Source organism: Pseudomonas sp. PDM26 (assembly GCF_019219185.1).
In the GTDB taxonomy this organism is placed as follows: domain Bacteria; phylum Pseudomonadota; class Gammaproteobacteria; order Pseudomonadales; family Pseudomonadaceae; genus Aquipseudomonas.
Genome location: NZ_JAHUWC010000011.1, coordinates 57,196 through 114,370, shown reverse-complemented (window position 1 = coordinate 114,370; position 57,175 = coordinate 57,196). Strand labels below are relative to the sequence as shown.

The following is a 57,175-nucleotide window of genomic DNA, read 5'->3' as shown; positions in this document are numbered from 1 at the left end:
AAATGGGCAGCCTGAGCATCCGCTTCGGTCTGGGCTGGGCCAAGTCCCACAGCTTCCATACCGGCCAGACCCCGGTAATGAAGTACAACCGCCAATTGATGCAGGCGATCATGTGGGACCGTATCAACATCGCCGAAGTGGTAGGCGTTCAGGTGATCAGCCTGGATCAGGCTCCACAGGGTTATGGCGAGTTCGATGCGGGCGTGCCGAAGAAGTTTGTGATCGATCCGCACAAGATGTTCAGCGCGGCGTAAAGGGCTAATGAAAAAGGGCGACTGTAGTCGCCCTTTTTTGTGTTCAATGGCCTGTTGGTGGAGTGGTCAGGAATTTGTAGTTGAATTCACATTCTTTTTCGATCCGTGAATCGCAGTACTCAACGTACTTGATTTTATTGAAGGTTTCGGCCTTTCCTGCAGTTGGCTGGGGCTTCCATTTTGTGCCGTTGACAGGGGCCCATCCTCTGAAGGAGTACAACGTCATCCTGGCAAACGCATACCATTCGTCACCCTCGTAATCACACGAAACTACATCCGTATTACCTTCGGAACTGACATCTCGGTAGACCGCTCCGGTGAACACGAAGGTTTTCAGGTCCCCCTCCTCGGCAAAGGGGTTTTCGCCTACCCAGACGCGGCCGTTCGGCCCAGGGGCGGAGTAGCTGTAGCCTTGCTCCTCTTTCTTTTGTTCGATACTGGCGGCCGATGGACACACAGTCACTGCCGCCAGGGCGTTTGATGTTACTACTGACAGCAGTACGGCGCTTGCCGCGAGTGTTTTACGTATCATGATGTACTCCTTTACGCGGATTGGAGCCGTCATGTTGGGGGAAGGGAACAGCGGTAGGTACTCTCAGTATTGATAGGTTGTGTTGACGCTTTATTCATCGCGTGGCATCCAGGGATTCACGTTTCTTATGCATGCCCTGTGTAAAAACGGATGCGCGGCAAGGAACATGATTGAGGATGCCCGGTCAAATCGTCAGTTTTACCGCCGGTTTTCGGATGGTTTCATGGCACAAGAGGATGTCTGGATGAAGATTTCACGCGGTATTGCACTCGCTTCGCTGTTGGCACTGTCCGCCAGCCCGGCCTTTGCGCAGTTCAGTCTGAACGACGCGGCCAATGCGATTTCGGGCATGAACGGCGGTGACGCGACCGTGACTGCCGCACCAACACCGCAGACAGCCGACCTGCTAAGCACCCTCACTCAATTGAACATCACCCCACAGCAAGCCATCGGCGGTGCCGGGGCGATGCTGGGGCTGGCGAAGAACCAGTTGAGTTCGACCGACTACTCGGAACTGGCCAAAAGCGTGCCGGGCATCAACATGCTCTCGGGCGGCGGCGAGTTGGGTGCGCTGGCCGGCCTGCTCGGCTCCAGCGGCAAAGCGGCAGGGCTGGACAATGCCCTGGGTAACGTCAAGGACACCAACGACCTGAACAATGCCTTTAGCGCTCTGGGCATGGACAGCGGCATGATCGGCCAGTTTGCCCCGGTGCTCCTTCAGTACTTCGGTCAGCAGGGCGTCGGCGGTACGCTGCTGAGTAGCCTGGGCAGCATCTGGGGCGCCGGCACCGGAATCTGATTCAGCGGCGCTCGGCGCGCAAGGCGTCGATGCGCTGGTCTTTCTCGATCCAGAGCTGGTTGACCCAGTTCTGGACCTTCTCGCGAAACAGCGGATCGTTTTCGTAGTCGCCCTGCCACAGCGCCGGGTCGAGTTCGCGGGTCTGGATATCGATGATGACCCTTGGCACATCGCCGCTGATCAAGTCCCGGAATCCCGGAATCTTCTGCTGCGGGTAAACCACCGTCACATCGAGAATCGCATCCAGCTGTTCGCCCATCGCCGCCAGTACAAACGCCACGCCGCCAGCCTTGGGCTTGAGCAGGTGGTTGAACGGTGATCGCTGTTGAGCGCGTTTGGCCGACGTGAACCGCGTGCCTTCCAGATAATTGACCACGGTTACCGGTTGGCGCTTGAACAGCTCGCAGGCCTGTTTGGTGATCTCCAGATCCTTGCCCGCCAGTTCCGGGTGTTTGGCCAGGAATGCCTTGCTGTAGCGCTTCATGAACGGGTAATCCAGCGCCCACCACGCCAGGCCCAGGAAGGGCACCCAGATCAGTTCTTTCTTGAGGAAGAATTTGAAGAACGGTGTGCGCCGGTTCAGCGTCTGGATCAGCGCCGGGATGTCGACCCAGGATTGATGGTTGCTGATCACCAGGTACGAGGTATCACGGCGCAGATCGTCACCGCCGCGGATGTCCCATTGGGTGGGGATGCACAGGCGGAAAATCAGCTTGTCGATCTCGGACCAGGTCTCGGCGATCCACATCACCACCCATGAGGCGTAATCGCGAAAACGACCGGGCAGGACCAGCTTGAGCAGGGCACACACCAGCAGTGGCCCGATCAGGACCAGGGTGTTGAGCACAAGCAGCAGGGTCACGAAACAGCCGGTGAGCAGGCGGCGCATAAGTCACTCGTGGAGGCGGTTGGGCGCGCCATGATAAGCAGCTTCGGGCGGCAGGCCAAATCGGCGGTGACGAATGTTTCACTTTCGGGTCGGTAACCTTGTGGGAACGATCAAGCGCACAGCGGTCTAAAATCCGGCTGTTCACTCTTATGGAAACCCATTACGTGAAATCCCTCCTTGCAGTGCTCTCCCTCATCGCCCTGCCGGTCATGGCCGCCGAGCCGACCCTGTACGGGCGTTACGAATACATTGCCCTGCCGGAAATCGGCGGGCAGGTCCTCAAGGCCAAAATGGACACCGGCGCCCTGACCGCGTCGCTGTCGGCCAAGGACATCGAAACCTTCAAGCGTGACGGTGAAGACTGGGTGCGCTTCCGCCTCGGCACCAAGGGTGCGGGTAACCAGGTCTACGAACACAAGATAGCGCGCATCAGCAAGATCAAGACCCGTTCTGAAGAGGAGGAAGATGACAGCGAAGCAGTCGCGCCCACGAAGCGTCCAGTGGTCGATCTGGAGCTGTGCCTGGGTAACGTCAAGCGCACCGTGGAGGTCAACCTCACCGACCGCAGCAGCTTTAACTACCCATTGCTGATTGGGGCCAAGGCGTTGCGTGAGTTCGGGGCGGCGGTGAATCCGGCTCGGCGGTTTACGGCGGACAAGCCGGATTGCTGATCTTTTGCAGGCTTAAATCTTCGGCTTCGTCGCAATCATCGAAGGCCGCTGGCTCACCTCGAAATACCACGCTGCGAGTTGCGGATTGGCTTCGCGCCAATCCAGATCCGGATGGCGCAAGTCCAGGTAACCCAGTGCACAGGCCACGCTGATCGCGGCCACGTCGAAGTGGCAGGTCAGCTCGGCAATCGCATCTTTCTCCAGCAATGCCAGGGCGCGGCGGATCTTGTCGCGCTGACCGTCGAGCCATTCGTCCCAGTGTTTCTCCGGGGCGCGCAGGGCGACTTCGTAGCGCACCAGCACGGCGGCGTCCATGATGCCGTCGGCCAGCGAAGCGAGGGTCAGGCGCCGCCAGCGGGCCGAGCCTTCGCGGGGGATCAGCGGGTTGCCGACGTGCTGCTGATCGAGGTAGTCGAGGATGACCCGGCTGTCATGGATGACATTGCCATCGGCCAGGCGCAGCGCCGGGATTTTGCTCAAAGGGTTGTCGTCGATCAACGTGAGGTCCGGGTTGACCGGGGTGAGCACACTGGTCTGCAATGCCACGCGGTCCTGTTGACCGGTTTCGTGCAGCAGCACCATGACTTTGCGAACGAAGGGAGAGAGCGGGTTGTGGTACAGGGTCATGCTCGGGGCGGACATGGCAGCGTCTCGATCAGTGGCAGTGTCGGGCAGCATAGCGCGTTGATGCATTACCTCAAACCGGACCCTGTGGGAGCGGCGGTGCCACGATTCGACTTGCTCGCGAAAGCGGTGTGTCAGTCAACATTGATGTTGAAGCTGACGGCCTCTTCGCGAGCAAGCTCGCTCCTACAGGGTTTGTGTCTTAGCTGGCTGGAACTGCAGTTTGTAGATTTTCGGCGGCCTGTTGAGGCTTGATCTCACGGGCAACCGTCCAGACGATGAACGCGGCAACGATGTCGAAAATCGCCAGCACCACGAACAGCGGGCTGTAACCGATTTTGGTCACCATCACGCCAAACACCAAGGTGAACGCGGCTGCGCCCAGGTAGCCGAACATGCCGCCCATGCCGGTGGCGGTGGCTACTTCGTTTTTGCCGAATGAGTCAGAGGTGATCGCATACAGCGCGCCGGACAAGGTCTGGTGAGCGAAGCCGCCGATGCACAGCAGCGCAATCGCGGTGTACGGGCTGGCCACCAGGCCGATGCAGGCCGGGCCGATCATGCACGAGGCGCCGAACAGCAGGACCATTTTGCGCGAGGTGAACAACGACACGTTGCAGTACTTGTGGAAGAACGGGCTCAGGTAACCGCCGAGCACGCAGCCCAGGTCAGCGGCGAGGAACGGTAGCCAGGCGAACATCGCGATCTCTTTGATGTTCATGTGCCGTTCGGTCATCAGGTACAGCGGAATCCACGCGTTGAAGGTCTGCCAGGCCGGCTCGGAGAGCATGCGCGCGCTGGCGATGGCGTAGAAGTTGCGGTTGCCGATGATCTTTTTCCAGCTGCCTTTTTTCGTGGTTTGGTCTTTGAAGTGTTCTTCCTGACCGCTGAGGATGTAGTCGCGCTCTTCGTCGCTCAGGCGTTTTTGATCCCGCGGATGTTTGTAGAGCACCATCCACAGGAAGGTCCAGGCCACGCCCAGGCCACCGACGATCAGGAACGCCAGCTCCCAGCCGCTGTGCAGAATCGCCCAGACCACCAGCGGCGGCGCCAGTACGGCACCAATCGACGAACCGATGTTGAACCAGCCGATGGCCACCGAGCGTTCTTTGGCCGGGAACCATTCTGTGGAAGTCTTGACCGCTGCCGGCAAACCCGCCGCTTCGGTCAGGCCAAGCAGGCCGCGGACAAAGGCCAGGCCCTGCCAACCGGTCGCCAGCGCGGCCAGTGCACAGGCGATCGACCAGGCGAAGGCGAAAATCGCGAAGCCCATTTTGGTGCCGATGGCATCGATGATGTAGCCGGCCACCGGTTGCATCAGCGCATAACACACTTGCCACGCGACCACGATGTGCGAGTACTGCTCGGTGGAGATGTTCATTTCGCTCATCAGGGTCGGAGCGGCCACTGACAGGGTATTGCGAGCCAGGTAGTTGACCATCAGGCCGGCCGTCACCAGGCCGACCATCCACCAGCGGATGCCTTTGACTTTCATCACGTCACCATCATTTTTTTGGATTTATTTTTGGTGCTGCAGTTGTTGTAGGTTGTCGTACAACGTGCGCCTTTATAGGAGCGCAAGGGTAAAACTGTCAACAGATATGTCAGTGGATTTGCAGGAGGAGGCGACGGGTGGGTGGGGGTGTCGTCGTATGACTAGCGAGTGCTTGAGACTTGCCGCCGAACCTGCAGGAGCGAGCCTGCTCGCGATGGCGATGTGTCAGGCAATTCAATGTCGACTGATACGGCCCCATCGCGAGCAGGCTCGCTCCTACAGGGATCAGCGGCGTTGCAGGAGGCCGCGCAGGGCAAGAGCGGCGGGGACACCCAGCCCCACCCAGCTCAACGAGTTCCAAACACCATCCCCGAGCAACGCGGCAAACAACCCTGTCGCGCTGAGCATCGCAATGACGGTCGGAATGGCGAAGACTTTCCAGAAATTCGACTGCCGGGGCTTCATGCCGCGCTCTCCGCTTTTTCCTGCACCGGCCTGGTCGCCTTGCGCCGTACCACCCACAGGTAGACCCCGCTGCCGAGCACGATGATGGTCAGCACATCGAGGGTCGCCCAGAGGATTTTCATCGGCATGCCGCCGTAGTCACCGAAGTGCAGCGGCTGCGACATGCCCATGGCGTCCATGTACCACGGTCGTTCGGCCACGGCGGTGACTTGCAGGGTGCTGGCGTCGATCAGTACCGGCGTCAACAGGTGCGAGGTCAGGTGCGTGCTGCCTTTCATGAACACTGCGTAATGGTGCTCACTGGAAAAACGGGTGCCGGGAAAGGCGATGAAGTCCGGCTGCATGCCCGGCGCGACATCCCTGGCGATATCGAGCAAGCGGGTGGCTGGCGCGCGTTGCGTCAGCGGTGGCGCATCGCGGTATGGCGCGACCATCGCGCTGAGGCTGTCGTTGCGCCAGGCGGCAATGATCAGGTCGGCACAGGCACTGATCACGCCGGTCACGCCGACCACCAGGGCCCAGGTCAACGTCACCACACCGATCAGGTTATGCAGGTCGAGCCAGCGCAGGCGCGTGGATTTGTCCTGGCGCACGGTGGCGAATTTCAAGCGGCGCATGAACGGCAAGTACAGCACCGTGCCGGAAACGATCGCCACCACGAACAGAATCCCCATGAACGCCAGCAACAACTTGCCCGGTAGCCCGGCGAACATGTCCACGTGCAAGCGCAGCATGGTCAGCATGAAACCGCCGTTGGCCGATGGCGTCTCCAGCGCTTCGCCGGTACGGGCATCGAGCATGAAGGTGTGGGACGAGTTCGGCTCGGTGCCAGCGGTCGCGGCCATGATGGTCAGCACCGCGTTGGGCTCATCGTCCTCGAAGCCGAAATACTGCATGACTTCACCGGGGCGATGCTTCTCGGCGGCCTGCACCAACTGCTGCAAATTCAGGTGCGGGGTGTCCGCCGGCATTTCCTTCACTTCAGGCGCATCGCCCAGCAAGTGGTCGATCTCGTGGTGGAAGATCAACGGCAGGCCGGTCAGTGCCAGCAGCAACAGGAACACCGTACAAATCAGGCTGGTCCAGGTATGAACAGCGGACCAACGGCGAATTGTTTTACTTTTCATTTCATAGCCTTCAGAAAAACCAAAACCGCCTGCGAAGGACGGCCTGGTCATTGAGCGTGTCAGCTCAAAGCGTTACCACTTGTAGGTTGCACTTGCGACGACACTGCGCTGGTCGCCGTAGTAGCAGTAGAAGCTGTCGCAAGTCGAGATGTAGTCCTTGTCGAACAGGTTGGTCGCGTTAACGGCCAGCGAAGCGCCTTTGAGGCTGTTGTCCAGGCGACCGAGGTCGTAGTGAACCACCGCGTCGAACACCGTGTAGGCGCCGGCCTTGCCCAGCCAGGTGTTGGCCTGGTCGCCGTAGGTGTTGCCGGTGTAGCGCGCGCCAGCGCCGATGCCGAAGCCATTCAGCACGCCGTTGTGCCAGGTGTAGTCGCCCCACACCGATGCTTGCTGGTTAGGCATCAGTTGCAGGCGATTGCCCTTGTAAATGCCTTCTTGCACTTCGGATTTGGCCAGGGTGTAAGCAGCAGTGACCTTGAGGTTTTCGGTCACGTCGGAAACGGCTTCCAGCTCCAGGCCTTTGACTTTCACTTCGCCGGTCTGGCTGGTGACCGTCACGTTGCCCACGTTGTTGGTAACGGAAACGTTTTTCTGGGTCAGGTCGTACACCGCCGCGGTCAGCAGGGTGTTGCTGCCCGGTGGCTGGTACTTGATCCCCAGTTCCCATTGCTTGCCTTCAGTCGGCTTGAACGACTCGGTCGGCGAGGCGACGGCATTGCTGGTCGGCTGGAACGATTCGGCGTAGGACAGGTAAGGCACGAAGCCCGAGTCGAACACGTAGCTGATTGCCGCGTTGCCGCTGAAGTTCTTGTCGCGTTCGGTGTTGGTGGCATCGCCTTTGTTGAAGAACGTGGTACCGGTGTGGACCCAGTCTTCACGACCGCCGAGGGTCAGGCGCCATTGGCCGAGGGCCATCTGGTCCTGGATGTACAGGCCGGTCTGCTGGGTCTTCTGTTCGTAGTCATAAAAGGCCGTGGAACGTGGCGGACGGGTGATCGGCAAGCCATAGACGGGGTCGTTGACGTTGATGCCCGGCGCGGTGCCGAAGATCGAGAGGTAGTTGGTGGTGTTGCGCTGGTGGTCCAGGCCGATCAGCAAGGTGTGACTGACGTCGCCGATGACGAAGTCGCCCTGGAAGTTGTTGTCCACGGCGAATTGGGCGATGTCTTCGTCGACGTTGGTGGTGCCACGTCCGGTGTTGCCTTGATCGTCGACGACAAAGCCGAGGTTGGCGAAGTCAGGGTTGTAGCTGTTGACGGTCACAGCCTGGAACGACAACTCCGACTTGGTGTAGCGCAGGTTCTGCCGGAACTGCCAGACATCGTTCAGGCGGTGTTCGAAGGCATAACCCAGTGCGTAGTAGGTTCGGTCGTAGAAGTCGTAGTTCGGATCACCCAGGTTCTTGTGGTGGGAGATCTCGCCGAATGGCATGTCGATCTTGGTGCCCTGGATCGGATAGAACTGACTGGTGATACCGGTATCGTCACGGGTGAACTGCGTGAGCAGGGTGAACCTGGTGTCTTCGTCGATGTTCCAGGTCAGGCTGGGTGCAATGTTGTAGCGCTTGTCATCGATGTGGTCGATGGGCGTGCCGCCGTCGCGCAGCACGCCGCTGAGGCTGTACAGGAACTGGCCTTCTTCATCGATCTTGCCGGTGCTGGCGAAGTTGATCTGGCGATGATTGTCGCTGCCGTATTGCAGCTGGATCTCGCTGCTGTCTTCAGCGCTTGGGCGACGGCTGACCATGTCCAGCAGGCCGCCCGGCGGGGTCTGGCCGTACACGGAGGAGGCCGGTCCGCGCAGCAGCGCCAGGCGGTCGAGGTTCCAGGTTTCCTGTTTCGGGTTGGCGTACACACCTTTTGGCAGTGGCAGGCCGTCGAGGAATTGAGTCGGCTCGAAACCCCGCACGCGCAACCAGTCGGCGCGGGTGTCGCTGCCGAAGCTGCTGGAGGTGATGCCCGGCAAGTAGCGCACGGCATCGTCGAGGGTGTGCGCGTTGCGGTCGTCCATCTGCTCGCGAGTGACGACCGAAATCGAGCGCGGCGCCTCGACCAGCGCGGTGTCGGTCTTGGTGCCGGCGGCGGTGCGCTTGGCCAGGTAGCCCTGTGCCGGGCCCCAAGCGCTTTCAGTGTCTTGCACACCGATCACGCTGGTTGCCGGCAGGTCCATCACGCCCTCGGGCACGGCCACCAGGCTGTAGGTGCCCGCACTGCTCAGTTCCAGTTGCAGTCCAGTGCCACGCAGGGCTTCGCGCAAGGAGCCGGCTGCGTCGAACTGGCCTTTGACTGGCGCAGAGGTCTTGTCCGCCGCCAGGGATGGATTCAACGACAGGGCCAAACCGGCCTGGCTGGCGATCTGGTTCAGGGTGTTGGCCAGTGGTGCGGCCGGCAGGTTGTAGGCGCGGACGCTGGACGCCTGTTCGGCGGCGACCAGTTGGCTGCTGGCCAACGGGGTGCAAAGGGCAATGGCGACCGCCAGCAAACTGCGGCGCAACAGGGAGTCTAGCGAACGGGGCATACAGCGGCTCCTGAATGTAAATATTTCTCAATTGCCTCTGTGCCGAGCGAAAATCGAAAAGTGATAGGGCTGGATGAAAATAATTTCGATTCAGCTATTCAATAAGCATTGAGGAGCTTCAGGCATGCGCATTTTGTGGCGAGGGGGCTGTGTGCGGGCTCAGGGCTTGGCATCGGCCTTGGCCACGACCTTCACCCACCATTGCGTGTGCTGTTCGATCTGCACCGGCAGGGTCGGCAGCAGGGCATTGAGTGCCAGGTCGGTGTCGCGCAGCGGGAAGCTGCCGGTGATGCGCAGGTCGGCCACTTCCGGCGCGACCCCGACGTATCCGTTGCGATAGCGGCCGATTTCATGCACCAGATCTTCCAGCCGCGTGTTGTCCACCACCAGCATGCCGCGGGTCCAGGCATCCGCGCCGAGGTTGACGGCCAGCACCGGACCCAGGCCATTGTTGCGGATCAGAACCTGCTGGCCTTCGCGCAGAATCCGTTCGTCCGGGGTGGATTCAGGGTGAACCGCCACCGCCGACTGCAACACACTCAGGCGCGTGCCGTCTTCCTCGCGCTTGACCAGAAACCGCGTACCCAACGCGCGCATGCTGCCTTCACGGGTTTCGACGATGAACGGCCGGGGATCGCCATGGCCGGTTTCCACCAGGATTTCGCCCTCCTGCAGCACGATGCGCCGCTGTTTTTCATCGAAGCGCACATCCAGGGCACTGTGGGTGTTGAGATTGATCAGCGTGCCATCAGTCAGGCGCAGGGTGCGCTGTTCGCCAACGGCGGTGCGCTGGTCGGCCAGCCAATAGTCGATCGGCAGGTAACGCTCCCCGGCGAACAGCGCCAGGCCGATCACCGCAACCACACTCGCCACACCATTGCCGAGCTTGCGGACCCGGCGGCGGATGCCTTCGCGCGATTGCAGCAGGGCGGCGCGGGCCGGGCCGCTGGCCACGCCGAAACGCTGGTCGAGCATGCCCAACTGGCGCCAGGCGCGGGCGTGCTCTTCGTGGGCCGCGTGCCACTTGGCGAACTCTTCGCGTTCTACCGGGTTGGCGCAATCCATGGACAACTGCCAGGCAATCGCCGCGTCCAGCACGTTGGCCGATACCGGTTTGGAACTGAGCGGATTCAAGTCGGCTCACCATAGAGTGCGATGTAACACTGACGAACGCCTTGGGCCAGGTACTGGCGCACCCGCGGCACCGACACCCCGAGGCGATCGGCGATGTCTGCGTGGCCGAGGCCGTCGAGACGGTTGTAGAGGAACGCCGCCCGGGCCTTGCTGGAAAGCTTGCCGAGCAATCGGTCGATGTTTTTCAGGTCTTCGAGGATCATTTGCTGTTCTTGCACCGACGGTTGTTCGGCTTCGGGAACCAGCATCAACTCGGTGAGGTAAGCCTGTTCCAGCGCGGCGCGGCGGAAATAATCGAACAGCAGGCCCTTGGCGATCGCCACCAGGAATGCCCGGGGCTCGCGCGGGACCTTCAGTTCCTCGCGGCCCAGCAAGCGCACGAACGTGTCCTGGCTCAGGTCTTCGGCCCGCTGCGGGCAGGCGACGTTGCGTCGAAGCCAGGCCAATAGCCAACTGCGGTGGTCGCGATATAACGCACCGACGAGCTCATTTTGAGGGCTTGGGACTGACGACACGCCGCACACCGATTGGGAAATATTAACTAACGAGAATTGTTCGCGATTGTGTCAGAGGCGAGGGAGGTAAGCAATTGGCGTTGGTCGGGTGGGAATTTGGCGACGGCCTTTGTAGGAGCGAGCTTGCTCGCGATGAGCCAGAGAACAACGCGGGGTGTCAGATTGGACGCGTTATCGTTGACGACCATCGTCGGAACGCCGCCCGGAGCAAGCTCGCTCCTACAGGGATGGTGTAAGGATCAGAAGGACGGCGCCTGTTGCCGACGTTTGCGCTGACTCAAGCGCTGTTGCAGATTCAACGGGCTATGAATCTGCTGCTGCCGCGCGCGGCTGAACAGGATCAGCGCCAGTTCAGCAGTGGCCAGGGCGTCGGCGCTGGCGTGGTGGCGCTCGAAGACTTCGAGCTTGAACCAGTCTATCCAATCGTCCAGCCCGGCCTCGCGAATGTGCGCTTGCGGGCACAGCAGCGGTGCAATGTCCGCGACGTCCAGAAACGGATGCTGCAACTTGAAGCCCAGATGATCTTTCAGCGCACGGCCGAGCATGTGTTGGTCAAACGGCGCGTGGAAGGCCAGTACCGGACTGTCTGCGATGTACTCCATCAAGTCGAGCAGCGCTTCTGCCGGGTCGCTGCCCGCCGCAATGGCGCTGGGGCCAATGCCGTGGATCAGCACACTGGGGCCGAGTTTCACTTGCGGATATTGCAGGGTGCGTTCGAACTGCTGGCGAAAGTCGATGGCTCCGTCCTCGATCACCACCGCACCGATGGACAATACGTGGTCCTTGTTCAGGTTCAAGCCGGTGGTTTCCAGATCGAGCACCACCCAGCGTTGCTCGCGCAGGCTGCACTCAGACAGGTCGGCAGCCGTCGGTAATTGGTCCAGCCGATGTTGCAGATGAGCCGGGAGGGTGGGACTCGCCGGGCGCAGCCATGAAAACAGGCTCATAACTGATACCGCAAGGTCAGGCTGCTTTGCAGGCGTTGTGCCTGGCGCAGGGACTCACGCAGGATGCGTCGGTCCAGATGATTGAGGCTGTCGGGGTCGACCCGATTAGAGTAAGGAAAATTCTCCCGGGTCTGTAGTTGGTGTTGCTGCATGCGGGTTTGCTGGATGAAGTGATACGCCTCTTCGTACGCGGCGCCGTCCAGGGGATCGATGACCTCCTTGGCAACCAACTGGCGAAAACGCTCCAGCGTGTTGTTCGCTTCAATACCGTGGACCAGGGCCAGCAACCGAGCGCCGTCGACGAACGGTGCCAGGCCTTGAATCTTCAGGTCCAGGGTGGCCTTCTCGCCATTTTTACGCGCCAGCACGAACTCGCGGAAACGCCCTACGGGCGGGCGATTGCGCAGCGCATTCTCGGCCATCATGCGCTGGAACAAACGGTTGTCACCGACCTGCTCGAGAATGCCCCGGCGCAACTGCTCACAACCTTGCTCGCTGCCCCAGACCACGCGCAAATCGAAATAGATGCTCGAACCCAGCAGGTTCTCCGGGGTTGCTTCGCGGATAAACGCCGCAAAGCGTCGCGCCCATTCGGCCCGGGACAGGCACAGCTCGGGGTTGCCGGCCATGATATTGCCCTTGCACAAGGTGAAGCCGCACAGCGCCAGGCTCTGGTTGATCTGCTGGGCGATGGGCAACAACTTGCCGCGAATCTCGGCGGCATGGGCCGCGTCCCTGGCTTCGAACAGAATGCCGTTGTCCTGATCGGTGTGCAGGGTCTGCTCGCGACGGCCTTCACTGCCGAAACACAGCCAGCTGAACGGCACGCCGGGGTCGCCTTTTTCGGCGAGGGTCAGCTCGATCACCCGGCACACGGTGTGGTCGTTGAGCAAGGTGATGATGTGGGTGATCTGCGTCGAAGACGCGCCGTGGGCCAGCATGCGCTCGACCAGTTGACCGATTTCGCCCCGCAGCGCCACCAGGTTTTCCACCTTCTGCGCATTGCGGATAGTGCGCGCCAGGTGCACCAGGTCGACCCGCTGCAGGGAAAACAGATCGCGCTCGGAAACCACACCGCACAAGCGTTGGTCCTTGACCAGGCAGACATGGGCGATGTGCCGTTCGGTCATGGCAATCGCCGCGTCGAATGCACTGTGATCCGGCGACAGGAAGAACGGCGCCCGGGTCATGTACCCTTCGATGGCTTCACTGAAATCACTGCTGCCGTTGGCCACTGTCTGACGCAGGTCACGCAGGGTGAAAATCCCCAGTGGCGCCTTGAGTTCATCGACCACCACGATGCTGCCGACCTGTTGTTCGTGCATCAACGTCACGGCTTCGCGCAATGGCGTGTGCGGGGCGCATGTCACCGGGTGGCGCATGGCCAATTCGCCCAGTCGGGTATTGAGTGAATATTGGGTGCCGAGGGTTTCCACGGCTTTTTGCTGCACTTGCTGGTTGACCTGATCCAGCAGGCTGCTGACGCAGCGCAGGGCGAAGTTGCGGAAGGTGTCCGATAGCGAAAACAGGCGGATGAACGCCGGTTTGTTTAGCTGCAGGCAAAAGGTGTCCTCGCCGGCCAGGTGCTCGGTGCGGGTCGCCCGCTCACCCAGCAACGCCGCGAGGGGGAAACATTCGCCGGTGGTGATCTCGAAGACCGTTTCGGTGCCTTCTTTTGCCGTATGCGGGCGTTCGCCCACGACCCGGCCTTGCTTGACGATATAGAAGTGCTCGACCGGCCCGTCGGCGGGTTTAATGATGCTCTCGCCGGGGGCGTAAAAACGCAGCTGACATTGCTCGACCAGATACGCCAGGTGAGCGTGTTCCATCTGGTTGAAGGGCGGGAAACGCTGAAGGAATTGCAACGTGCCCTGGATGTTTTGCAACACCGCGGTTTTCCCTGCCTGTGTGAAGGCGTCCGCTTTACTCATAACCATTACCGCAGTCTTTTTTGAATTGTTGTAGTCGGATGACATGGACATGGTCGACCCCTGCGGTCGGGGTGCCCATTGGACGTAAGTCTAGGTAGGCAATCAGGGTGATGGAATGTCGGAAAAACCTTACGCAACTGTGAGAAAAACCTCTCTATCCTGCTATTGGAAAAATATCCGACGGGGTGCACATTGATAGTTCGCGGAGCGATGTCTCACCGCTGTGCCAGGGAATTGTATTGAACATATAGGGAAAGCCATGCCCGACCACGACATTTTGAGTGACGCCGAGCGCGAAGCGCTGAGCGCCGTCATGCTGGAACCTGACCTGCCGCCGCAACGGGTGCTGATCGTCGATGACGATAAAGACGCCCGCGAGCTGCTGTCAGATATCCTCGCGTCGGAGGGTATTCGCTGCAAGACAGCAGCCAGTGGCGAGTCGGCACTCAAGATCCTGGTAGCCGAGGCAGAGATCAAAAAGCCCACGATCGGTTTACTGATCACCGACCTGCGAATGGGCCACGTCGACGGTTTGGATCTGATCCGTCAGATACGTGAATCGGAAAGGGCGGCATTGCCGATCATCATTGTCTCGGGTGACGCCGACGTGAAGGATGCAATCGCCGCGATGCATTTGAGCGTGGTGGATTTTCTGCTCAAGCCGATTGATGTCGGGCATTTGCTTGAGTTGGTCAAGCGTGAGCTTGGGATAAAGCCTTAGTTCAAAGGTGTCGGCCCTTGCACAATCTCTGTGGGTAGCCCAAAAAGAAAAGCCCTGAGCTTTCGATCAGGGCTTTTTCATGTCCGGCGTAAACGCTCAGTTACAGGCCATTGGCAGCCTTGAACTCGCGACGACGACGGTGCAGGACCGGCTCGGTGTAGCCGTTCGGCTGTTTGGTACCTTCGACCACCAGTTCGACGGCTGCCTGGAAGGCAATGTTGCTGTCGAAGTTCGGGGCCAGCGGACGGTACAGCGCGTCGCCGGCGTTCTGGCGGTCAACCACTGGCGCCATGCGCTTGAGGCTTTCCATGACCTGGTCTTCGGTGACGATGCCATGGCGCAGCCAGTTGGCGATGTGCTGGCTGGAAATACGCAGCGTTGCACGGTCTTCCATCAGGCCGATGTCGTTGATGTCCGGCACTTTCGAACAGCCGACGCCCTGGTCGATCCAGCGCACCACGTAGCCGAGAATGCCCTGGCTGTTGTTGTCCAGTTCGTTCTTGATCTGCTCAAAGGTCCACTGCGGGTTTACCGCCAGCGGGATGGTCAGGATGTCGTCTACCGAGGCATGCGCACGTTTGGCCAGCTCGGCCTGACGGGCGAACACGTCAACCTTGTGGTAGTGCAGCGCGTGCAACACAGCAGCAGTCGGCGACGGTACCCAGGCGGTGTTGGCACCGGCCAGCGGGTGAGCGATTTTCTGTTCGAGCATCGCCGCCATCAGGTCAGGCATGGCCCACATGCCTTTACCGATCTGTGCGCGACCTTGCAGGCCGGTGCTCAGACCGATATCGACGTTGGAGTTCTCGTAGGCGCCGATCCATTTTTCCGCCTTCATGTCCGCCTTGCGCACCATCGGGCCGGCTTCCATGGAGGTGTGGATTTCATCGCCCGTGCGGTCGAGGAAACCGGTGTTGATGAACACCACGCGCTCGCTCGCCGCCTTGATGCAGGCCTTGAGGTTGATCGTGGTACGACGCTCCTCGTCCATGATCCCGACTTTGAGGGTGTTGCGCGGCAGGCCCAGCACGTCTTCGATGCGACCGAACAGCTCATTGGTGAACGCGGCTTCTTCAGGGCCGTGCATCTTCGGCTTCACGATGTAGATCGAGCCGGTGCGGGTGTTTTTGCGCGAGGTGTTGCCGTTCAGGTTGTGCATCGATGCCAGGCAAGTCACCAGGCCATCGAGAATGCCTTCCGGCACTTCGTTACCGTCTTTGTCGAGGATCGCGTCGATGGTCATCAGGTGACCGACGTTACGCACGAACAGCAACGAACGACCGTGCAGGCTCAGTTCACTGCCATCGACAGCGGTATAGGTGCGGTCGGCGTTCATAGTGCGGGTAAAGGTCTGACCGCCCTTGGCGACGCTTTCCGACAGATCGCCCTTCATCAGACCGAGCCAGTTGCGGTAGATCACCACTTTGTCATCGGCATCGACAGCGGCAACGGAGTCTTCGCAGTCCATGATAGTGGTCAGCGCGGCCTCCATCAGGATGTCTTTGACACCGGCTGCGTCGGTCTGGCCAATCGGGGTGCTGGCATCGACCTGGATTTCGAAATGCAGGCCGTTGTTTTTCAGCAGGATCGCGCTCGGTGCAGCGGCATCGCCCTGGAAGCCGATCAGTTGCGCATCGTTGCGCAGGCCGGTGTTGCTGCCGCCTTTAAGGGCGACCACCAGTTTGCCGTCGACGATCTTGTAGCCGGTGGAGTCGACGTGGGAGCCGGCTGCCAAAGGCGCCGATTCGTCGAGGAAGGCACGGGCGAAAGCGATGACCTTGTCACCGCGCACCTTGTTGTAGCCTTTGCCTTTTTCCGCGCCATCGGCTTCGCTGATGGCGTCAGTGCCGTAGAGCGCATCGTACAGCGAGCCCCAGCGGGCGTTCGAGGCATTGAGCGCGAAGCGGGCGTTCATGACCGGCACCACGAGCTGTGGGCCGGCCATGCGGGCGATTTCGTCATCGACGTTTTGCGTCGTTGCCTGGAAATCGGCCGCTTCTGGCAGCAGATAACCGATGTCTTGCAGAAAGGCTTTATAGGCCTTCGCGTCGTGCGGCTGGGCTGACCCAAGAGCTTGGCGGGATTGGTGCCAGCCATCGATACGAGCCTGGAAATCATCGCGTTTGGCGAGTAGGGCTTTGTTCTTCGGCGCCAGGTCATGGATGACCTTGTCGGCACCGGCCCAGAACTTATCGGCGGTGAGGCCGGTACCGGGAATGGCTTCGTTGTTCACGAAGTCGAACAGGACTTTGGCGACCTGCAGGCCACCGACTTGAACGTGTTCAGTCATTGCTTGCCTCACTCTGCTCAGCTATTTCGCTTTTCAGCTCTTCAATTTAACAATGAAGCCTTTGGCCATTTAAACCACAAACCCCTCTACCAGTACATGCCCATTACGGGCGGCTGGGCTGGGACCGATCAACGGCTTGGGGCCTTGCTGACAGGGCTTTCAGGGTTGTGGACGTGCCTGCGGCAGACATCGATCCAACGTTATGTAGTGCGTGCTGCGGCATACTACATGATGAATTGCGGTTGTGAAAATCAGACTAATTACGTCGTTCTGCGACCCCATGACGCATTGCGGTCACGGTGCGGAGCGGGATGTTCTCAAAAAACCAGTAGATTGTTCCAGTTAAATATCGAAAGTTGTACACATTGTCTTCGGTGCTCTGCTATGGAGCGGCGCTTTCTGTGGCGAGGGAGCTTGCTCCCGCTCGACTGCGCAGCAGTCGTAAAAGGTATTGGGCTCGCTTCGCAAGCCAGCGGGAGCAAGCTCCCTCGCCACAGAAAGTAGTGCCGCGCTGAATGGTTACCCTTGCCTATACTTGGTTCTCTATAACAAAAGTCATGACCAGAGGGCTGCGCCATGGACCACCTCGTACTCACCGTATTCGCACCGGACAAGCCAGGGCAAGTCGAGCGCATTGCCCAATGCATCGCCGAACACGGCGGTAACTGGCTGGAAAGTCGCATGTCGCGCATGGCGGGACAATTCGCCGGGATTCTTCGAGTGGGTGTGCCGGCCGAGGCCTATGACGAATTGGTCGATGCCCTACAGGGCTTGTCCGCCCAGGGCATTCGCGTGTTGATCGCCGAAAGTAGCATCGAACAATCCTGCACCTGGAAGCCGATCGCCATGGAACTGGTGGGCAATGATCGTCCGGGGATCGTGCGTGACATCACACGCTTGTTGAGCGAGCAGGGGGTGAACCTGGAGCGGCTGGTCACCGAAGTGCGCCCGGCACCGATGAGCAGCGAGCCGTTGTTCCACGCCGAAGCGATTCTTGCCGTCCCGCTGACGCTGTCGCTGGACGTGCTGCAATCGCGCCTGGAAACCCTGGCGGACGACCTGATGGTCGAGCTGGTGCTGCGCAGTGAACCCTGATCGGGTTATCCAAGTTAAACGTGCACCCGCCTGTGGATAACCTGTAGAGACACCCCGCCAGGCCACACCGGCCGGGGTTCTTCAGGATCTGATCAAAAAACCAGCAGTTTCAGCCACTTGCGCACAATCGGCGGGGATCACGCTGTGGATAACCTTGGGAAGGAATGATGCAGGCCACGGGAGACGTGGCCTATAGGGTTTTGTGTGTTTTTTGATCAGCTGCGGCGGCGCAAACTTATCCACGCATCGACGCTGTAAACCGCCAGGCCGGCCCAGATAAACATGAACGCTACCAGGGTGCTGGACGACAGGTGCTCGCCAAACAGCAGGACCGCTTGCAGCAGCACCAGTGTCGGTGCCAGATATTGGAGAAAGCCCAGTGTCGTGTAGGGCAAATGCCGGGCAGCCGCGTTGAAACAGACCAGCGGCACCAGCGTGATCGGGCCGGCGGCCACCAGCCACCAGGCCTGAGAGGTGGTCCAGAATTCGGCCTGGGCGCTGCTGGCCGTCGGATTGAGCAGCAACCAACCGAGGGCAATCGGCACCAGCATCCAGGTTTCCACCACCAGCCCCGGCAGCGCCTTGACCGGTGCCTGCTTGCGAATCAGGCCATAGAAACCGAAGGTCAGTGCCAGCGCCAGCGATACCCACGGCAGGCTGCCCACTTGCCAGACCTGCTGCGCCACACCCACGGCCGCCAGCCCCACGGCAATCCATTGCATGCGTCGCAGCCGCTCACCAAGAATCAGCATGCCCAGCAACACATTCACCAATGGGTTGATGTAGTAACCAAGGCTGGCCTCCAGCATGCGGCCGTTGTTCACCGACCAGACGTAGGTCAGCCAGTTGGCCGCAATCAGTGCACCGCTCAGGGCCAGGGTCGCCATCCTTCGCGGGTTCTCCCGCAGTTCGCGCCACCAGCCGGGATGCTTCCAGACCATCAGCAACAAGGCGCCGAAGAGCGCCGACCACAGTACCCGGTGGATGATGATTTCCACGGCGGGCACGCTGGCGATGGCTTTGAAATAGAGGGGGAAAAGTCCCCAGATGATGTAGGCACTCAGGCCCAGAATGTACCCGCGACGCGGGTTGGCGGCTTGCATGCAGAATCCTTGCTTAGGCAGCTAACAAAGAGAAGGATTGTAAGGTGGTTGTATAGATGTGTCGTGTCAGAAAAAAGATCGCAGCCTGCGGCAGCTCCTACAGAGAAAACACATTCGCCCTGTAGGAGCTGCTGCAGGCTGCGATCTTTTGATTTCCGATTAAAACAGCTTCAACGGCTCTTCATTGAGCGCGGCCAACTGCTCGCGCAACGCCAACACCTGATCACCCCAATAACGCTCGGTGCCGAACCACGGGAAACTGCGGGGGAAGGCCGGATCGTCCCAGCGGCGGGCAAGCCAGGCGCTGTAATGCATCAGGCGCAGGGCGCGCAACGGTTCGATCAAGGCCAGTTCACGGGGGTCGAAGTCGTGGAATTCGTTGTAGCCGTCCATCAGTTCCGACAACTGGCTCAGGCAATCCTGACGATCGCCGGCCAGCATCATCCAGATGTCCTGCACCGCCGGACCCATGCGGCAGTCGTCGAGGTCGACGATATGGAACATCTCGTCGCGGCACATCATGTTGCCGGGGTGACAGTCACCGTGCATGCGAATGTTCTGGTGCGGCGTGTTGTTGTAGGCATCTTCCACACGCTTGAGCAGGTCGCGGGCCACTGACTCGTAGGCCGGCAGCAGGCTGCGGGGGATGAAATTGCCGTCGAGCAACGTGGCCAGCGAGTCATGGCCGAAATTTTTCACCGCCAGTGCTTCACGGTGCTCGAATGGCCGGGTCGAGCCGACCGCATGCAGGCGCCCGAGCAACTGGCCCAGGCGATACAACTGGTCGAGATTGCCCGGCTCCGGCGCGCGGCCACCACGGCGGGGGAACAGGGTGAAACGGAAACCGTTGTGCTCGTGCAGGGTTTTACCGTTGTGGATCAACGGCGCCACGACCGGCACCTCGCAGTCGGCGAGTTCGGCGGTGAACTGGTGCTCTTCCAGAATCGCTTCGTTACTCCAGCGTTGCGGCCGGTAGAACTTGGCGATCAGTGGCTCGGCGTCTTCGATACCGACCTGATAAACGCGGTTCTCGTAGCTGTTGAGCGCCAGGATGCGCGCGTCGCTGAGAAAGCCGATGCTTTCGACGGCGTCGAGTACGAGGTCTGGCGTAAGGGTTTCAAACGGGTGGGCCATGCTGACTCCTGCGCGCAGCAGGCTGCTGCGTCCGGCCAGGCATGGTAGCGCAGACGGGCGCGGATAGGGTGGTGACCGTGCTGACGCTTTCGCGGGCAAGCCCGCTCCTACAGGGGTATGCGCGGGTTTCAGTTCGGCGCAATCCTGTGGGAGCGGGCTTGCCCGCGAAGAGGCCGGGTCAGGCGCCGACGATCCCGCCATCTTCCCGTGAAATCGCCATCACCGAAGACCGCGGCTTGCCATTGGGCAGATGCTCGGGGAAGGTCGATCCACCGTTTTCACCCGGGTGCTGGATCCCGACAAACAGGGTTTTCTGATCGGGCGAGAAGCTGATCCCGGTCACTTCACATCCTACCGGGCCAACCATGAAGCGACGGATCTCGCCAGTTACCGGGTCGGCACAGAGCATCTGGTTGTTGCCCATGCCGGCAAAGTCTCCGGCGTTGCTCGAATCGCCGTCGGTGAGAATCCACAAGCGTCCGGCCTTGTCGAAGCCCAGGCCGTCCGGGCTGTTGAACATGTTCTGCGGCGTGATGTTCGACGATCCGCCTTTGGGTGTGCCGGCGTGAACCCCCGGATTACCGGCGACGACGAACAGGTCCCAGGCAAAGGTTTTCGAGCCGTGATCGTCACGCTCGGTGCGCCAGCGCAGGATCTGCCCGTAGACGTTCTTCTCGCGCGGGTTCGGTCCGCCCACCGGTTGCCCGTCTTCGCCACGTTTGGCGTTGTTGGTCAGCGTGCAGTAGACCTGGCCGTCCTTGGGGCTGACCACGATCCATTCCGGGCGGTCCATGCGCGTGGCTTTCACCACGCTGGCGGCGAGACGGGCGTGGATCAGCACTTCGGCCTGATCGGCAAAGCCGCTGCTGGCGTCGATACCGTTTTTGCCGTGGGTCAGCTCGATCCATTCACCCTGGCCTTTCGGGTGGTCGACATTGCCGTCGCCGGCATCGAAACGCGCCACGTACAGGGTGCCGTGATCGAGAATGTCGCGGTTGGCCTTGGGGTTCTTGTGGTCGATCTTGTCGCGGCTGACGAATTTGTAGATGAACTCACCGCGTTCATCGTCGCCCATGTACACCACGGCATGACCGTCGCCTGTTTCGGCCAGGGCGGCGTTTTCGTGTTTGAAGCGGCCCAGGGCCGTGCGTTTGACCGGCGTCGATTTCGGATCGAACGGATCGATCTCCACCACCCAGCCGTGACGGTTGAGTTCGTTGGGGTTCTTGGCCATGTCGAAGCGCTCGTCGTGCGGGTGCCAGTTGATCTCTTTGCTGGTGGCCACCACGCCGTAGCGTTTTTGCACCGGGTCGAATTTCTGCTCGGCGTTGCTGCTGCCGAAGCAGTCGGTGAAGTTCTCTTCACAGGTCAGATAGGTGCCCCACGGTGTCTTGCCATTGGCGCAGTTCTGGAACGTGCCCAGAACGTTCTTGCCGTGGGGATCGGCACTGGTTTTCAGCAGGGCATGCCCGGCGGCCGGGCCGCTCAGGCTGATCGGTGCGTTGCCGTGAATGCGGCGGTTGTAGCGCGAGCCCTGGACGAATTGCCATTGGCCGTTCTTGCGCTGCACTTCAATCACCGACACACCTTCGCAGGCCAGCGCCTTGCGCACTTCTTCCGCTGATTGCGGCATGCCGCCGTGGGCGTAGAGGTAGCGATAGTTGGTGTATTCGTTGTTGATCGCCATCAACGCCCGGTCTTTTTCGCCTGGAAATTCGAACAGGCTCATGCCGTCGTTGTTGTCGCCGAATTGGACTTCCTGATGTTCGGCGCTGCCGTTACCGCTCGGGTCGAACGCCGGGCCGTCCTTGTGCAAAGGCTGGCCCCAGCTGATCAGCACCGAGGACTTGTAGCCCGGTGGCAGGGTGATGGAGTCAGTGGTGGCGGCGGCAATGCTGTCAAAGCCCAGCAACTGGCTGTTACCGGCGCTGACGCTGGCAGCCATCACACTGCGGCTCAGCAGGTTGCCGCCGAGGAACATCGCGGCGCCGCACAGGGCACCTGCGCTGATGAAGCCGCGACGACTGAGGCCGACCATGGTTTCGAGGTCGGTGGACTGGTTTTCTTCTAATAGGCTCATTTCAGGCTCCCTGCGGATTTTGCAGACACCTTAATGGTGAGTAATGAACCTTTTGTTGCAGTTTTGCTTATAGCGGTGTGCCGAGCAGAACCCTGGACGGCGAAAACTCGACGCGCACCGGTTTGCCGCAGGTCAACCGCAATGCCTGCAGATGACTCGGTTCGGCCAAGGCGCATAGGGTCAGACCGTTGGGCAGGGTGATGCGCACTTCGCTGGGGCTGTCGTCGGCGTCGAGAATTTTTTCGATGATGCCGCTGAGGCAATTGTTTCCAGGCGTTTCGACAGAGTCTATTTGCAGCACGTCGAGCCAACCGGCCTTGATCAATGCCACGACGTCGGTGCCGATTTGCAGTTCCAGGCGCTCGGTGCTGTCGTGGGTGATTTGTGCGGCGACGATCACGCCTTTGGCGACTTCGAGGCGAATCAGGTCGTTGCGCCCCTGAGGTTCGATTGCGATCACCTTGCCGTGCAACTGATTGCGCGCGCTGGTGCGCAGCATCAGGCGCCCGAGCAGGTCGAGGTCGCTCGCGTCTTCAGCGGCTTCCAGCACCTGGGCCTGCAAGGCTTGCAACTTCTGGTACAGGCGCAACACTCGCTCGCCTTCGTTGGACAGGCGGGCACCGCCACCGCCCTTGCCGCCGACGATCCGCTCCACCAGCGGCTTCTGCGCCAGGTTGTTCAGCTCATCGATCGCATCCCAGGCGGCCTTGTAGCTCATGCCCGCGCTTTTGGCCGCGCGGGTGATCGAGCCTTGTTCGGCGATGTGCTGCAGCAGGGCGATGCGCTGCGGACGGCGGACGATGTGCTGGGACAGCAAGGTAGGCAAGGACATGACAAGTCGCTTTGGGTGGTGACGATGCCGAGGACGTTGGTCGCTTGGGTCGCTCGAGTCAAGTCAGGGTGTCTCACCGGGTTTGGGCGTGCGGGCCAGGCAATAGACGTCGACCCTCGCCGCACCGGTGTCCATCAGCAGGCGAGCCAGGGCCTGGGCCGTGGCACCCGTGGTCAGGACGTCGTCGACCAGGGCCAGGTGTTGGTCTTTGACGACGGCGCCGGGCGCCAGGGCGAAAGCGTTGCGCAGGTTCTTTCGGCGGGCTTCGGCGTTCAAGGCCTGTTGGGCATCGGTGTCCTGGGTTCGTAGCAGCAGCCGTTCGTCGCAAGGTATATCGAGACTCGTACCCAGCCACTGAGCCAGCATCGCCGCCTGATTGAACCCGCGCTGGCGCAGGCGTCGGTTGGCCAGTGGCACCGGGATCAGAAAATCGGGTCGCTCCAGGTCGTCTTCGAAGCGATGTTGCAGGTATTGAGCGAGAAGTTCGGCGAGCAGGCGGCCAAACGGCCACTTTGCGTTGTGTTTGAAGCGGGTGATCAGGCTGTCTACCGGGAAGCTGTAGGTCCAGGGGGTAATCACTTGTTCGAAGGCCGGTGGCTGCTTCAAGCAATGGCCGCAGGTCAGTCCCGCCGCCGGGAGCGGCAGGGCGCAGGTCTGGCAGTGATCACCGAGCCAGGGCAACTCGGTTTCGCAGGCCGTGCAGACAGGGGAGATGCCGTCGGCCGTTTCATCGCACAAAAGACATGACTGTTTGTTTTTTGACCAGATGTAAACCGGTCCTTTGTATCGCGGTTGACAGCGCATCGCTCTTCCTTAAATATGCCGAAACATCTGTGAAGCGACTGTGACATTCCATTACCCAGCCGCCTGCCAAAGCATAATTCAAAGGAAACGCCCATGAGCGCCAGCACCACTGCAACCCTGCGTCATGACTGGACTTTGGCCGAAGTCAAAGCACTCTTCGTTCAGCCATTCAACGACCTGCTGTTCCAGGCGCAGACGGTGCACCGTGCGCATTTCGACGCCAACCGTGTCCAGGTGTCGACCCTGCTGTCGATCAAAACCGGCGCCTGCCCGGAAGATTGCAAATATTGTCCGCAGTCCGGTCACTACAACACCGGCCTGGAAAAAGAAAAGCTGATGGAAGTGCAGAAGGTCCTCGAGGAGGCCGCGCGCGCCAAGGCTATCGGTTCGACTCGTTTCTGCATGGGCGCGGCGTGGAAGCACCCTTCGGCCAAGGACATGCCTTATGTACTGAAGATGGTCGAAGGCGTGAAAGCCCTGGGCCTGGAAACCTGCATGACCCTCGGCCGCCTGGATCAGGACCAGACCGAAGCGCTGGCCAAGGCCGGACTCGACTACTACAACCACAACCTCGATACCTCGCCGGAGTTCTACGGCAGCATCATCACCACCCGCACCTACGGCGAGCGCCTGCAAACCCTGGCGTATGTGCGTGAATCGGGGATGAAGATCTGCTCCGGCGGCATTCTTGGCATGGGCGAGTCGCTGGACGACCGCGCCAACCTGCTGATCCAGCTGGCCAACCTGCCGGAGCACCCGGAGTCGGTGCCGATCAACATGCTGGTGAAAGTCGCCGGCACGCCACTGGAAAATGCCGACGACGTCGACCCGTTCGACTTCATCCGCATGCTCGCCGTCGCGCGCATCCTGATGCCGCAATCCCACGTGCGCCTGTCCGCCGGCCGCGAAGCCATGAACGAACAGATGCAGGCCCTGGCGTTCTTCGCCGGTGCCAACTCGATTTTCTACGGCGAAAAACTGCTGACCACCGCCAACCCGCAGGCCGACAAGGACATGCAACTGTTCTCGCGCCTGGGCATCCTGCCGGAAGCGCGTGAAGAGCACTCGGATGAAGTGCATCAGGCCGCCATCGAGCAGGCGTTGGTGGAGCAGAAGAGCAGCGAGCAGTTCTATAACGCGGCGGTTTGATCCGCCACCGCTCCTCTGAATGAATGCAAACCCCCTGTAGGAGCGAGCTTGCTCGCTCCTACAGGGGGAAATGTGTCACTTGATAGTCGAGGCCTGCATGTCTTTCGATCTCGCCGCACGCCTTGCTGCCCGTCGTGCCGAAAACCTCTACCGCCAGCGCCCGCTGCTCGAAAGCCCGCAGGGGCCGCAAGTGGTGGTCGATGGCCAGCCGTTGCTGGCGTTCTGTAGCAACGACTACCTGGGCCTGGCCAATCATCCGCAAGTGATCGAAGCCTGGCGCGCCGGTGCTTTGAAGTGGGGTGTGGGCGGAGGGGCGTCACATCTGGTCATCGGCCATAGCGCCCCGCACCATGCCCTGGAAGAAGCATTGGCCGACTTGACCGGTCGCCCTCGCGCGTTGCTGTTCACCACCGGTTACATGGCCAACCTCGGCGCGGTCACGGCGCTGGTGGGGCAGGGCGATACGGTGCTCGAAGACCGGCTCAATCATGCGTCGCTGCTCGACGCGGGGCTGCTGTCCGGCGCGCGGTTCAACCGTTATCTGCACAACGACCCGGTGAGCCTGGCCAAGCGCCTGGAAAAAGCCACCGGTAATACGCTGGTGGTCACCGACGGCGTGTTCAGCATGGACGGCGATATCGCCGACTTGCCAGCGCTGGCCCGAGAAGCCAAGGCCAAAGGCGCCTGGCTGATGGTCGACGATGCCCATGGATTCGGACCGCTGGGTGCCAACGGTGGTGGCATCGTCGAACATTTTGGCTTGAGCCAGGATGACGTTCCGGTGTTGGTCGGCACGCTCGGCAAAGCGTTCGGTACGGCGGGTGCCTTTGTGGCTGGCAGCGAAGAGCTGATCGAAAGTCTGATCCAGTTCGCCCGGCCCTACATCTACACCACCAGCCAGCCACCGGCGCTGGCCTGTGCCACGTTGAAAAGCCTGGAACTGCTGCGCAGCGAGCACTGGCGTCGCGAGCATTTGCAGGCGCTGATCCGCCAGTTCCGCCACGGTGCCGAACAGATTGGCCTGGAACTCATGGAAAGTTCCACGCCGATCCAGCCGATCATGATCGGCGACGCCGGGCGCGCGGTGCGCCTTTCGCAAATGCTGCGCGAGCGCGGGTTGATGGTGACCGCAATTCGCCCGCCGACCGTACCCGCCGGCAGCGCCCGACTGCGGGTCACGCTGACGGCTGCCCACAGCGAGGCCCAAGTACAGCTATTGTTAAACGGACTGGCCGATTGTTTTCAACAGCTGAAGCCGGAGCCAAGCCATGCGTGATCGTCTGATTCTGCTACCCGGCTGGGGCCTTGGCGTTTCACCGCTGGAGCCTTTGGCGGCGGCCTTGCGCGGTCTGGATGAGCATCTGCTCGTCGAGATCGAGCCGTTGCCGGAGCTGGAGTCGAGCGATCTTGAAGAGTGGCTCGATGAGCTGGACTCGACCTTGCCGCAAGACGCCTGGCTGGGCGGTTGGTCTTTGGGCGGCATGCTCGCCTGCGAGTTGGCGGCCCGGCGTGGCGATCGTTGTTGTGGTGTGTTCACCCTGGCCAGCAACGCTTCTTTTGTCGCTCATGAACAATGGTCAAGCGCCATGCCCGGGGAAACCTTCGATGCGTTTCTGGCGGGATGTGCAGCCGATCCACGCGCGACATTGAAACGCTTTTCACTGCTCTGCGCCCAAGGCGCCGAAGACCCGCGCGGATTGTCGCGGTTGTTGCTCGGTGGCGCACCGAACACCGCCGCGCCGGTGCTGCTCAGTGGCCTGCAAGTGCTCGCGCAATTGGATACACGGCAGGCATTGCAATCGTTCCGCGGTCCGCAACTGCATCTGTTCGCCGGCCTCGACGGGTTGGTGCCGGTGGAAGCGGCGGGCGAGTTGTTGGCATTGCTGCCGGATGTCGAAATCGGCCTGATTGAACAGGCCGGTCACGCGTTTCTTCTGGAGGATCCCCACGGTGTGGCGGGGGCGATCCAGGCCTTTTTGCATGAGTCCGGCGATGACTGATTTATCCCTTCCCAACCTGCCCGGCGGCTTGCCTGACAAGCGCCAGGTAGCAGCATCATTCTCCCGCGCGGCGGCAAGCTACGACAGCGTGGCCGAGTTGCAGCGTGATGTCGGCAGTCAATTGCTCGGGCGCTTGCCGCAGGACTTCGTACCGCAACGTTGGCTGGATCTGGGCTGTGGCACCGGGCATTTCAGTCGTGCGCTGGGTGAGCAATTTGCAGGCAGTCACGGCGTGGCGCTGGACATTGCCGAAGGCATGCTCGACCACGCCCGGCCATTGGGCGGTGCCACGCATTTCGTGGCCGGCGATGCCGAGCGTTTGCCGTTGCAGGATTCGACCTGCGACCTGATCTTTTCCAGCCTGGCGGTGCAGTGGTGCGCGGACTTCGACTCGGTGCTCGGTGAAGCCTTTCGGGTGCTGAAACCGGGCGGCATCTTCGCGTTTGCCAGTCTTTGTGCAGGGACGTTGTTTGAACTGCGCGACAGCTGGCGGCAGGTCGATGGCATGGTGCACGTCAACCGCTTCCGGGAGTTTGGTGTTTATCAGCACTTGTGTGCGGCCAGTGGGTTACGTGTTGTCAGTCTGCAAAACCAGCCGCATGTGCTGCATTACCCGGATGTGCGCAGCCTGACCCATGAACTCAAGGCGCTGGGCGCGCACAACCTCAATCCCGGTCGACCGGGTGGCTTGACCGGCCGGGCGCGGATTTTGGGTTTGATTGAGGCTTATGAGCGGTTTCGTCAGGCCCAGGGACTGCCGGCGACTTATCAAGTGGTGTACGCCGTATTGGAGAAACCCTTATGAGCGCAGCCTATTTCATCGCCGGCACGGATACCGATGTCGGTAAAACCACGGTCGCTGCCGGACTGCTGCATGCGGCGCGTTCGGCGGGATTGAGCACGGCGGCGGGCAAACCGGTCGCTTCCGGTTGCGATGTGACGCCCAAAGGCCTGCGCAACGCCGATGCGCTGGCCTTGCTGGCGGAGTGTTCGCTGCCGCTGACGTATGCACAGGTCAATCCGGTGGCCTTCGAACCGGCCATTGCCCCGCACCTGGCGGCGCGAGAGGCAGGTGTGGCGCTGACGGTGCAGTCGTTGCTGGCGCCAATGCGACAGATTCTGGGCCTGCAGGCGGACTTCACCCTGATCGAAGGCGCTGGTGGCTGGCGCATACCGTTGGCGGATCAGGACAATCTGTCGGACCTCGCCATCGCATTGAAGCTGCCGGTGATTCTGGTGGTCGGCGTGCGACTGGGGTGTATCAGCCATGCCTTGTTGACCGCCGAAGCGATTGCCCGGGACGGTTTGCAGCTGGCGGGATGGGTGGCCAACATCATCGACCCGAAGACCTCGCGGCTGGAAGAAAACCTGGCCACCCTTGCCGAGCGCATCCCGGCGCCGTGCTTGGGGCGTGTGCCTAAACTCAAGGTCGTCACGGCCGAGGCAGTGGCCGAGCACTTGCAACTGGACCTGTTGGACTGACGTTTTTGCAATGCAGATTTTGCCTATGATAAGGCACTATGCCATTAGTGTTTTTGTCGGGTGTTTTGCCGGCCACTCTGCTTCAATGGCCGCTGTTGATCCTTTGAAAGGACGAGTTTTCCCATGGAAATCTCAGGAAACAGCGCTTTTTATGCAGGTTGGAGCACCCTTCAGGCAGGGCAGAACCGTGTCGATCAAGCCGCCGGGCAGATCGCCAACATGACGATCGAGCGATCGGTCACCAGCCAGTCCTCCGAGGCGCAGGTCGATCGTCTGCGATCGGTTGATCGCAGCCAGCAATCGGACCTGGCCAGCAACGTGGTCGAAATGGCCCAAGGCAAGATTCAGGCAGAACTGGGCGTGAAAGTCGCCAAGGCAGCCGATGAAGTGCTTGGAACGTTGATCGATACCTTCGCTTGATTCTTTAAAGAATCCGCACCCTCCAGCGCCGCGCCTGTTCGCGGCGTTTTTCTGCGTAAGTCTTTCTTGCTCAACTAATCTTTTCAGTGTTGCGGGCTGCTTCGAAAGCGCGGCTGCGCTGTCGTGTGCCTGTGTGTCCACGCCTGCGATGACGAACGGCAAAAGATCGACGCTTGACAAGGTTTGGGCGTAAACGTATGTTTCAAACAACTGTTTGATCGCAGCAACGAATCAATGCGGTCGTTCATTCCCGGTTACATCAGCAGAGGTTTATCGCTATGCCTGACTACAAGGCCCCCTTGCGTGATATTCGCTTCGTTCGTGACGAACTGCTTGGCTACGAAGCGCACTATCAGAGCCTTCCGGCTTGTGCCGACGCAACTCCGGACATGGTTGACGCCATTCTTGAGGAGGGTGCCAAGTTTTGTGAACAGGTACTGGCTCCGCTGAACCGTGTGGGCGACATCGAGGGTTGTACCTGGAGCGAGTCCGGCGTCAAGACCCCGACTGGCTTCAAGGAAGCCTACAAGCAATTCGTCGAAGGCGGCTGGCCAAGCCTGGCCCACGACGTTGCGCACGGCGGCCAAGGCCTGCCGGAGTCCCTGGGTCTGGCGGTCAGCGAAATGGTTGGCGAGGCCAACTGGTCGTGGGGCATGTACCCGGGCCTGTCGCACGGTGCGATGAACACCATCTCCGAGCACGGTACTCCTGAGCAGCAAGAGGCTTACCTGACCAAGCTGGTATCCGGCGAGTGGACCGGCACCATGTGCCTGACCGAGCCGCACTGCGGCACTGACCTTGGCATGCTGCGCACCAAGGCCGAGCCTCAGGCCGACGGTTCCTACAAAGTCTCCGGCACCAAGATCTTCATCTCGGCCGGTGAACACGACATGGCCGACAACATCGTCCACATCGTACTGGCCCGCCTGCCGGATGCACCGGCTGGCACCAAAGGCATCTCCCTGTTCATCGTGCCGAAGTTCATGCCGAACGCTGATGGTTCGGTTGGCGCGCGTAACGCCGTGTCCTGCGGTTCCCTGGAACACAAGATGGGCATCCATGGCAACGCCACTTGCGTGATGAACTTCGACGGCGCCACCGGTTTCCTGATCGGCCCGGCGAACAAAGGCCTGAACTGCATGTTCACCTTCATGAATACCGCACGTCTGGGTACCGCGTTGCAAGGCCTGGCCCACGCCGAAGTCGGTTTCCAGGGCGGCCTGAAATACGCTCGTGACCGTCTGCAAATGCGCTCGTTGACTGGCCCGAAAGCGCCGGACAAAGCCGCTGACCCGATCATCGTGCACCCTGACGTACGCCGCATGCTGTTGACCATGAAGGCATTCGCCGAAGGCAACCGTGCGATGGTTTACTTCACCGCCAAGCAGGTCGACATCGTCAAGTACGGCGTAGATGAAGAAGAGAAGAAGAAAGCCGACGCACTGCTGGCTTTCATGACGCCAATCGCCAAGGCCTTCATGACCGAAGTCGGTTTCGAATCGGCCAACCACGGGGTGCAGATCTACGGCGGTCACGGCTTCATCGCCGAGTGGGGCATGGAGCAGAACGTTCGCGACAGCCGCATCTCGATGCTGTACGAAGGCACCACCGGTATCCAGGCACTCGACCTGCTGGGCCGTAAAGTGCTGATGACCCAGGGCGAAGCTCTGAAAGGCTTCACCAAGATTGTCCACAAATTCTGCCAGACCAACGAAGGCAACGAAGCGGTTCAAGAGTTCGTCGCTCCGCTGGCGGCACTGAACAAGGAATGGGGCGAGCTGACCATGAAGGTCGGTATGGCCGCCATGAAGGATCGCGAAGAAGTCGGCGCGGCCTCCGTGGACTACCTGATGTACTCCGGTTACGCCTGCCTGGCCTACTTCTGGGCTGACATGGCGCGTCTGGCTGCCGAGAAACTGGCTGCCGGTACCACCGAAGAGGCGTTCTACACCGCCAAGCTGCAGACTGCGCGCTTCTACTTCCAGCGCATCCTGCCGCGTACCCGCACTCACGTCGCAACCATGCTGTCGGGTGCCAACAACCTGATGGACATGAAAGAAGAGAACTTCGACCTGGGCTACTAAGCCTTAACGAAGCACTTGAAAAAGCCGCTGCTCCTTCGGGAACAGCGGCTTTTTTTGCTTTAGAAGGTTGCCAATGGAATAAATGTTTGTGACGCCCTTTAAAGCGCGGGCACGTTCCCTTTGTAGGAGCTGCGATGCGGCGATCCGACTTGTCGGGTCGCCGCATCGCAGCGATGGTCGATAACGATAACGCGTGTGAACCGGATAAACGCGGCGTGCTTGAGTCCATCGCCAGCAAGCTGGCTCCTACAGTTTCCCGGGATTGCGCGAAGAACCTTTAAAAAGTACCTCAGTAATTCACTCAACAACTCGGACGACCTGCCGTTACAGTGGTTGGCACATTGCCATCTATTGATCTGACCGGTCGGAGCTTTACCCTTGCCGCGCTCTTCCCCTGTGCGTTTCAGTCATTTCCTGCCGTCATTGCTGCTGTTGCTGGCGGGGCTTGCGGCTGCATACATCAAGGATCTGAACGTCTTCTTCACCTCGCTGTTCAACGTGTTGCCCACCCTGGTGTTATTGCTCGGTGGCGCCTATTGCGCGGTTTACCGACGCCAGCGTGAACTGTTTCTGATGGTCACGGTGTACATCGCCTACTTCCTGCTCGACACCCAGACCGACTTTTACCGCGACAACGGCAAGGTGCGTGACGATGCTGCCGTGGTCTTTCATTTGTGTTGCCTGCTGCTGCCACTGCTGTTTGGCGTGTTCGCTGCGTGGCAGGAACGCACCCACCTGTTCCAGGACATGGTGGCGCGTTTTGCAGTACTGCTGGCGGTTGGCAGCGTGGCGCTGGGACTTGAGCAAAGCTATCCGCACGCGCTGCTGGTCTGGCTGTCGGAGATTCGCTGGCCCGCCTTGCATGGCGCCTGGATGAGCCTGATCCAGTTGTCCTATCCGGTGTTCATTGCTGCGTTTGTGCTGCTGGCCTGGCAATACTGGCGCAACCCGCGACCGCTGCATGCCGCGCAACTGGTGGGGCTGCTCGGGCTGTTCTGGATGTTGCCGAAAACCTTCATTCTGCCGTTCACGCTGAACATCATGTGCAGCCAGGTGATGCTGATGATCGCCACCGCCGTTGCCCACGAAGCCTATCAAATGGCCTTCCGCGACGAACTGACCGGGCTGCCTGGCCGTCGTGCATTGAATGAACGCATGCAGCGGCTGGGGCGCAACTACGTGCTGGCGATGAGTGACGTCGACCACTTCAAGAAATTCAATGACACCCACGGCCACGATGTCGGCGATCAGGTGCTGCGGCTGGTGGCCAGCAAACTGTCGAAAATCGGCGGTGGCGGCAAGGCGTATCGCTACGGCGGCGAGGAATTTGCCCTGGTGTTTGCCGGCAAGACCCTCGAAGAGTGCCTGCCGCACCTGGAAGTCATCCGCGAGTCCATCGCCACTTACAACATTCAGCTGCGCAATCAGGAAAATCGCCCGCAGGACGATAATCAGGGGCGCCAGCGGCGTGCTGGTTCCGGGGTGTCGAGTGTGTCGGTGACGGTCAGTATCGGCGTTGCCGAACGGATCGATCAACGCAGCCCCGAAGAGGTGCTCAAGTCCGCTGACCAGGCGCTCTACAGCGCCAAGGGTGCCGGGCGAAACTGCGTGATGGCGTTCGGGCAGAACCGCCGTGGAGCCGTACGCATGGACGCCGCTGCGGTTGAGTGATGATGGCGCATTCAGCGAGCGTCAGGTGGTTGTGAGGCACGGCCGGCGGCAGTAGGTTGAAGAACTCTGCCTACGGAGAATGACCATGCCCGAGTACAAAGCTCCCTTGCGCGACATGCGCTTTCTGATCGACCACGTCTTCGACTTTCACGCTAACTACGCCGTGCTGGGGGCCACCGATGCCAGCCCGGACATGGTCAATGCGATCCTCGAGGAGGGTGCGAAGTTCTGCGAAAACGTGCTGTCGCCGCTCAACCGCAGCGGCGATGAAGAAGGCTGTCATTTCGACAATGGCGTGGTCACCACGCCGGCGGGCTTCAAGCAGGCATTCGCCCAATATGTCGAGGGCGGCTGGCATGGCCTGGCGGCGGATCCGGTTTACGGCGGTCAGGGGCTGCCGATCTCTCTGGGCCTGGTGATCAGCGAGATGGTGGGCTCCAGCAACACCTCATGGGGCATGTACCCCGGCCTGACCCACGGAGCCATGTCGGCGATCCACGCCCATGGCACCGAGGCGCAGAAGCAGACCTATTTGAAGAAGCTTACCGCTGGCCAATGGACCGGCACCATGTGCCTGACCGAAGCCCATTGCGGCACCGACCTGGGCATCATCAAGACCCGCGCCGTGCCTGCGGCTGATGGCAGCTACGCGATCTCCGGCAGCAAGATCTTCATCTCGGCCGGTGAGCACGACATGAGCGCCAACATCATTCATTTGGTGCTGGCCAAGTTGCCTGACGCTCCGGCCGGGACCAAGGGCATTTCGCTGTTCATCGTGCCCAAGTTCCTGCCCGATGCGACGGGCGAAGCGGGCGAGCGCAACGGTGTGTCCTGCGGCTCGATCGAACACAAAATGGGCATCAAGGCCTCGGCCACCTGCGTGCTGAATTTCGACGAGGCCAAGGGCTTTCTGATCGGCGAGCCGAACAAGGGCCTCAACTGTATGTTCACCATGATGAACCACGCTCGGCTGGGCACTGGCATGCAAGGGCTGTGTCTGGGGGAGGCGAGCTTCCAGGGCGCGATCAAATACGCCAACGACCGTTTGCAGATGCGCGCGCTGACCGGCCCGAAAGCCCCGGAAAAAGCCGCCGACCCGATTATCGTGCACCCTGATGTGCGGCGGATGTTGCTGACCATGAAGGCCTTCAACGAAGGCAATCGCGCGCTGACCTACTTCACCGCGCAGTTGCTCGACGTTGCACACCTGAGCGCGGACGAAGCGGCGCGTCAGGATGCCGAAGACCTGCTGGCGTTCCTCACGCCGATCTGCAAAGCCTTCATGACCGACACCGGGCTGGAGGTGACCAATCACGGCATGCAGGTGTTTGGCGGCCACGGATTCATTCGCGAATGGGGCATGGAGCAACTGGTTCGCGACTGCCGGATCGCGCCGATCTATGAGGGCACCAACGGCATTCAGGCGCTGGACCTGCTCGGGCGCAAGGTCCTCGGCAGCCAGGGCAAGCTGTTGCGCGGTTTCACCAAAATCGTCCACAAGTTCTGTACGGCGAACGCCGGGCATCCACAACTGGCCGGGTATGTGGCGCAGCTCAATCAACTGAACCGGCAGTGGGGTGAGTTGACCACCAGGGTCGGCATGGCGGCGATGAAAAACCCGGACGAAGTCGGTGCCGCGTCGGTGGATTACCTGATGTACAGCGGTTACATCATCCTCGGCTACCTGTGGTTGCGTATGGCGCTGGTGGCTCAGGCGCAGCTCGATGCTGGCAGCGGCGATAGCGACTTCTGCAGGGGCAAGCTGGCGACCAGCGAGTTTTACTTCAAGCGTCTGCTGCCACGCACGGCCGCTCATCGGGCGGCCATAGAGGCGGGTAGTGATTGCCTGATGCAACTGCCGGCGGAGTTGTTCGCGCTTTAATTAATTTTCAATCCTTAAAAGATCGCAGCCTTCGGCAGCTCCTACCTTAATTGGCGTAGGAGCTGGCGGAGGCTGCGAGCTATTTTCAGTGACTAAAAATAACAAAAACGTCACATGTTGACCCTATGTGTCACAAAAGTTGTTGAGGTACACTCCGAACCAACGAAAACACTCTTCCTGTGAATCACCTGTATAGATCTTGCGAGGTTTGCCATGGCTGACTACAAAGCGCCCCTGCGCGATATGCGCTTCGTCCTCAATGAAGTTTTCGAGGTCGCCAGACTCTGGGCCGAGCTGCCTGCACTGGCCGAGACTGTGGATGCAGAAACGGTCGAAGCCATTCTGGAAGAAGCCGGCAAAGTCACCAGCAAAAGCATCGCACCGCTGAGCCGTGCCGCTGACGAAGAAGGTTGCCATTGGGCGGACGGTGCCGTCACCACGCCGGCAGGTTTCCCACAGGCCTATCAGACCTATGCTGAAGGCGGTTGGGTCGGTGTCGGTGGCGATCCGTCCTACGGCGGCATGGGCATGCCCAAAGCCGTTTCGGCCCAGGTCGAAGAAATGGTCAACTCCGCCAGCCTGTCATTCGGCCTGTACCCGATGCTGACCGCTGGCGCCTGCCTGTCGATCAACGCTCACGCCAGCGAAGAGCTGAAAGCCGCGTACCTGCCGAACATGTATGCCGGCGTCTGGGCCGGTTCCATGTGCCTGACCGAGCCACACGCCGGTACGGACCTGGGGATCATTCGCACCAAGGCCGAGCCTCAGGCCGACGGTTCCTACAAGGTCAGCGGCACCAAGATCTTCATCACCGGTGGCGAACACGACCTCACCGAAAACATCATCCACCTGGTGCTGGCGAAGCTGCCGGATGCACCGGCGGGGCCCAAAGGCATTTCGCTGTTCCTGGTGCCGAAGTTCATGGTCAATGCCGATGGCAGCCTGGGCGCGCGCAACCCTTTGAGCTGCGGTTCGATCGAACACAAGATGGGTATCCAGGCGTCCGCGACCTGCGTGATGAACTTCGATGAGGCCGTGGGTTACCTGGTCGGCGAGCCGAACAAAGGCCTGGCGGCGATGTTCACCATGATGAACTACGAGCGTCTTGGCGTCGGTATCCAGGGCCTGGCCACGGGTGAGCGCTCGTACCAGAACGCCGTGGAATACGCTCGCGACCGTCTGCAAAGCCGTTCGCCAACCGGCGCACAGAACAAGGACAAAGTGGCTGACCCGATCATCGTCCACCCGGACGTGCGTCGCATGCTGCTGACCATGAAAGCCTCGAACGAGGGTGGCCGTGCGTTTTCCACCTACGTGGCGATGCAACTGGACACCGCCAAGTTTAGCGAGGATGCAACCACCCGCAAGCGTGCGGAAGACCTGGTGGCGTTGCTGACCCCAGTGGCCAAGGCGTTCCTGACCGACCTCGGCCTGGAAACCACCGTACACGGCCAGCAGGTTTTCGGCGGCCACGGTTACATCCGTGAGTGGGGCCAGGAACAATTGGTGCGTGACGTGCGCATCACCCAGATCTACGAAGGCACCAACGGCATTCAGGCACTGGACCTGGTCGGGCGCAAGATCGTGGGTAGCGGCGGGGCGTTCTACAACCTGTTTGCCGACGAGATTCGTCACTTCACGGCGACCGCCAGCACGGACCTCGCCGAGTTCACCCAACCGCTGAACGACGCGGTGACCACCCTTGATGAACTGACCGCGTGGTTGCTCGACCGTGCGAAGAGCAATCCGAACGAAATCGGCGCGGCGTCGGTCGAGTATCTGCAGGTGTTCGGTTACGTGGCGTACGCCTACATGTGGGCCCTGATGGCCAAGGCGGCTTTCGGCAAGGAAGCACAAGACGATTTCTATGCCAGCAAACTGGGCACGGCGCGGTTCTATTTCGCTCGCCTGCTGCCGCGCATCCACTCGTTGAGCGCGTCGGTGAAGGCCGGTAGCGAGTCGTTGTTCCTGCTGGATGCAGGACAATTCTGAGCAAGTAGTATTTTGTAAGCATTCTCTTACATAACGTGCTGCTGTTCTCCCATAGATGCAAATTGGATCCAGAGCTAATCTACTTCTCATGGACGTAGCGCAGGAAGCGCAAAGCAACAACAGGGACACGTAGGATTCTGCCAGGACGGCGGAGTGAAATGGATGTCAGGGAAACAGTCTGCAAAGCCCCGCTTCGGCGGGGTTTTCTTTTGCCCAAAGAAAAGTTTCTAGCCCAACCCATCCAGAGTCTGCGCGCTGTCCAAGCGTACATCCGGGCCGTTTATCACGTCTTCCAGCAATGTCCGCAGCAATGCCAGCGAGGCCTGCTGTCGTTGCACATCCCGACACACCAAACCGACTTTCAGCGGTACGCGTGGTTCGCTCAGGGGTTTCCACAGCAGTTCGTGATTGCCATGGGTCTTTTGCGAACGCCCAGGCAGTACCGTCGCCAGGCGCGTGTGCGGCAGGCTGTCAAGGATGCCGGCCATATTGTTCAGTTCGGCTTGCACCTGTGGGCGACGTCCGAGGTTTGTCAGCTGTGCCTGCCAGATCTGCCTGATCTGAAACTCCTCGCCCAGCAGCAACATCGGCAGTTCGGCGGCCTGACTCATGGACACTTTCTTGAATTCACGCAGCGGATGCTCTGCCGGGATGACCAGGGTCAGTTCATCTTCGTACAGCATCACGCCATGCAAGCCTGGCTGGCGGGGCGGTAGATAGCCGATGCCGATATCCAGAGAACCGTTGAGCAGTCGCCGCTCGATTTCCAGCCCGGTCAGTTCATAGATCTGCACCACCAGATGCGGCTGCGCCTTGCGCACCCGCTCGAGCATCTGCGGAACGAGGCTGGTATGCACGGTCTGCAATACACCGATGGCGAGGGTGCGCAGCGCCTGACCCTTGAAGTTGCCGAGCGCTTCCCGTGCCCGTTGCAGGCCATCGAGCAGAGGCAGGGCGTGGTTGTACAGCGTGTGGGCCGCGAGGGTCGGCAACAGGCGTTTGCTGCTGCGCTCAAACAGACTCACATCGAGGTTTTGTTCCAAGTGACGGATTTGCTGGGAGAGCGCCGGCTGGGAGATGGACAGGCGCTCGGCGGCCCGGCCCACGTGGCCTTCTTCATAGACCGCGACGAAATAACGCAGTTGCTTGAAATCCATAAGAATTGCTTATCGAAAATGCTGGGAAATCGAAATGGCTGAACGCCTCGCCTGAGCCTAGTCTAACCGCATACACAGGGCTTACAGGGCCACAGAGTGCGATGAATACCCTTTGCTTCGATGGTGTTTACATAGGTAAGACAAAAAACCTCAAAAGGGTGTTTTTCGAATGAATCTGTTCAGTCTGCGCCGCAGCCCTCCCTGTCTTGATGATCTGGTCATGGACGCCTCCCTGCCATCCCAAGGCGATAACCTTTCCAGCGAGTACTTGATGCCCAGTGTAGAGCGGCCCAAACAGGTGTTTGTGCGTGGCCAGGGTTCATGGTTGTGGGACAGCGATGACCGTGCGTACCTGGATTTTTCCCAGGGCGGCGGGGCCAACAGTCTCGGTCATAGCCCTTCGGTAATTATCAACGCAATCACTGCCCAGGCTCAGTCGTTGATCAATCCGGGTTTCGGCCTGCATAACCGCGCAATGCTCAGCCTCGCCGAACACCTGTGTGCCAGCACCGGCAGTGATCAGGCCTACCTGCTCAATACCGGCAGCGAAGCCTGTGAGGCGGCGATCAAACTGGCGCGCAAGTGGGGTCAACAGCATCGCGGCGGTGCGTCGCGAATCATTGTGGCCAGCAACGGTTGCCATGGCCGCAGCCTGGGGACGATTTCGGCGTCGGACAGTTCGACATTGATCAACCGATTCGAGCCGCAATTGCCAGGCTTCAGTCGCGTTCCTTTCAATGACCTGCCAGCGTTGCATGCGGCCGTGGATGAACGGACAGTAGCGATCATGCTCGAGCCAATCCAGAGCGAAGCCGGCGTGATCCCGGCCACCGCGCATTATCTCAAGGGTGTCGAACGCTTGTGCCGTGAACTCGGCATTTTGCTGATCTTCGATGAAGTGCAAACCGGCATCGGCCGTTGTGGCACCTTGCTCGCGGAACAGTCCTGCGGCGTCACGGCGGATATCGTCGTGCTTGGCAAAGGGTTAGGCGGTGGTGTGCCATTGGCCGCGCTGCTGGCGCGGGGCAAGGCTTGCTGTTTCGACATTGGCGAGGTGACAGGTACTCATCACGGTAATGCGTTGATGACCGCGGCAGGACTTTCGGTGCTCGATACCGTGCAGGACAAGGCTTTCCTCAAACACGTCGCACAAGCCGGTCAACACCTGCGTGAAGGGTTGGAGCGATTGGCCCATCGTTATGATCACGGCGAGTTGCGCGGACAAGGGCTGCTTTGGGGGCTGACGCTGTCGGACGATTCCGCTGACGCGGTGGTCAAGGCCGCGCTGTACGAAGGCCTGCTGCTCAATGCCCCGCAACCCGATTGCCTGCGCTTTACCCCGGCGCTGAATGTCAGCAACGCCAACATCGATGAAATGCTCCTGCGCCTGGCGCGTGCCTTCTCCCGAGTACGCACCGCGCAATTGCAGTGCCGTAAAGGGATTGCCGTCTGATCAGGCGCGACCGCACACATTCCCGAACCGTCTCGCGGTAATACGCACGCCCCACGCTCTGAACTTTTGGCGTGGGGCGTTTTTTTGTCTGCGAAGTTCAACGAAGGGGCGGAGCTTGGGAGTAGAGTGACTGAACCCTGACAAGCGGTACAGGTCGATTAGCTGTAGGGCTCGAACGGGTCCACCCCAATCAGGAGCTGTCCCATGGACTTTATTCGCATCATCATCGCCATCCTGTTGCCGCCACTGGGTGTGTTTCTGCAAGTAGGATTCGGCGGGGCGTTCTGGCTGAATATTCTGCTGACGTTGTGCGGTTACATTCCGGGGATCGTGCATGCGGTGTACATCATCGCCAAGCGCTGAGTTGAGCGTCGGCAGGTAGATCGCCTTCGCGAGCAGGTGCGGCGATTGAGGCGCCACCGTTTCGGCAATGAGCGCGGGCTTCAGTCCACTGAATCCATCACCCGCCGATAAAACAACCACTCCTGCTCCAGCGCATGGGCCTGGTTACCGGCCTTGCGAAAACCGTGGCGTTCGTCTTCATAGTAATGCGCTTCGACCAGGATGCCGTTGTCCTGCAGCGCCGTGACCATGTCGCGGGTCTGCTGCGGGACGACCACGGCGTCCAGTTCCCCTTGAAAGAAGATCACCGGCACGCGGATGTTGCCCGCATGCAGCAGAGGCGTGCGGGCCGTGTAGCGTTCGGCATCCCGCAGAGGATCGCCGATCAACCAGTCCAGATAATCGCTTTCGAATTTGTGGGTCGTGCGCCCCAGCGCCACCGGATCGCTGACCCCATACAGGCTGGCACCGGCGCGGAATACGTTGTGAAATGCCAAGGCGCAAAGGGTGGTGTAGCCGCCGGCGCTGCCGCCGCGGATGAACGCTTTATCGCCATCAATCAAGCCACGTTCGGCGAGATGGCTGACCACCGCGCAAGCGTCTTCGACATCCACATCACCCCAGCTCAAGTGCAGCGCCTGACGATAGGCCCGGCCATAACCGCTGCTGCCGCGATAGTTGAGGTCGGCCACAGCGAAGCCCCGCTGTGCCCAGTACTGGATACGCGGATCGAGCATCGGGTAGCACGCCGACGTCGGTCCGCCATGGATGAATACCACCAGTGGCGGTTGCGCCGCGCCGGTCATCGCCGGGTAGAAGAAGCCGTGTGCTTCGCCTGAGCCACTCGGGTAGCGCAAGGTTTGCGGGCGGCTGATCTGGTCGGGAGCAAGCGGTGCAATGCCGCCGGCCAATACTTTCACTTGCTGGCTCTGGCGGTCGATGGCGATGACGGCGGTTGAACTGACGGGCGACGCCGCGATGCAATAGATGAACTGCTCATCCACGGCGAGATGGCGGAAGCGGCTGTAGGCGCCTGTGAAGTCTGCGCTGGCGTCGCCGCAAATACCCAATCGGCCAAACCCGCCTTCGGTCCAACTGGCCAGATAGCTGTTTTCGTTCAGCGGCACCCAGGTGCAGCCGCCAAGTTGCCAGGGCGCGGGACCATGGTCCGCGGTGCTACATGGCAACGGACTCAGGCCATTTGCGGATTCTAAGAATGGCTGCCAGTATCCGGCGCGATCCGTCAGGCAATACAAGCGACCGCCAGCGTCAAACTGCGGTTGTTGCACAGACTCTTGAACACCGTCGCCCGCCACACAGCGAGCCTCGGCAAACCCGCCATTGGCGAGGCGTTCGGCAACCATCAAGCGGGTCGCTGTCCATGGCTGATCCGGGCGACTCCATTCGATCCAGGCCAGACGCCGGGCATCAGGGCTCAGCGTCGGTGCCGCGTAAAAATCAGCACCTTCGGCCAGCAGGTGACGTGCGCCATCGAACAGGTCGATGGCCACCAGCCGGTGTTGATCGAGATGCTCCTCGACCGCCAGCACCTGCCCGTTGGCGAACCGTAAATCACCATAGCGGCACGCACTGGACGTCAGCCTTTCGGGCGCTTCGCCTTGCAGTGATTGCCGATACAGTTGCTGGTCTGCCTCGTTGACGAAAACGATACCGTCATCCGTCAGACAAAACGCTCCGCCGCCATATTCGTACACGCGACTGCGTACGCTGAACCCCAGTGGCGTCAGACATTTCGCTGCACCGTCACGCCAATGCCAGATCCGGCACGCCGCGTCTTCGGGTCGGTACTCGTTCCAGAACAGGCCCTGCCGACCGACCTGCAGTTCGGCAAAGTCGATACCAGCGGCCACGGCTTTGGCAGCGCTGAAAGGTTCAGCTTTTGGCGATGAGGCGTGAGTTTCGTTCATTGCGAAAGGCCAGTTGGTCGATGGTCTGGGTAGCGTGCCCGGCTTCTTCGCGAGCCTTGAGGATCACGCCATGTTGTGGCGACTTGCTGCACACCGGGTCGGCGTTGCTGGCATCACCGGTGAGCATGAACGCCTGGCAGCGGCAGCCGCCGAAGTCTTTTTCTTTCTCGTCACAGGAGCGGCACGGCTCGGGCATCCAGTCATAACCGCGAAAGCGGTTGAAGCCGAACGAGTCGTACCAGATGTGCTGCATGCTGTGGTCGCGCACATTGGGAAACTGCACCGGCATCTGTCGGGCACCGTGGCAGGGCAGGGCGGTTCCGTCTGGCGTGACCGTCAGAAAAATACTGCCCCAGCCATTCATGCAGGCTTTCGGGCGCTCCTCGTAATAGTCCGGGGTGACAAAAATCAGCTTGCACGGATGCCCTTCGGCTTCGAGTTTGGCGCGGTATTCATTGGTGATGCGTTCGGCGCGCACCAGTTGTTCTTTGGTCGGCAATAGCCCAACGCGATTGAGTTGCGCCCAGCCGTAGAACTGGCAAGTGGCGAGCTCGACAAAGTCCGCTTCCAGAGCGATGCACAGCTCGATGATGCGGTCGATCTGGTCGATGTTGTGCCGATGGGTCACGAAATTCAGCACCATCGGATAACCGTGGGCCTTCACCGCCCGGGCCATTTCCAGTTTCTGCGCAAAGGCCTTTTTCGACCCGGCCAGCAGATTGTTCACCTGTTCGTCGCTGGCCTGGAAGCTGATCTGGATGTGATCGAGACCGGCCTTCTTGAAGTCGCTGATTTTCTGCTCGGTCAGGCCGATGCCGGAGGTGATCAGGTTGGTGTAGAAACCCAGTTTGCGGGCTTCGCCAATCAACTCGGCGAGGTCCTGGCGCACCAGCGGCTCGCCACCGGAAAAGCCCAGTTGCGCGGCGCCCATTTCCCGCGCTTCGCGGAACACCTTGAGCCACTGTTCGGTGCTCAGCTCCTTGCCTTGTTCGGCGAAATCCAGCGGATTGGAGCAGTACGGGCATTGCAGCGGGCAGCGGTACGTCAGCTCGGCCAGCAGCCACAGCGGCAGGCCGATTTCAGGTTTGGGCGGCACTTGCACCAATGAATCAGGCAAGGGTGATCCAGTGCTGCGCACGGGCAACCTCCATGAATTGCTCGATGTCGTCACCGAGCTCGGGCACGCCGGGGAACTGTTGGTCGAGCTCATTGATGATTGCCGCGACATCCCGTTCACCGTCAATCAAACCACCGATCAGCGCGGCACTTTCGTTGAGCTTGATCATGCCTTCCGGGTACAGCAGCACATGGCCTTTTTGCGCCGGTTCGTACTGGAATCGGTAGCCGGGGCGCCAGGTCGGGGTCTTGCTGCGATCGAAACTCATAAGGTGATTCCTTTGTGCCAGACCCGTTCCCCGGTCACGCTGTGATACGGCGGGCGTTTCAGTTCGTAGGCCATGCTCATGGCATCGAGCATGCTCCAAAGAATGTCCAGTTTGAACTGGAGAATTTCCAGCATGCGCTCCTGGCCTTCACGGGTGGTGTAGTGCTGCAACGTGATCGCCAGGCCGTGCTCGACATCACGTCGTGCCTGACCCAGGCGCGTGCGGAAATACTCGTAGCCGGCCGGGTCGATCCATGGGTAGTGCTGCGGCCAGCTGTCCAGGCGCGACTGGTGGATTTGCGGGGCGAACAGTTCGGTCAGCGAGCTGCTCGCGGCCTCCTGCCAACTGGCACGGCGGGCGAAGTTGACGTAAGCGTCCACGGCGAAACGTACGCCGGGCAGCACCAGCTCCTGGGAGCGCAGCTGGTCCGGGTCGAGGCCCACGGCCTGGCCCAGACGCAGCCAGGCTTCGATACCGCCGTCTTCACCGGGCGCGCCGTCGTGGTCGAGCAGGCGCTGAATCCATTCGCGGCGGATCTCGCGGTCAGGACAGTTAGCCAGAATGGCCGCGTCCTTCAGGGGGATGTTCACCTGATAGTAGAAACGGTTGGCGACCCAGCCCTGGATCTGTTCACGGCTCGCCCGGCCTTCGTACATCGCCACATGGTAGGGGTGATGGATGTGGTAATAGGCGCCCTTGGCGCGCAGGGCCGCTTCGAACTCGGCGGGGGACATTGGGGTGTCGGTCATTGCGGTTCTCCGGTGTACAACCGTTGAAATCTTTGGTGTCTGGTCGGACGCTTTCGCGGCGGTGCGGCGATCCGACAAGCCCGCTCCTACAGGTTGACGCGGTCTCTGTAGGAGCGGGCTTGCCCGCGAAGAGGCCATCCGCTACAGCACAATACTCATGCCGTCATACGCCACCTCAACCTGGCGCCGATTCAGCTGCGCACGCTCCGGCGAGTTTTCATCGAGAATCGGGTTGGTGTTGTTGATGTGGATCAGCACCTTGCGCTGCTCGGGCAGTTGTTCCAGCACTTCGAGCATGCCACCAGGGCCGTTCTGTGCCAGGTGGCCCATTTCGCGACCGGTACGGGTACCGACGCCGCGCCGCTGCATTTCATCGTCATCCCACAAGGTTCCATCCACCAGCAGGCAATCGCTGCCGGCCATGATTTCCAGAAGCGGTGCGTCGACCTTGCCCAGCCCCGGCGCGTAGAACAGTTTGCCGCCGGTGTTGAGGTCTTCGACAATCAGGCCGATGTTGTCGCCCGGATGCGGGTCGAAGCGGTGCGGCGAGTACGGCGGCGCGGCACTGCGCAAAGGCAGCGGGGTGAAGCGCAGGTTCGGGCAGGCGGGGATGGTGAAGCTTTGATCGAGTTCGATACGGTTCCAGTTCAGCCCGCCGTTCCAGTGAGTCAGCATGTTGAACAGTGGGAAACCAGTGCTCAGGTCCTCGTGGACCATGTCGGTACACCAGACCTGATGCGGGCAACCCTCGCGCAGCATGAGCAGGCCGGTGGTGTGGTCGATCTGGCTGTCCATCAGGATGATCGCGCCGATCCCGGTATCGCGCAGGGCGCGGCCCGGCTGCATTGGGGCGAAGCTCTGGAGTTGGGCGCGGATGTCCGGGGAGGTGTTGCACAGCACCCAGTTCACGCCGTCATCGGAAATCGCGATGGACGATTGCGTCCGCGCCTTGGCCCGCAGGCTGCCGTTACGAAAGCCTGCGCAGTTCACGCAGTTGCAGTTCCACTGGGGGAAGCCGCCGCCGGCAGCGGAACCTAGAATCTGGACAAACATGGGCGCTCCATCATTTCAACGCTGAAAATAAAACGCCTCGGGATAACCGAGGCGTTAGCTGCAGTCTGCCAAGGCAGATTAGCGGCTGGCGAAGTACATGGTGACTTCAAAGCCGATACGCAGGTCGGTGTAGGCAGGTTTGGTCCAGGCCATAAGTTGAACTCCTTCAGGTGGGGGTGGGATAGCGCTATCTATAGGTATAGTCCACCTCAAATCAGAGATGTTCCAGACAGTTAGGTGGCTATGTTACTCAAAATTTCGAAGGGATTGCCCGTGAAACTTTGAGAAAGCGCCTTACAGCCCCGGTAATGATCATTTTGTCGCTTGCCAGGAATTGCCGGGTGCAGGGCTGTTCGCCAGGCAGCGCCAACCGCCCTCGGCCTGATTCAATCGCTGTGCGGCGGCCAGCAGTTCGGCCCGCTCGATCAGCAGGATTGCCTTGGGCAATTGAGTCAGATAATCCGACGAGCGGCCGGCCAGTTTGCCCTGCCAGAGCAATTCGGCCGCTTGAGCCGTGGTGAGCGCAGCGCTGCAAAACTGATCCGCCAGGGCCTGGCGTTGAGCGTTGAAGGTAGTGTCGTCGAGCGCGTGGATCAGCTCCGGCAATCGATTCAGGAATTGCTCGATGTGTTGCAGCAGCTCCGCCGGCGCAACGCTTGGCGATTGCACGCCGAACAGCAGCCCGGTTTGCCCGTGAATCTGCCGCAGGGCGCTGAACACTGCGTAGCCGAGTTGCAGCTCAACCCGCAGGCGCTGGTAGAACGGCGTCTGACAGAGATGTGCCAGCAAACGCCACGCGGCTTCGTCGGCCATTTCTTCGGTAGCTGTAGGGCAAAACAGCAGCAGCGCGTGCTCGCTGGAGCCGGTATCGACAGTGTTCCACAGACGTTGTGAATGGATCGAAGAGGGTAGCGTCAGCTGATTGTCCGGCGTGCCGGGTATGCGGCTCAAGGCCAGGCCCATGGCTGCTTGAGTCTGAGCCGATAACCCGATGGCCAGCCCATCCCATCGCGCACTCGACCAGAGTTGCTGCAGGTCATCCGAGCTCGCGCTGTGCTCGAGGCAGTGTTCGGGCAATACCTTGAGCAGTTGTCGAATCGGTATTAGCGCAATGCTGGTCGATTCGGATTGTGAGACAGCGGCATCGGGTTTTGTCAGTTCTTTCAGCACATGCTCCAGGACGCTGGGCATCGGCTCCTGTAGCCCGGTCATTTTCAGCAGCCATTCGTTGCCCGACGCGCCGAAGGAAAAATCCACACCGGCCTGGTGCGCGTCTTCGTGCAACGGTTGCAGGTGGTTTTCCAGTCGTGATTGAAGATTGCTGCCGGGAGCCGAGTCCAGGTGCCAGCGCAGATAAATCGCACCTTCAGCACCGTTGTCCGGCCATGCCTGGCTGAATTGCATCGGCGAACGTTCACGACGGCTGCGTGAGCGATCCTGGGCAAAGGTGCGCAGGCCGCGGTGGGCGCTGGTCTGGCCGCGAATCAATCCGGCGTTGGCTGCCGGTGCTTCGCAGCGCAAGAACGGGTTGGGTGCTGGCAATCGCCAGGAGCCGCTGAAGTTATCCACAGCGCCGATTTGTTTGAGGACTTGCTTGAGGGCTGTAACGCCTTGGTCAGATAACCCGACTTCGCGTTGCTCGCTGTCCAGTCGGGCCAGTTGCAAGGCGCTGCTGACTTGTTGCTGGCGCTGGAGCAGGGTTGCGTATTCTTCGCGCAATCGGCTCCAGTCTTGCCTGGCGAAGAAGCCCAGCCAATCCATCAGCCGCTCGCGAATCCCGGTTGCCAATGAGTTGGCGGGCAATGTGAATTCGAAGTGCAGCAAAGCTTGCCCGGCGAATTGATACAGCGACTCGGCCTTCAGTTTTTCGGCCAATCCACGCTCACGCAAATCCGCCAGCAAACCGCCCGGTTTCTCGGCATTCAGCCAATGACACAGAAAGCCCAGTGCTTCGGCGGCGGAGTCGGGTAGCGCTTCGAGGGCAAAAAGCAGGTCCAGTCGGCGCTCGCCAGCCTGTTGATAACTGACGTTTGAGGTCGCCATCAGCGGTGCCGGGGATTGTTGCGAGGCCTTTTCACCGCCGGCAATGACGCTGGCAAATGTCTCGGCCAAACCTCTTAGTTCATCAAGGCTCTGCGGCCCGGCCAGGCTCAAGGTCATCTGCCCGGTCTGGTAAAACCGCTGATAAAAATCCTGCAATGCCTGCTGAAATTCGGGTTGCGACACTGGGAGGCTGTCGCGATTGCCGGCATGGAAACCTCGCAGCGGATGAGCCTCGCAAAGCCCATCGAACAATGCCCGCTGTTGTTGCGCCACCGGATCCTGCGACCAGGCGACAAATTCCGCCTCCAGCACTTCCCGTTCCCGCTGTTGATCGTCCGGATTCATACGTGGATGGGCGAGCATGTCTGACAGACGCTCAAGCCCACCGGTAAACGCTTGAGGTGACAGTTCGAAAAAATAGTCCGTGGTGCGTTCGCTGGTCCGCGCGTTTACTTGGCCGCCATGACTCTGGACGTAGGCCATCAACCCTTGCCCTGCGGGAAAGCGCTCAGTCCCAAGAAACAGCAGATGCTCAAGAAAATGCGCAAGGCCAGGCCACGCCAGCGGCACATCATGGCTGCCCGCGGCGACCCGCAGCGCTGCTGCGCAACGCTTCAAATCAGGGGCATGACGCAGCGTCACCCGCAGGCCGTTGGCCAGGGTTTCAGTGTGGGGGCGAAGGGGATTCAGCGCGGGCATGGGCACTTCCAGAACAGTGAAGTGCCAATGCTAGCGGATAACGATGGATCAGCGCTTGTGTAGTACGCCGTAAAGCTCGGGACGACGATCGATCAGGTAGCGATTGGCGGCGCGGGAGTCGACCATCAACTGACGATCCAACTCACCGACAATCAATGCCTCATCAAGGCCTGCCTGGGCGATACGGCGGCCATCCGGTGCGGCGATGCTGCTCTGGCCACAATAATGGATGTCGCCTTCATGGCCGCAGTAGTTGGCGTAAGCCACATAGCATTGGTTTTCGAAGGCACGGGCACGCACGGTGACATCGGCAACGAAATCGAACGGAATCATGTTGGCGGTCGGCACCAGGATCAGCTCGGCGCCGGCCAGGGCCAGGCGCCGGGCGTTTTCCGGAAATTCCAGGTCGTAGCAGATCAGGAAACCGAGCTTCCAGCCATTGAGCTCAACGACGGGAAACTCGTCTGAGCCGGCGCTGAACATCGAATGATCCAGATCGCCGAACAGATGGGTCTTGCGGTAGTTGCAGATGCGCTCGCCGTTAGAGTCGATCAACTGCACGGCGTTGTAGATCTGCCCATCGGCGGTGCGCTCGGGATAGCCATACAAGATGGCGATCCCGGCAGCCTTGGCAATGCGCGCAATCTGCTGCGCAGATTCGCCGTTATGCACCTCCGCCAGCACGCTGACGGCATCGACGCCGATGTTGTAGCCGGTCAGGAACATCTCCGGCAACACCAGCAAATCGGCGCCTTTGGCTTCCAGCGCCAGCTGTTGCAGGCGTTGCAGGTTGCCGGCGACATCCAGAGGCAGCGGTGGACATTGGTAAAGGGCTACGCGCATTTCGGAATCCTCTTACTCGGGCAGGGCGATCGGTCCGATCTCGTTGAACACATCTCCTGGACCCGGATTCTCGGCGTGAGTTGCACCGCCGAAGTGTTTCATGATGCCCCATACTGCGTTGAGCGAGGTCTGCACCGCGCCTTCAACCCAGGCCGGCGTCCACGAAACATCGTCGCCGGCGATGAAAATCCCGCGTTGTTCGGCTGGCATGTCGTCCTGCATGAAGTGTGCGTACATACGCTGGTTGTAGCGGTAGTGACCGGGCAGGGCGCCTTTGAAGGCACCGAGGAAATGCGGGTCGGCTTCCCAGGACACGGTGATCGGGTCGCCGATGATCCGCGCGGCGATGTCGACTTTCGGGTAGATCTTCTTCAACGCATCCAGCGCCAGCTTCACGCGTTTTTCCACCGGCTGCGGCAGCATTTTCAGCGCGTCGCTCATCCACGAGTACGACAGGCAAATCACCCCAGGCTTGTCGTCGCCGTTGTCGAACAGGTAAGTGCCGCGGGTCAGGCGATCGGTGAGGGTCATGCTCATCAGGTCGCGGCCGGTTTCCGGATCCTTGTCCTTCCAGAACGGGCGGTCGACCATCACGAAAGTCTTCGACGATTGCATGTAGCGAGTGCGGTCCAGGGCCATCCACATTTTTTGCGAGAACAGGGTTTCGTCGCATTCGATCTGGGTGGTCAGCAGCCAGCTCTGGCAGGTGGTCAGTACTGCGGCGTATTCGCGGGTGTCGCCCCAGTTGTCGGTGACGGCGAAACGGCCGCCCGGTGCGTGGGCAATCTTTTTCACGCCGGTACGTGGTGCGCCGCTGTGTAGCGAACTGAGGCTGGTACCCGCCGGCCAATGCGCGCAACGCTCCGGCACATGGCGCCAGATGCCCTGGGGCACCTGTTCCACACCGCCGACCACCAGATGCTGATGGTCGTCGCAGTTGGTCATGACCACGCGGAAGATTTCCAGCATCGAGTTCGGGAAGTCCGAATCCCAGCCGCCGGTGCCGAAACCGACCTGGCCGAACACTTCGCGGTGATGGAATGAGAGCTTGGCGAATGCCTTGGAGGTGGCGACGAAATCGTAAAAGGTGCGGTCGTCCCACAACGGCACCAGGGTGTTCCACAGCTCTTTCAGGCGTGGAACATCACGATCACGGATGGCTTGCTGGATATCGGAGAACTGCGAACCGGCCTCCAGGGCATCGGCCCAGGCGTCAGCCACTTCCTGGAACAGTGCAGGAAGGTCCGAGAGCTTCTGTGCGTAATGAGTCTGGCCTTCGAGGTCGATCACCGTGCTGCCCGAAGCGGGTGTCAGCGGGTTCGGGAACGGTTTGGTTTCCAGGCCGAGCTTGTCGACGTAGTGATAAAACGCGGTGGACGACACTGGGAAGCGCATCCCGCCCAGTTCGGCAATGATGCCTTCGGCGCCATTGAACGCCTGGGAACGCAGGCGGCCACCCATTTTCGAAGCTTCGTAGACGACCGGTTTCAAGCCCAGCTTCATCAACTCATACGCCGCCACCAGGCCGGCGATCCCGCCGCCGACAATCGCCACTTCGGCACCGTGACTATGCTCGGGAATGCTGCCCAGCCCCGCCGGGTGTTCGATCCAGTCGTCGAAGGCGAAAGGAAAGTCCGGGCCGAAAATGGTGACTGGTTTCTTACCGTCTGCAGGATGGCGATTGTTCTTGTTCATGGCTGACCTTACTGGCGACCCGACGCGGAATGCGCATCTGAGTATAGGAAAAGATGCCAGCCATTCTAGAGAGCGCGGAGCACGTTAATAAGACGCAAAGTGTCGTCGTTTTGCCAATTTATTGGTCGATATGACGTAATTGATGTGCACACTGACCACTGTAGGAGCTGGCTTGCCAGCGAAGAGGCCCGACCAGACACCACAGAGCCATGGGTAAAAACTCAAACCGGCTGCCCCCGATCAATCTTGCTGCTCAAGATGATCGAAGTCGTGGTCTTCTCCACCCCATCCACACTGCCAATCTGATCCAGCAACTGATCCAGCTGCTCCGGCGAATCGGTGCGCAACCACGCCACATAATCAAACTCGCCACTCACCGCACACAATTGCTGCACCTGCGCCATCGCGCTCAGGCGTCGCAACACTTCCTTGCCGGAACGCGGCTGTACAGTGATCCCGACATACGCCTGCAACCCGCCATCCACCACCCGCTGACCGAGGCGCACACCGTAGCCGGTGATCACTTTGGCCTTTTCCAGCCGCGCCAGGCGCGAAGTGACCGTGGTACGGGCGATGCCCAGTTGCCGGGCGAGCATGGCCACGCTCTCGCGGGCGTTGATCTGCAGGGCTGCGATCAGTTGGCGATCGATTTCGTCGAGAACAGGGGGGCGAGTGTCGGGCAACGGCGTGGCTCCAGAGGCGTGAATCAATGGTCCAGCATGTTACAGGCTCGTTCGACGCGACGCTTGTGGCCGAAAGAGAGTGGGCAATCGACTAAGATTGATGCAGTCGAGGGTGAGAGGCCAAGGACATGACAACAAAGCTACCTGCTGCTGTACGGGACCGTGCGTTGCAGATCGCCCATCACGAAATGGGGCACTACGTGGTGGCCCGCGCCCTGGGATTTGAAACGGGTGGCGTGACGCTGACAGTGACCAAGGATTTGCGGCACCAGGGAGGGGCCTCCATTACGTTGGTGCGCCCCATTTCGTCGGTGCAAGCCATGAAGGAACATCTGGAAGCCCGGATGATGGTGCTCCTGGCTGGCGCAATGGCGCAGACACTGCCTTCAAAACCTTCAGCCGTAAAACGCGTCGATAAACCCAAAGCCACCGCCATCCTCAAAGGCGAGCAGGGGGCGGAACAGGATTACGCAAAAATCAGGGAGCTTCAGCATCTGCTGCGCAACATCGCCTATCCCGATACCGATCCAGCGTCGTCTGAGCACATAGCGGCGCAGCTTAAAGCGATGACTGATCGGGTGTGGGATCGGACGCAAAAAATCATTGAGGATCAGGCCGGGACGATTGCCGAATTAGCCTTGGCGCTGGTGGACAGAATGGCCATCGTGGAGCAGTGGGGGCGGGCGGCGGATACATATGAGGTCGTGTTGACGGGGCAGATGCTGGAACAGTTGCGGGCAGTGCAGGCTATTCCTTCGCTGCATGTTTGGACTGACAGTTGCAGTGATGTCGTTCAGCACTGGAAATAACGAAGGGGCGAAGTGTTATTTGCTCGCGAGCATAGCGTTTTGCACCTGTGGCAACAGTGCATCAGTCGCCGCTAACAGTTCAGCCAGTAGGGTTTCGTCCACATCCATATAACCTTCGTACTCAGCCAGATTGCGGCGCTCGTGACAGAGTGCGAACAGGCGTACCTGGATTTTGTTCAGATCGAGAGTATGTACCAGGCACTGAAATACCAGATAGCGGCGGTCGGAGCGAAAACCCTGCAAACGCATGGCCGTCAGTGCCAGGGCATGTGCGGCGTTGTAGGCGAGGTCGAAGCGACTGGCGAAGGACAGGGCTGAACTGTGAGCATCCTTCAAACGGTCAGTGGCTGATCTCAGCAGCCCTTCACATTCCTTGCGGTCTGGCGGTTCGGCTTTGAGGCCACCGCTACGCACCAGGTTTTCCAGATTTTCGTTACTGCCCATCGGCTACCTCTGCTGGATTGTGGCCAATCAAATCAATTTTGTCCTGTTGTTCAACTCGCACTACAAAGCTGTTGCCGGCCGCCTTCTTGGCTTGCCAGTCGGCCAGGGTGTAGAGCGTTGGGTTGATGGTGCGGCCAAGCTGTTCCTCTACGGGTAGCACCCGTTCCATCAAGTCGCTGTAACTGAGATTTTCGCCAATCAGCATCAGGTCAATGTCACTGCCTGCATGCTCATTGCCCTTGGCAATGGAGCCATAGATAAATGCCCATACCAGTTGATCATTCAGCGGGGTCAAGGCCGCACGCAACTGCTCTGCAATGCCAAACGTCTTGCGTACTATCCCCAGCAGTTCTGCATAGATGGGGCACTCGGGGTTGGCCTGGTAGTGCGTCTGATTACCCCGTCGACTCATGGTGAGAATGCCTGCGCCATGCAGACGCTCCAGCTCACGCATCAGGCTGCCCTTGCCGACCTGCGCCCAGCGGGATATTTCATTGGCATAGAAGCTCTGATCCGGTTTGCCATACAGCATGCCCAGCACTTTTTGCTGAGTGGCCGTAAACAGAGCATCGCTGAGCGGAATGGCAGGCATGGTCGACTCTATAAGTCCCAAAAAGGGAACGATAGGTCCCTTTTTGGGAATTTTCAACTCTGCCGTGATTATGAGCTTTTCGATGGGTCTGCTTCCTTTCTCGCTTGAACAGGCCGCCGCGTCAGCACCTTCACCACATCATCAATCACCGCTTTGCTCATCGTCGTCAGGTAGTGCGCAGCCCAGGCGTGGCGTTCGGAATTTTGGGAGTAGGCGGCGTCCACGGTCAGGGACTTGGCGAGGAACAGCAGGTCGGAGGCTTGGGCCAGGGCATCGGCGATGGGGACGTCGCGGCAGACGTGGAACAGTGGTTGGTCTGAGAGAAACATGAAGGGTGTGAAGCCGACGGTTTTTAGTTCTGAAGGATCGGATGGATTTGCTTTTGTCATGATGTAACTCCTTGGCTTAAAGAGCTGCTTCGTTCGTTTCCAAGCGAATGGGTGGCAGCTGTGCGCAGGTTGGAAACCGGGAGCCAAGGAAACCGGCACGTCCGAAGACGTCCCACGCACAGCTGCCATAACACTGAGTCGCAGCCGTAAAAACGTCTGGAGTCGTGATGGGACTGTTGCGCTTGACTTGACTAGACGGGTTTCCAAGCCCGATCGCTGAATGGTCAGCGATGTCCGGAGACTATCCCGTCGAAGAAAAGCGCAACAAGGCGGCAAAGTGCCCAAATAGAAGATTCGGAGTTTGCCTACAAGGTCTGTGGGCGTCATCCGATAAAGCGAGACCTTAAGTAAACAAAACTAAACGCCAGACACGAAGAAGCCGCGCATTACGCGGTTTTTTTGTTTGGACTGTCGGCAACCGAGTTCGACCAAACGCTAGAGGCAGAAACGAAAAAAGACGCCACAGGCGTCTTCTTCGATTCGGTAAAACAGATCCGGACACCACTTGCGAACCGCCCTGCGCGGTTACGGCTTTCGCCGCTGGGAAGCGCTCAATCTCATCCGGTCAGTCGCTTCGATTGGGCAAATCTAATGAAAGTTGCTACCCGCGTCAATCATCAGATCTGGCGAAAGCCGCGCACTGCGCGGCTTTCTTGTTTGGTGGGCCCACACGGACTTGAACCGTGGACCAAAGGATTATGAGTCCTCTGCTCTAACCAACTGAGCTATAGGCCCTCAGTAGGCCGCGGATTATAACGACGGTTTCGCGGCTGTGCCATCTGAAAAAGCCATTACGGTTGTACGAAGAAATGTCGCGGCAAATTCGTCCGCTGTCAGGGGCAGGCTGACGATGTAGCCCTGGATTTGCTCGCAGCCCTCGGCGGCGAGGAATTGTTGCTGCGCCAGGGTCTCGACCCCTTCGGCAATCACGGTGAATGGCATGCTGCGTCCGAGCGCGATGATGGCCCGTACGATCGCCGCATCATGGGGATCGTCCGGCAGGCCGCGGACGAAGGACTGATCGATCTTGAGGATGTCCAGTGGCAGACGCTTGAGGTAACTCAGGGACGAGTAACCGGTGCCGAAGTCATCGATAGCCAGTTGCACGCCCAGATGTTTGAGTTGGTGCAGCACCGCCAGCGCTTCTTCGGCCTGGCTCATGATGAAGTTTTCGGTGATTTCCAGTTGCAGGAAACCTGGGTTGAGGCCGTTGTCCTTGAGCAACTGCTCGATACGGCCCAGCAGGTTGGGTTGGCGCAATTGGGCGCCGGCAAGGTTGACCGACAGCGGGCCGGGACTTCCGTACAGCCGGTGCCATTCGGCCATCTGCCGGCAGGCGGTTTCCAGGACCCAGTCGCCGATTTGCAGGATCATGCCGTTTTCTTCAGCCAGCGGGATGAAGTGTTCTCGCGGCACGTCGCCAAAGGTCGGATGGCGCCAACGGATCAAGGCTTCGGCACCGACCAGGCTGTAATCTTCGAGGCTGATTTTCGGCTGGTAGCACAGGTGCAACTCATTGCGTTCGATGGCGCGGCGCAGTTCGTGTTCCAGCGCCACGCGTTCACTGGCCTGAGCGGTGAGGTCACGGGTGTAGCTTTCGACACGGTTGCGGCCCTTGGCCTTGGAGCGGTACATCGCGGCGTCGGCGTTCTTGATCAGTGTGGCAACGTCGCAACCATCCTTCGGATAGAGGCTGGTGCCGATGCTGGCGCTGATGAAAAACTCGTGTTCGCCAGCCTGGAACGGCGCGGCGAAACAGTTGAGCAGTTTGGTGGCGATGTGGTCGGCATCGCTGGATTGTTGCAGGCCCGGCAACAGAATGATGAACTCGTCGCCACCCAGGCGCGCTACGGTGTCGATGTCACGCAACTGCTCCTTGAGGCGTACGGCAATGCCCTTGAGCAGCAGGTCGCCGACCGGGTGGCCGAGGCTGTCGTTGATGTGCTTGAAGCGGTCAAGGTCGAGGAACAGCACAGCGCCCTGGCCGCCGTTTTCCTGCTGGTTGTTGAGCGCCGTCAGCAAGCGGCTTTCGAATAGCGTGCGGTTCGGCAGGCCGGTCAGCGGGTCGTGGTGTGCCTGGTAGTCGAGTTTGGCCTGGGCATGCTTGAGGCTGGAAATGTCGGCGAACACTGCGACAAAGTGGGTGATGAACTTGTCGTGGTTGCGCACGGCACTGATGGTCAGCCAGCTCGGGTACAGCTCGCCATTCTTGCGTCGATTGGAAATCTCGCCTTGCCAATGACCTTCGGCGGTCAATTGATGCCACATGGCCGCGTAGAATGCGCTGTCATGCAGGCCCGAGGCGAGCAGGCGCGGCGTGTGGCCCAGCGCTTCGCTTTCGCTGTAACCGGTGATTTCGGAAAACGCACGGTTGACTGCGCTGATGTGCTGCTGGGTATCGGTGATCAACACGCCTTCGGCGGTGCTTTCGAACACGGTGGCGGCCTGTTGCAGTTTTTCCTGCATCAGGTGCCGCTCGGTGATGTCCCGGGCGATGGTCAGCATGCAGTCTTCATCGCCAATCGGCAGCGGACGGCTGGACACTTCACAAAGGCGGATCTGCCCGTCGCTGCGGCGGATATGGCAACTGTAGTCGCGGACAAAACCGTCCCGGTGCAGCAGGTCGAGCATTTGCTTGCGTTCATTGAGGTTGACCCAGATCCCCAGGTCCAGTGCCGAACGATCCACCGACATGGCGCTGTTGAACCCGGTGATGCGGCTAAAACCCTCGTTGACTTCCAACAGCAGGCCATCGCTTTGCCGCGACAGCAGCAAGCCGTCGGGGGAGGCATGGAAAGCCTTGGCGAATTTTTCTTCGGAAGTTTGCAGCTGTTGCTGGGTTTCCTTGAGTTGGGTGATGTCCCGCACCACGACCACCAGCGCCTGTGTCATGTCGAGGTTGAACGGTTCGGCGGAGATCAGGCCGGTAAACACCTGGCCGTTGCTGCGACGAAAGGGCATTTCCAGGTTGCGGATGCTGCCGGCCTGCAAGCGTTGCAACAGACCCGGCCCAACACCGGGAATCCCCCAGATGTTCAGGTTGGTGGCGGTCTGGCCAATGACGTCCTCGGCCTTGAGGCCGATCTGTTCTTCGAACGCTTCGTTGACTTCCAGCAGACAACCGTCGCTCAGGCGCGCGATCACCAGAATGTCTGGGCATTGCTGGAACACGGAAGCGAATTTTTGTTCCGACAGGCGTAGCGCTTCCTCGGTGCGCTTGGCGTCGGTGATATCGATCATCAGCCCGCGCAGCACCGGCTCATGCCCGTGTTCGATCAGGCTGACGATATCGCGCACCCACAGGCAGCGGCCGTCGGCGGTGATCACCCGGTAATCGAGGCGGTGATCGCGCCCTGCCAGCACTTCGTGATCGCAGAAGGCCTGGGCGCGGGTCAGGTCGGCGGGGTGAATGATGTTGCGCCAGAAGCCCGGAATCAGCCAATGGGACAGGGGATAACCGAGAAGGTCTTCGGCGTGGGGCGATACATAGCTGTAGGTGAAGTCGGTGACTTTTGCTTCCCAGGCGATGGCCGACAGGCTCTCCACCAGGCCTCGATAGTGGTATTCGCTGCTGCGCAGTTCCTGTTCAAGGTCGACCCGGCGGGCGATTTCCGAGCTCAAGCGGCGGTTGATGCGGATAACCACCGCCAGCACGGTAGAAAGCAGCAGCAATCCGGGCAGGCCATACACCAGCAGGTCATTCCAGAAAGTTCGATGATCGAGGACGTTGCCGACCCAATGTTCCTGAATAGCGCTGATTTCAGCGGGGCTCATGTCCGCCAGGACTTTGTCGAGAATGCCGACCAGCATCTTGTTGTCGCGGGGTACAGCCATGGCCAGTTGATAGCGATAGGGGGTTTCACCACTGACATACAACCCATCGAGCTTGAGTTGGCGCAGGCTCCAGACGCTGGAAGCCAGATCGCCCACCACGGCGTCCACTTCGTCGGTGGCCAGCGCCTGTAGCGTCGAGCTGACGTTGGGCATCGCCACCAGGTTCAAGTCGGGATGGTGGGTGCGCAGCAGTTCGTGGGGGGCGTAGTTTTCCACCACAGCGATTTTCAGGCCGTACAGGTCTTGCAGGTTATGTGGCTGGGGGCCCCCGACATGGGCCAGGATGACAATCGGAAAATCCAGATAGGGGCGGGTGAACGACAGGTATTTCTGGCGTTCAGGGGTCGACATGATGCCCGGCAGCAGGTCCAGTTTGCCCTTTTTGGCCTGTTCCAGGACGGCGGTCCAGCTCACCGGCTCGATGGGTGTGAGCCGGGT

51 protein-coding genes and 1 tRNA gene (2 of these 52 running past the window's edge) are annotated in these 57,175 nt (G+C 60.2%); 19 read left to right on the top strand and 33 right to left on the bottom strand.

The window, feature by feature from the left end:
- Positions 1-254: the final stretch of a formaldehyde dehydrogenase, glutathione-independent gene (fdhA, locus tag KW849_RS21240; RefSeq protein WP_108216956.1), read on the top strand. 946 nt of this gene lie to the left of the window's left edge; 254 of the gene's 1,200 nt are visible here — the last part of the coding sequence; its start codon lies beyond the left edge, outside the window; it ends in the stop codon at positions 252-254.
- A gap of 43 nt (positions 255-297) precedes the next feature.
- On the opposite strand, the gene KW849_RS21235 is transcribed toward fdhA, so the two are convergent.
- On the bottom strand, positions 298-786 hold the full coding sequence (locus KW849_RS21235; protein ID WP_218431131.1) for a DUF3757 domain-containing protein: 489 nt from the start codon (positions 784-786) through the stop codon (positions 298-300).
- 244 nt (positions 787-1,030) lie between these two features.
- On the opposite strand from KW849_RS21235, the gene KW849_RS21230 reads away from it, so the two are divergent.
- On the top strand, positions 1,031-1,585 hold the full coding sequence (locus tag KW849_RS21230; RefSeq protein ID WP_218431130.1) for a DUF2780 domain-containing protein: 555 nt from the start codon (positions 1,031-1,033) through the stop codon (positions 1,583-1,585).
- A 1-nt stretch (position 1,586) separates the two neighbouring features.
- On the opposite strand, the gene KW849_RS21225 is transcribed toward KW849_RS21230, so the two are convergent.
- On the bottom strand, positions 1,587-2,474 hold the full coding sequence (locus KW849_RS21225; protein WP_218431129.1) for an acyltransferase: 888 nt from the start codon (positions 2,472-2,474) through the stop codon (positions 1,587-1,589).
- Between the two features lie 164 nt (positions 2,475-2,638).
- On the opposite strand from KW849_RS21225, the gene KW849_RS21220 reads away from it, so the two are divergent.
- Positions 2,639-3,145, top strand: coding sequence for an ATP-dependent zinc protease (locus KW849_RS21220; RefSeq protein ID WP_218431128.1), 507 nt, complete (start codon positions 2,639-2,641; stop codon positions 3,143-3,145).
- Between the two features lie 12 nt (positions 3,146-3,157).
- On the opposite strand, the gene KW849_RS21215 is transcribed toward KW849_RS21220, so the two are convergent.
- The 9 genes from KW849_RS21215 to KW849_RS21175 all read right to left on the bottom strand — a co-directional run bounded on the left by KW849_RS21215 (position 3,158) and on the right by KW849_RS21175 (position 13,906).
- Positions 3,158-3,787 (bottom strand): glutathione S-transferase, encoded by a 630-nt coding sequence (locus KW849_RS21215; RefSeq protein ID WP_218431127.1) that lies wholly within the window; start codon positions 3,785-3,787, stop codon positions 3,158-3,160.
- A gap of 184 nt (positions 3,788-3,971) precedes the next feature.
- Complete coding sequence (locus KW849_RS21210) at positions 3,972-5,264, bottom strand: MFS transporter (protein ID WP_218431126.1); 1,293 nt, start codon at positions 5,262-5,264, stop codon at positions 3,972-3,974.
- Positions 5,265-5,549: 285 nt separating this feature from the next.
- Positions 5,550-5,729, bottom strand: coding sequence for a hypothetical protein (locus KW849_RS21205; RefSeq protein WP_218431125.1), 180 nt, complete (start codon positions 5,727-5,729; stop codon positions 5,550-5,552).
- Positions 5,726-6,856 (bottom strand): PepSY domain-containing protein, encoded by a 1,131-nt coding sequence (locus tag KW849_RS21200; RefSeq protein WP_218431124.1) that lies wholly within the window; start codon positions 6,854-6,856, stop codon positions 5,726-5,728. The genes KW849_RS21205 and KW849_RS21200 overlap by 4 nt, the downstream gene beginning before the upstream one ends.
- 72 nt (positions 6,857-6,928) lie before the next feature.
- Complete coding sequence (locus KW849_RS21195) at positions 6,929-9,373, bottom strand: TonB-dependent siderophore receptor (protein WP_218431123.1); 2,445 nt, start codon at positions 9,371-9,373, stop codon at positions 6,929-6,931.
- Positions 9,374-9,532: 159 nt separating this feature from the next.
- Positions 9,533-10,507 (bottom strand): FecR domain-containing protein, encoded by a 975-nt coding sequence (locus KW849_RS21190; RefSeq protein ID WP_218431122.1) that lies wholly within the window; start codon positions 10,505-10,507, stop codon positions 9,533-9,535.
- Positions 10,504-11,022, bottom strand: a complete 519-nt coding sequence (locus tag KW849_RS21185) for an RNA polymerase sigma factor (protein ID WP_218431121.1) — start codon at positions 11,020-11,022, stop codon at positions 10,504-10,506. Before KW849_RS21185 ends, KW849_RS21190 begins: the two co-directional genes overlap by 4 nt.
- Before the next feature lie 239 nt (positions 11,023-11,261).
- Positions 11,262-11,969 carry a PolC-type DNA polymerase III gene (locus tag KW849_RS21180; RefSeq protein WP_218431120.1) on the bottom strand — a complete coding sequence of 236 codons (708 nt, stop codon included), beginning with the start codon at positions 11,967-11,969 and terminating at the stop codon, positions 11,262-11,264.
- Positions 11,966-13,906, bottom strand: a complete 1,941-nt coding sequence (locus KW849_RS21175; protein ID WP_218431241.1) for a putative nucleotidyltransferase substrate binding domain-containing protein — start codon at positions 13,904-13,906, stop codon at positions 11,966-11,968. The genes KW849_RS21180 and KW849_RS21175 overlap by 4 nt, the downstream gene beginning before the upstream one ends.
- Before the next feature lie 253 nt (positions 13,907-14,159).
- On the opposite strand from KW849_RS21175, the gene KW849_RS21170 reads away from it, so the two are divergent.
- Positions 14,160-14,621: a response regulator gene (locus tag KW849_RS21170; protein ID WP_218431119.1), complete on the top strand. Its 462-nt coding sequence runs from the start codon at positions 14,160-14,162 to the stop codon at positions 14,619-14,621.
- 100 nt (positions 14,622-14,721) lie between these two features.
- Here KW849_RS21170 and KW849_RS21165 read toward each other — a convergent pair whose 3' ends face one another.
- On the bottom strand, positions 14,722-16,911 hold the full coding sequence (locus tag KW849_RS21165; RefSeq protein WP_218431118.1) for a malate synthase G: 2,190 nt from the start codon (positions 16,909-16,911) through the stop codon (positions 14,722-14,724).
- Between the two features lie 576 nt (positions 16,912-17,487).
- On the opposite strand from KW849_RS21165, the gene KW849_RS21160 reads away from it, so the two are divergent.
- Positions 17,488-18,006, top strand: a complete 519-nt coding sequence (locus KW849_RS21160) for a glycine cleavage system protein R (RefSeq protein WP_085727721.1) — start codon at positions 17,488-17,490, stop codon at positions 18,004-18,006.
- Positions 18,007-18,221: 215 nt separating this feature from the next.
- Here KW849_RS21160 and rarD read toward each other — a convergent pair whose 3' ends face one another.
- The 5 genes from rarD to KW849_RS21135 form a co-directional block, all read right to left on the bottom strand.
- On the bottom strand, positions 18,222-19,109 hold the full coding sequence (gene rarD / locus KW849_RS21155; protein WP_115947985.1) for an EamA family transporter RarD: 888 nt from the start codon (positions 19,107-19,109) through the stop codon (positions 18,222-18,224).
- A 159-nt stretch (positions 19,110-19,268) separates the two neighbouring features.
- Positions 19,269-20,243 (bottom strand): serine/threonine protein kinase, encoded by a 975-nt coding sequence (locus KW849_RS21150; RefSeq protein WP_218431117.1) that lies wholly within the window; start codon positions 20,241-20,243, stop codon positions 19,269-19,271.
- Between the two features lie 178 nt (positions 20,244-20,421).
- Positions 20,422-22,323, bottom strand: a complete 1,902-nt coding sequence (locus tag KW849_RS21145) for a PhoX family phosphatase (RefSeq protein ID WP_218431116.1) — start codon at positions 22,321-22,323, stop codon at positions 20,422-20,424.
- Between the two features lie 67 nt (positions 22,324-22,390).
- A complete protein-coding gene (locus KW849_RS21140; RefSeq protein WP_218431115.1) occupies positions 22,391-23,155 on the bottom strand; it encodes a TOBE domain-containing protein in 765 nt (254 codons plus the stop codon).
- Positions 23,156-23,218: 63 nt separating this feature from the next.
- On the bottom strand, positions 23,219-23,959 hold the full coding sequence (locus KW849_RS21135) for a ComF family protein (protein ID WP_218431114.1): 741 nt from the start codon (positions 23,957-23,959) through the stop codon (positions 23,219-23,221).
- A 93-nt stretch (positions 23,960-24,052) separates the two neighbouring features.
- Here KW849_RS21135 and bioB point away from each other — a divergent pair, with 93 nt between their 5' ends.
- From bioB to KW849_RS21080, 11 genes are all read left to right on the top strand, one after another.
- The gene (gene bioB / locus KW849_RS21130; protein ID WP_108216938.1) at positions 24,053-25,108 is read left to right on the top strand and encodes a biotin synthase BioB; all 1,056 of its coding nucleotides are present in this window, start codon (positions 24,053-24,055) and stop codon (positions 25,106-25,108) included.
- A 97-nt stretch (positions 25,109-25,205) separates the two neighbouring features.
- Positions 25,206-26,384 carry an 8-amino-7-oxononanoate synthase gene (gene bioF / locus KW849_RS21125; RefSeq protein ID WP_218431113.1) on the top strand — a complete coding sequence of 393 codons (1,179 nt, stop codon included), beginning with the start codon at positions 25,206-25,208 and terminating at the stop codon, positions 26,382-26,384.
- Positions 26,377-27,108 carry an alpha/beta fold hydrolase gene (locus KW849_RS21120; RefSeq protein WP_218431112.1) on the top strand — a complete coding sequence of 244 codons (732 nt, stop codon included), beginning with the start codon at positions 26,377-26,379 and terminating at the stop codon, positions 27,106-27,108. The genes bioF and KW849_RS21120 overlap by 8 nt, the downstream gene beginning before the upstream one ends.
- Positions 27,101-27,913 (top strand): malonyl-ACP O-methyltransferase BioC, encoded by an 813-nt coding sequence (bioC, locus tag KW849_RS21115; RefSeq protein WP_218431111.1) that lies wholly within the window; start codon positions 27,101-27,103, stop codon positions 27,911-27,913. The genes KW849_RS21120 and bioC overlap by 8 nt, the downstream gene beginning before the upstream one ends.
- Positions 27,910-28,590 carry a dethiobiotin synthase gene (bioD, locus tag KW849_RS21110; RefSeq protein WP_218431110.1) on the top strand — a complete coding sequence of 227 codons (681 nt, stop codon included), beginning with the start codon at positions 27,910-27,912 and terminating at the stop codon, positions 28,588-28,590. The genes bioC and bioD overlap by 4 nt, the downstream gene beginning before the upstream one ends.
- Positions 28,591-28,713: 123 nt before the next feature.
- Positions 28,714-29,010: a pyrroloquinoline quinone biosynthesis protein PqqE gene (locus tag KW849_RS21105; protein WP_218431109.1), complete on the top strand. Its 297-nt coding sequence runs from the start codon at positions 28,714-28,716 to the stop codon at positions 29,008-29,010.
- Positions 29,011-29,288: 278 nt separating this feature from the next.
- Positions 29,289-31,094 carry a phenylacyl-CoA dehydrogenase gene (locus tag KW849_RS21100; RefSeq protein WP_218431108.1) on the top strand — a complete coding sequence of 602 codons (1,806 nt, stop codon included), beginning with the start codon at positions 29,289-29,291 and terminating at the stop codon, positions 31,092-31,094.
- A 134-nt stretch (positions 31,095-31,228) separates the two neighbouring features.
- Positions 31,229-31,375, top strand: a complete 147-nt coding sequence (locus KW849_RS21095; RefSeq protein WP_218431248.1) for a hypothetical protein — start codon at positions 31,229-31,231, stop codon at positions 31,373-31,375.
- A gap of 97 nt (positions 31,376-31,472) precedes the next feature.
- The gene (locus KW849_RS21090; RefSeq protein WP_218431107.1) at positions 31,473-32,765 is read left to right on the top strand and encodes a GGDEF domain-containing protein; all 1,293 of its coding nucleotides are present in this window, start codon (positions 31,473-31,475) and stop codon (positions 32,763-32,765) included.
- Between the two features lie 85 nt (positions 32,766-32,850).
- Complete coding sequence (locus tag KW849_RS21085) at positions 32,851-34,647, top strand: acyl-CoA dehydrogenase C-terminal domain-containing protein (protein WP_218431106.1); 1,797 nt, start codon at positions 32,851-32,853, stop codon at positions 34,645-34,647.
- 213 nt (positions 34,648-34,860) lie between these two features.
- On the top strand, positions 34,861-36,639 hold the full coding sequence (locus KW849_RS21080; protein WP_218431105.1) for an acyl-CoA dehydrogenase C-terminal domain-containing protein: 1,779 nt from the start codon (positions 34,861-34,863) through the stop codon (positions 36,637-36,639).
- Positions 36,640-36,866: 227 nt separating this feature from the next.
- Here the strand turns inward: KW849_RS21080 and KW849_RS21075 are convergent, their stop codons facing one another.
- Positions 36,867-37,796: a LysR family transcriptional regulator gene (locus KW849_RS21075; protein WP_218431104.1), complete on the bottom strand. Its 930-nt coding sequence runs from the start codon at positions 37,794-37,796 to the stop codon at positions 36,867-36,869.
- Between the two features lie 169 nt (positions 37,797-37,965).
- Between KW849_RS21075 and KW849_RS21070 the strand changes: the two genes are divergently transcribed.
- Entirely contained in the window at positions 37,966-39,249 is a 1,284-nt protein-coding gene (locus KW849_RS21070; RefSeq protein ID WP_218431103.1) for an aspartate aminotransferase family protein, read from the top strand.
- Between the two features lie 204 nt (positions 39,250-39,453).
- A complete protein-coding gene (locus tag KW849_RS21065; RefSeq protein WP_003228885.1) occupies positions 39,454-39,612 on the top strand; it encodes a YqaE/Pmp3 family membrane protein in 159 nt (52 codons plus the stop codon).
- A gap of 80 nt (positions 39,613-39,692) precedes the next feature.
- Here KW849_RS21065 and KW849_RS21060 read toward each other — a convergent pair whose 3' ends face one another.
- The 10 genes from KW849_RS21060 to KW849_RS21015 form a co-directional block, all read right to left on the bottom strand.
- Positions 39,693-41,519 (bottom strand): S9 family peptidase, encoded by a 1,827-nt coding sequence (locus KW849_RS21060; protein WP_218431102.1) that lies wholly within the window; start codon positions 41,517-41,519, stop codon positions 39,693-39,695.
- Positions 41,485-42,657: a pyrroloquinoline quinone biosynthesis protein PqqE gene (gene pqqE / locus KW849_RS21055; protein WP_218431101.1), complete on the bottom strand. Its 1,173-nt coding sequence runs from the start codon at positions 42,655-42,657 to the stop codon at positions 41,485-41,487. Before pqqE ends, KW849_RS21060 begins: the two co-directional genes overlap by 35 nt.
- On the bottom strand, positions 42,629-42,904 hold the full coding sequence (pqqD, locus tag KW849_RS21050; RefSeq protein ID WP_218431100.1) for a pyrroloquinoline quinone biosynthesis peptide chaperone PqqD: 276 nt from the start codon (positions 42,902-42,904) through the stop codon (positions 42,629-42,631). Before pqqD ends, pqqE begins: the two co-directional genes overlap by 29 nt.
- Complete coding sequence (gene pqqC, locus KW849_RS21045) at positions 42,901-43,653, bottom strand: pyrroloquinoline-quinone synthase PqqC (protein WP_008051584.1); 753 nt, start codon at positions 43,651-43,653, stop codon at positions 42,901-42,903. The genes pqqD and pqqC overlap by 4 nt, the downstream gene beginning before the upstream one ends.
- 141 nt (positions 43,654-43,794) lie before the next feature.
- Entirely contained in the window at positions 43,795-44,706 is a 912-nt protein-coding gene (gene pqqB / locus KW849_RS21040) for a pyrroloquinoline quinone biosynthesis protein PqqB (protein WP_218431099.1), read from the bottom strand.
- A gap of 78 nt (positions 44,707-44,784) precedes the next feature.
- Positions 44,785-44,859 carry a pyrroloquinoline quinone precursor peptide PqqA gene (pqqA, locus tag KW849_RS21035; protein WP_003444522.1) on the bottom strand — a complete coding sequence of 25 codons (75 nt, stop codon included), beginning with the start codon at positions 44,857-44,859 and terminating at the stop codon, positions 44,785-44,787.
- A 159-nt stretch (positions 44,860-45,018) separates the two neighbouring features.
- The gene (gene pqqF, locus KW849_RS21030; protein ID WP_218431098.1) at positions 45,019-47,448 is read right to left on the bottom strand and encodes a pyrroloquinoline quinone biosynthesis protein PqqF; all 2,430 of its coding nucleotides are present in this window, start codon (positions 47,446-47,448) and stop codon (positions 45,019-45,021) included.
- Positions 47,449-47,496: 48 nt separating this feature from the next.
- Positions 47,497-48,291 carry a carbon-nitrogen hydrolase family protein gene (locus KW849_RS21025; protein ID WP_218431097.1) on the bottom strand — a complete coding sequence of 265 codons (795 nt, stop codon included), beginning with the start codon at positions 48,289-48,291 and terminating at the stop codon, positions 47,497-47,499.
- Positions 48,292-48,303: 12 nt separating this feature from the next.
- On the bottom strand, positions 48,304-49,986 hold the full coding sequence (locus KW849_RS21020) for an NAD(P)/FAD-dependent oxidoreductase (protein WP_218431096.1): 1,683 nt from the start codon (positions 49,984-49,986) through the stop codon (positions 48,304-48,306).
- 221 nt (positions 49,987-50,207) lie between these two features.
- On the bottom strand, positions 50,208-50,669 hold the full coding sequence (locus KW849_RS21015) for an Lrp/AsnC family transcriptional regulator (protein ID WP_007980298.1): 462 nt from the start codon (positions 50,667-50,669) through the stop codon (positions 50,208-50,210).
- Between the two features lie 128 nt (positions 50,670-50,797).
- On the opposite strand from KW849_RS21015, the gene KW849_RS21010 reads away from it, so the two are divergent.
- Entirely contained in the window at positions 50,798-51,478 is a 681-nt protein-coding gene (locus tag KW849_RS21010; RefSeq protein WP_218431095.1) for a peptidase M41, read from the top strand.
- 15 nt (positions 51,479-51,493) lie between these two features.
- Here KW849_RS21010 and KW849_RS21005 read toward each other — a convergent pair whose 3' ends face one another.
- The 5 genes from KW849_RS21005 to KW849_RS20985 all read right to left on the bottom strand — a co-directional run.
- Positions 51,494-51,922, bottom strand: coding sequence for a hypothetical protein (locus KW849_RS21005; RefSeq protein ID WP_218431094.1), 429 nt, complete (start codon positions 51,920-51,922; stop codon positions 51,494-51,496).
- A complete protein-coding gene (locus KW849_RS21000; protein WP_218431240.1) occupies positions 51,912-52,514 on the bottom strand; it encodes a nucleotidyltransferase domain-containing protein in 603 nt (200 codons plus the stop codon). Before KW849_RS21000 ends, KW849_RS21005 begins: the two co-directional genes overlap by 11 nt.
- Before the next feature lie 68 nt (positions 52,515-52,582).
- Positions 52,583-52,903, bottom strand: coding sequence for a DUF3077 domain-containing protein (locus tag KW849_RS20995; protein ID WP_218431093.1), 321 nt, complete (start codon positions 52,901-52,903; stop codon positions 52,583-52,585).
- Positions 52,904-53,561: 658 nt separating this feature from the next.
- Positions 53,562-53,638 (bottom strand) — tRNA-Ile (locus KW849_RS20990).
- 15 nt (positions 53,639-53,653) lie between these two features.
- Positions 53,654-57,175 carry the 3' portion of a bifunctional diguanylate cyclase/phosphodiesterase gene (locus KW849_RS20985; RefSeq protein WP_218431092.1) on the bottom strand. Its footprint extends 225 nt past the window's final position, so only the last 3,522 of its 3,747 coding nucleotides appear in the window; the start codon falls outside the window, past its right edge; it ends in the stop codon at positions 53,654-53,656.

What these genes read in the sequence shown, in the direction of transcription:
- KW849_RS21230 (WP_218431130.1), top strand. Translation starts at nt 1,031, where the DNA reads ATGAAGATTTCACGCGGTATTGCACTCGCTTCGCTGTTGGCACTGTCC.
- KW849_RS21160 (WP_085727721.1), top strand. Translation starts at nt 17,488, where the DNA reads ATGGACCACCTCGTACTCACCGTATTCGCACCGGACAAGCCAGGGCAA.
- rarD (WP_115947985.1), bottom strand. Translation starts at nt 19,109, where the DNA reads ATGCAAGCCGCCAACCCGCGTCGCGGGTACATTCTGGGCCTGAGTGCC.
- KW849_RS21135 (WP_218431114.1), bottom strand. Translation starts at nt 23,959, where the DNA reads ATGCGCTGTCAACCGCGATACAAAGGACCGGTTTACATCTGGTCAAAA.
- KW849_RS21065 (WP_003228885.1), top strand. Translation starts at nt 39,454, where the DNA reads ATGGACTTTATTCGCATCATCATCGCCATCCTGTTGCCGCCACTGGGT.
- KW849_RS21145 (WP_218431116.1), bottom strand. Translation starts at nt 22,323, where the DNA reads ATGAGCCTATTAGAAGAAAACCAGTCCACCGACCTCGAAACCATGGTC.
- bioB (WP_108216938.1), top strand. Translation starts at nt 24,053, where the DNA reads ATGAGCGCCAGCACCACTGCAACCCTGCGTCATGACTGGACTTTGGCC.
- KW849_RS21205 (WP_218431125.1), bottom strand. Translation starts at nt 5,729, where the DNA reads ATGAAGCCCCGGCAGTCGAATTTCTGGAAAGTCTTCGCCATTCCGACC.
- KW849_RS21005 (WP_218431094.1), bottom strand. Translation starts at nt 51,922, where the DNA reads ATGGGCAGTAACGAAAATCTGGAAAACCTGGTGCGTAGCGGTGGCCTC.
- KW849_RS21105 (WP_218431109.1), top strand. Translation starts at nt 28,714, where the DNA reads ATGGAAATCTCAGGAAACAGCGCTTTTTATGCAGGTTGGAGCACCCTT.
- KW849_RS21120 (WP_218431112.1), top strand. Translation starts at nt 26,377, where the DNA reads ATGCGTGATCGTCTGATTCTGCTACCCGGCTGGGGCCTTGGCGTTTCA.
- KW849_RS21170 (WP_218431119.1), top strand. Translation starts at nt 14,160, where the DNA reads ATGCCCGACCACGACATTTTGAGTGACGCCGAGCGCGAAGCGCTGAGC.
- KW849_RS21175 (WP_218431241.1), bottom strand. Translation starts at nt 13,906, where the DNA reads ATGGTTATGAGTAAAGCGGACGCCTTCACACAGGCAGGGAAAACCGCG.
- KW849_RS21025 (WP_218431097.1), bottom strand. Translation starts at nt 48,291, where the DNA reads ATGCGCGTAGCCCTTTACCAATGTCCACCGCTGCCTCTGGATGTCGCC.
- pqqC (WP_008051584.1), bottom strand. Translation starts at nt 43,653, where the DNA reads ATGACCGACACCCCAATGTCCCCCGCCGAGTTCGAAGCGGCCCTGCGC.
- KW849_RS21195 (WP_218431123.1), bottom strand. Translation starts at nt 9,373, where the DNA reads ATGCCCCGTTCGCTAGACTCCCTGTTGCGCCGCAGTTTGCTGGCGGTC.
- KW849_RS21180 (WP_218431120.1), bottom strand. Translation starts at nt 11,969, where the DNA reads ATGAGCCTGTTTTCATGGCTGCGCCCGGCGAGTCCCACCCTCCCGGCT.
- pqqF (WP_218431098.1), bottom strand. Translation starts at nt 47,448, where the DNA reads ATGCCCGCGCTGAATCCCCTTCGCCCCCACACTGAAACCCTGGCCAAC.
- KW849_RS21215 (WP_218431127.1), bottom strand. Translation starts at nt 3,787, where the DNA reads ATGTCCGCCCCGAGCATGACCCTGTACCACAACCCGCTCTCTCCCTTC.
- bioD (WP_218431110.1), top strand. Translation starts at nt 27,910, where the DNA reads ATGAGCGCAGCCTATTTCATCGCCGGCACGGATACCGATGTCGGTAAA.
- KW849_RS21235 (WP_218431131.1), bottom strand. Translation starts at nt 786, where the DNA reads ATGATACGTAAAACACTCGCGGCAAGCGCCGTACTGCTGTCAGTAGTA.
- pqqB (WP_218431099.1), bottom strand. Translation starts at nt 44,706, where the DNA reads ATGTTTGTCCAGATTCTAGGTTCCGCTGCCGGCGGCGGCTTCCCCCAG.
- KW849_RS21150 (WP_218431117.1), bottom strand. Translation starts at nt 20,243, where the DNA reads ATGGCCCACCCGTTTGAAACCCTTACGCCAGACCTCGTACTCGACGCC.
- KW849_RS21010 (WP_218431095.1), top strand. Translation starts at nt 50,798, where the DNA reads ATGACAACAAAGCTACCTGCTGCTGTACGGGACCGTGCGTTGCAGATC.
- bioF (WP_218431113.1), top strand. Translation starts at nt 25,206, where the DNA reads ATGTCTTTCGATCTCGCCGCACGCCTTGCTGCCCGTCGTGCCGAAAAC.
- KW849_RS21080 (WP_218431105.1), top strand. Translation starts at nt 34,861, where the DNA reads ATGGCTGACTACAAAGCGCCCCTGCGCGATATGCGCTTCGTCCTCAAT.
- KW849_RS21095 (WP_218431248.1), top strand. Translation starts at nt 31,229, where the DNA reads ATGCGGCGATCCGACTTGTCGGGTCGCCGCATCGCAGCGATGGTCGAT.
- KW849_RS21060 (WP_218431102.1), bottom strand. Translation starts at nt 41,519, where the DNA reads ATGAACGAAACTCACGCCTCATCGCCAAAAGCTGAACCTTTCAGCGCT.
- KW849_RS21070 (WP_218431103.1), top strand. Translation starts at nt 37,966, where the DNA reads ATGAATCTGTTCAGTCTGCGCCGCAGCCCTCCCTGTCTTGATGATCTG.
- KW849_RS21225 (WP_218431129.1), bottom strand. Translation starts at nt 2,474, where the DNA reads ATGCGCCGCCTGCTCACCGGCTGTTTCGTGACCCTGCTGCTTGTGCTC.
- KW849_RS20995 (WP_218431093.1), bottom strand. Translation starts at nt 52,903, where the DNA reads ATGACAAAAGCAAATCCATCCGATCCTTCAGAACTAAAAACCGTCGGC.
- KW849_RS21200 (WP_218431124.1), bottom strand. Translation starts at nt 6,856, where the DNA reads ATGAAAAGTAAAACAATTCGCCGTTGGTCCGCTGTTCATACCTGGACC.
- pqqD (WP_218431100.1), bottom strand. Translation starts at nt 42,904, where the DNA reads ATGAGTTTCGATCGCAGCAAGACCCCGACCTGGCGCCCCGGCTACCGA.
- KW849_RS21140 (WP_218431115.1), bottom strand. Translation starts at nt 23,155, where the DNA reads ATGTCCTTGCCTACCTTGCTGTCCCAGCACATCGTCCGCCGTCCGCAG.
- KW849_RS21075 (WP_218431104.1), bottom strand. Translation starts at nt 37,796, where the DNA reads ATGGATTTCAAGCAACTGCGTTATTTCGTCGCGGTCTATGAAGAAGGC.
- KW849_RS21210 (WP_218431126.1), bottom strand. Translation starts at nt 5,264, where the DNA reads ATGAAAGTCAAAGGCATCCGCTGGTGGATGGTCGGCCTGGTGACGGCC.
- KW849_RS21000 (WP_218431240.1), bottom strand. Translation starts at nt 52,514, where the DNA reads ATGCCTGCCATTCCGCTCAGCGATGCTCTGTTTACGGCCACTCAGCAA.
- KW849_RS21100 (WP_218431108.1), top strand. Translation starts at nt 29,289, where the DNA reads ATGCCTGACTACAAGGCCCCCTTGCGTGATATTCGCTTCGTTCGTGAC.
- bioC (WP_218431111.1), top strand. Translation starts at nt 27,101, where the DNA reads ATGACTGATTTATCCCTTCCCAACCTGCCCGGCGGCTTGCCTGACAAG.
- KW849_RS21020 (WP_218431096.1), bottom strand. Translation starts at nt 49,986, where the DNA reads ATGAACAAGAACAATCGCCATCCTGCAGACGGTAAGAAACCAGTCACC.
- KW849_RS21085 (WP_218431106.1), top strand. Translation starts at nt 32,851, where the DNA reads ATGCCCGAGTACAAAGCTCCCTTGCGCGACATGCGCTTTCTGATCGAC.
- KW849_RS21165 (WP_218431118.1), bottom strand. Translation starts at nt 16,911, where the DNA reads ATGACTGAACACGTTCAAGTCGGTGGCCTGCAGGTCGCCAAAGTCCTG.